45 protein-coding genes and 1 pseudogene (1 of these 46 running past the window's edge) are annotated in these 57,671 nt (G+C 34.7%); 22 read left to right on the top strand and 24 right to left on the bottom strand.

Annotation, left to right across the window (positions count from 1 at the left end; genetic code table 11):
• Positions 1-219, top strand: the 3' portion of a protein-coding gene (locus tag LS64_RS08460) for a hypothetical protein (RefSeq protein ID WP_034573193.1). The gene continues 225 nt to the left of window position 1, outside the view; only the last 219 of its 444 coding nucleotides appear in the window; its start codon lies beyond the left edge, outside the window; the stop codon is at positions 217-219.
• 133 nt (positions 220-352) lie between these two features.
• Here LS64_RS08460 and LS64_RS08455 read toward each other — a convergent pair whose 3' ends face one another.
• On the bottom strand, positions 353-1,264 hold the full coding sequence (locus LS64_RS08455) for a radical SAM protein (protein WP_034573195.1): 912 nt from the start codon (positions 1,262-1,264) through the stop codon (positions 353-355).
• A gap of 146 nt (positions 1,265-1,410) precedes the next feature.
• Here LS64_RS08455 and dnaE point away from each other — a divergent pair, with 146 nt between their 5' ends.
• A complete protein-coding gene (gene dnaE / locus LS64_RS08450) occupies positions 1,411-5,286 on the top strand; it encodes a DNA polymerase III subunit alpha (RefSeq protein ID WP_081948369.1) in 3,876 nt (1,291 codons plus the stop codon).
• A gap of 10 nt (positions 5,287-5,296) precedes the next feature.
• On the opposite strand, the gene LS64_RS08445 is transcribed toward dnaE, so the two are convergent.
• On the bottom strand, positions 5,297-7,033 hold the full coding sequence (locus LS64_RS08445) for a sugar phosphate nucleotidyltransferase (RefSeq protein ID WP_034573197.1): 1,737 nt from the start codon (positions 7,031-7,033) through the stop codon (positions 5,297-5,299).
• Between the two features lie 144 nt (positions 7,034-7,177).
• On the opposite strand from LS64_RS08445, the gene LS64_RS08440 reads away from it, so the two are divergent.
• Positions 7,178-7,540, top strand: coding sequence for an HAD family hydrolase (locus LS64_RS08440; protein WP_034573199.1), 363 nt, complete (start codon positions 7,178-7,180; stop codon positions 7,538-7,540).
• A 198-nt stretch (positions 7,541-7,738) separates the two neighbouring features.
• A complete protein-coding gene (locus LS64_RS08435; RefSeq protein ID WP_034573201.1) occupies positions 7,739-8,413 on the top strand; it encodes a toxin-antitoxin system YwqK family antitoxin in 675 nt (224 codons plus the stop codon).
• 703 nt (positions 8,414-9,116) lie between these two features.
• Here LS64_RS08435 and LS64_RS08430 read toward each other — a convergent pair.
• The 3 genes from LS64_RS08430 to LS64_RS08420 all read right to left on the bottom strand — a co-directional run bounded on the left by LS64_RS08430 (position 9,117) and on the right by LS64_RS08420 (position 13,269).
• Entirely contained in the window at positions 9,117-10,025 is a 909-nt protein-coding gene (locus tag LS64_RS08430) for a hypothetical protein (protein WP_052062632.1), read from the bottom strand.
• On the bottom strand, positions 10,019-12,166 hold the full coding sequence (locus LS64_RS08425) for a TonB-dependent receptor plug domain-containing protein (protein WP_052062633.1): 2,148 nt from the start codon (positions 12,164-12,166) through the stop codon (positions 10,019-10,021). The genes LS64_RS08430 and LS64_RS08425 overlap by 7 nt, the downstream gene beginning before the upstream one ends.
• 275 nt (positions 12,167-12,441) lie before the next feature.
• The gene (locus LS64_RS08420) at positions 12,442-13,269 is read right to left on the bottom strand and encodes a substrate-binding domain-containing protein (protein WP_237416216.1); all 828 of its coding nucleotides are present in this window, start codon (positions 13,267-13,269) and stop codon (positions 12,442-12,444) included.
• Between the two features lie 335 nt (positions 13,270-13,604).
• Here LS64_RS08420 and LS64_RS08415 point away from each other — a divergent pair, with 335 nt between their 5' ends.
• The 5 genes from LS64_RS08415 to infB all read left to right on the top strand — a co-directional run bounded on the left by LS64_RS08415 (position 13,605) and on the right by infB (position 19,873).
• Positions 13,605-15,047 (top strand): catalase, encoded by a 1,443-nt coding sequence (locus LS64_RS08415; protein ID WP_034573203.1) that lies wholly within the window; start codon positions 13,605-13,607, stop codon positions 15,045-15,047.
• Positions 15,048-15,260: 213 nt separating this feature from the next.
• Entirely contained in the window at positions 15,261-15,722 is a 462-nt protein-coding gene (locus LS64_RS08410; protein WP_034573206.1) for a hypothetical protein, read from the top strand.
• Between the two features lie 62 nt (positions 15,723-15,784).
• The gene (gene thrB / locus LS64_RS08405) at positions 15,785-16,744 is read left to right on the top strand and encodes a homoserine kinase (RefSeq protein WP_118949085.1); all 960 of its coding nucleotides are present in this window, start codon (positions 15,785-15,787) and stop codon (positions 16,742-16,744) included.
• The gene (locus LS64_RS08400; protein ID WP_202391493.1) at positions 16,731-16,991 is read left to right on the top strand and encodes a DUF448 domain-containing protein; all 261 of its coding nucleotides are present in this window, start codon (positions 16,731-16,733) and stop codon (positions 16,989-16,991) included. The genes thrB and LS64_RS08400 overlap by 14 nt, the downstream gene beginning before the upstream one ends.
• Positions 16,976-19,873 (top strand): translation initiation factor IF-2, encoded by a 2,898-nt coding sequence (gene infB / locus LS64_RS08395; protein ID WP_034573210.1) that lies wholly within the window; start codon positions 16,976-16,978, stop codon positions 19,871-19,873. The genes LS64_RS08400 and infB overlap by 16 nt, the downstream gene beginning before the upstream one ends.
• A 20-nt stretch (positions 19,874-19,893) precedes the next feature.
• Here the strand turns inward: infB and LS64_RS08390 are convergent, their stop codons facing one another.
• The 5 genes from LS64_RS08390 to LS64_RS08370 form a co-directional block, all read right to left on the bottom strand.
• Positions 19,894-20,211 carry a hypothetical protein gene (locus LS64_RS08390; protein WP_034573212.1) on the bottom strand — a complete coding sequence of 106 codons (318 nt, stop codon included), beginning with the start codon at positions 20,209-20,211 and terminating at the stop codon, positions 19,894-19,896.
• Between the two features lie 64 nt (positions 20,212-20,275).
• Positions 20,276-21,280 (bottom strand): HdrB C-terminal domain-containing protein, encoded by a 1,005-nt coding sequence (locus LS64_RS08385; RefSeq protein ID WP_034573214.1) that lies wholly within the window; start codon positions 21,278-21,280, stop codon positions 20,276-20,278.
• Positions 21,281-21,435: 155 nt separating this feature from the next.
• Complete coding sequence (locus LS64_RS08380) at positions 21,436-22,014, bottom strand: YkgJ family cysteine cluster protein (RefSeq protein ID WP_034573216.1); 579 nt, start codon at positions 22,012-22,014, stop codon at positions 21,436-21,438.
• Positions 22,015-22,109: 95 nt separating this feature from the next.
• Positions 22,110-22,967 carry a 16S rRNA (cytidine(1402)-2'-O)-methyltransferase gene (gene rsmI / locus LS64_RS08375; protein WP_034573218.1) on the bottom strand — a complete coding sequence of 286 codons (858 nt, stop codon included), beginning with the start codon at positions 22,965-22,967 and terminating at the stop codon, positions 22,110-22,112.
• Positions 22,968-24,971, bottom strand: a complete 2,004-nt coding sequence (locus LS64_RS08370; RefSeq protein WP_052062634.1) for a hypothetical protein — start codon at positions 24,969-24,971, stop codon at positions 22,968-22,970.
• Between the two features lie 69 nt (positions 24,972-25,040).
• Between LS64_RS08370 and LS64_RS08365 the strand changes: the two genes are divergently transcribed.
• Together LS64_RS08365 and LS64_RS08360 are read left to right on the top strand one after the other, a co-directional pair.
• Positions 25,041-25,937: a polyprenyl synthetase family protein gene (locus LS64_RS08365; protein WP_034573219.1), complete on the top strand. Its 897-nt coding sequence runs from the start codon at positions 25,041-25,043 to the stop codon at positions 25,935-25,937.
• An 18-nt stretch (positions 25,938-25,955) separates the two neighbouring features.
• Positions 25,956-26,927 carry an energy transducer TonB gene (locus tag LS64_RS08360; protein ID WP_034573221.1) on the top strand — a complete coding sequence of 324 codons (972 nt, stop codon included), beginning with the start codon at positions 25,956-25,958 and terminating at the stop codon, positions 26,925-26,927.
• Positions 26,928-26,943: 16 nt separating this feature from the next.
• Here the strand turns inward: LS64_RS08360 and LS64_RS08355 are convergent, their stop codons facing one another.
• Both LS64_RS08355 and LS64_RS13995 read right to left on the bottom strand, forming a co-directional pair.
• The gene (locus LS64_RS08355) at positions 26,944-28,587 is read right to left on the bottom strand and encodes an FAD-dependent oxidoreductase (protein ID WP_419880014.1); all 1,644 of its coding nucleotides are present in this window, start codon (positions 28,585-28,587) and stop codon (positions 26,944-26,946) included.
• Positions 28,588-28,593: 6 nt separating this feature from the next.
• Positions 28,594-29,289, bottom strand: a pseudogene (locus LS64_RS13995) (FAD-dependent oxidoreductase); the annotation flags it as partial.
• A 66-nt stretch (positions 29,290-29,355) separates the two neighbouring features.
• Here LS64_RS13995 and LS64_RS08350 point away from each other — a divergent pair.
• The 9 genes from LS64_RS08350 to LS64_RS13665 all read left to right on the top strand — a co-directional run bounded on the left by LS64_RS08350 (position 29,356) and on the right by LS64_RS13665 (position 39,830).
• Positions 29,356-30,171 (top strand): phosphatidate cytidylyltransferase, encoded by an 816-nt coding sequence (locus tag LS64_RS08350; RefSeq protein WP_118949088.1) that lies wholly within the window; start codon positions 29,356-29,358, stop codon positions 30,169-30,171.
• Positions 30,172-30,174: 3 nt separating this feature from the next.
• Positions 30,175-31,395 carry an alanine racemase gene (locus tag LS64_RS08345; RefSeq protein WP_118949089.1) on the top strand — a complete coding sequence of 407 codons (1,221 nt, stop codon included), beginning with the start codon at positions 30,175-30,177 and terminating at the stop codon, positions 31,393-31,395.
• 3 nt (positions 31,396-31,398) lie between these two features.
• Positions 31,399-32,340 (top strand): GTPase Era, encoded by a 942-nt coding sequence (era, locus tag LS64_RS08340; RefSeq protein ID WP_034572736.1) that lies wholly within the window; start codon positions 31,399-31,401, stop codon positions 32,338-32,340.
• Positions 32,341-32,528: 188 nt separating this feature from the next.
• Positions 32,529-35,465, top strand: a complete 2,937-nt coding sequence (locus LS64_RS08335) for a TonB-dependent receptor plug domain-containing protein (RefSeq protein ID WP_052062567.1) — start codon at positions 32,529-32,531, stop codon at positions 35,463-35,465.
• A gap of 79 nt (positions 35,466-35,544) precedes the next feature.
• Entirely contained in the window at positions 35,545-37,122 is a 1,578-nt protein-coding gene (locus tag LS64_RS08330) for a phospholipase D family protein (protein ID WP_064773727.1), read from the top strand.
• An 81-nt stretch (positions 37,123-37,203) separates the two neighbouring features.
• Positions 37,204-37,386 carry a hypothetical protein gene (locus LS64_RS08325; protein WP_034572739.1) on the top strand — a complete coding sequence of 61 codons (183 nt, stop codon included), beginning with the start codon at positions 37,204-37,206 and terminating at the stop codon, positions 37,384-37,386.
• A 25-nt stretch (positions 37,387-37,411) separates the two neighbouring features.
• Positions 37,412-38,716, top strand: a complete 1,305-nt coding sequence (locus tag LS64_RS08320; RefSeq protein ID WP_034572742.1) for a M24 family metallopeptidase — start codon at positions 37,412-37,414, stop codon at positions 38,714-38,716.
• Positions 38,717-38,752: 36 nt separating this feature from the next.
• Positions 38,753-39,175, top strand: a complete 423-nt coding sequence (locus LS64_RS13670) for a WlaTC/HtrL family glycosyltransferase (protein WP_118988410.1) — start codon at positions 38,753-38,755, stop codon at positions 39,173-39,175.
• Positions 39,156-39,830 (top strand): WlaTC/HtrL family glycosyltransferase, encoded by a 675-nt coding sequence (locus tag LS64_RS13665; protein WP_118988409.1) that lies wholly within the window; start codon positions 39,156-39,158, stop codon positions 39,828-39,830. Before LS64_RS13670 ends, LS64_RS13665 begins: the two co-directional genes overlap by 20 nt.
• Before the next feature lie 160 nt (positions 39,831-39,990).
• On the opposite strand, the gene LS64_RS08305 is transcribed toward LS64_RS13665, so the two are convergent.
• Positions 39,991-40,791, bottom strand: a complete 801-nt coding sequence (locus LS64_RS08305; RefSeq protein WP_034573494.1) for a DUF2726 domain-containing protein — start codon at positions 40,789-40,791, stop codon at positions 39,991-39,993.
• Entirely contained in the window at positions 40,791-41,111 is a 321-nt protein-coding gene (locus LS64_RS08300) for a hypothetical protein (protein ID WP_034573489.1), read from the bottom strand. The genes LS64_RS08305 and LS64_RS08300 overlap by 1 nt, the downstream gene beginning before the upstream one ends.
• 334 nt (positions 41,112-41,445) lie before the next feature.
• On the opposite strand from LS64_RS08300, the gene LS64_RS08295 reads away from it, so the two are divergent.
• On the top strand, positions 41,446-41,796 hold the full coding sequence (locus LS64_RS08295) for a rhodanese-like domain-containing protein (RefSeq protein ID WP_034573486.1): 351 nt from the start codon (positions 41,446-41,448) through the stop codon (positions 41,794-41,796).
• Positions 41,797-41,883: 87 nt separating this feature from the next.
• Here LS64_RS08295 and LS64_RS08290 read toward each other — a convergent pair whose 3' ends face one another.
• The 6 genes from LS64_RS08290 to LS64_RS08265 form a co-directional block, all read right to left on the bottom strand.
• Entirely contained in the window at positions 41,884-43,092 is a 1,209-nt protein-coding gene (locus tag LS64_RS08290; RefSeq protein ID WP_034573483.1) for a glycosyltransferase family 10 domain-containing protein, read from the bottom strand.
• 41 nt (positions 43,093-43,133) lie between these two features.
• Complete coding sequence (locus tag LS64_RS08285; RefSeq protein ID WP_034573480.1) at positions 43,134-43,664, bottom strand: PAS domain-containing protein; 531 nt, start codon at positions 43,662-43,664, stop codon at positions 43,134-43,136.
• Between the two features lie 167 nt (positions 43,665-43,831).
• On the bottom strand, positions 43,832-45,115 hold the full coding sequence (locus LS64_RS08280; RefSeq protein WP_034573477.1) for a hypothetical protein: 1,284 nt from the start codon (positions 45,113-45,115) through the stop codon (positions 43,832-43,834).
• A gap of 21 nt (positions 45,116-45,136) precedes the next feature.
• On the bottom strand, positions 45,137-48,733 hold the full coding sequence (locus LS64_RS08275; RefSeq protein WP_034573475.1) for a hypothetical protein: 3,597 nt from the start codon (positions 48,731-48,733) through the stop codon (positions 45,137-45,139).
• Between the two features lie 60 nt (positions 48,734-48,793).
• Positions 48,794-49,174, bottom strand: a complete 381-nt coding sequence (locus tag LS64_RS08270; RefSeq protein ID WP_034573473.1) for an ExbD/TolR family protein — start codon at positions 49,172-49,174, stop codon at positions 48,794-48,796.
• A gap of 60 nt (positions 49,175-49,234) precedes the next feature.
• Complete coding sequence (locus LS64_RS08265) at positions 49,235-49,771, bottom strand: 50S ribosomal protein L25/general stress protein Ctc (protein WP_034573471.1); 537 nt, start codon at positions 49,769-49,771, stop codon at positions 49,235-49,237.
• 146 nt (positions 49,772-49,917) lie between these two features.
• Here LS64_RS08265 and LS64_RS08260 point away from each other — a divergent pair, with 146 nt between their 5' ends.
• A complete protein-coding gene (locus LS64_RS08260; RefSeq protein WP_052062666.1) occupies positions 49,918-51,966 on the top strand; it encodes a transglycosylase domain-containing protein in 2,049 nt (682 codons plus the stop codon).
• 18 nt (positions 51,967-51,984) lie between these two features.
• On the opposite strand, the gene LS64_RS08255 is transcribed toward LS64_RS08260, so the two are convergent.
• From LS64_RS08255 to LS64_RS12465, 4 genes are all read right to left on the bottom strand, one after another.
• Positions 51,985-53,679, bottom strand: coding sequence for a phospholipase A (locus LS64_RS08255; protein ID WP_034573468.1), 1,695 nt, complete (start codon positions 53,677-53,679; stop codon positions 51,985-51,987).
• Between the two features lie 134 nt (positions 53,680-53,813).
• On the bottom strand, positions 53,814-54,161 hold the full coding sequence (locus LS64_RS08250) for a histidine triad nucleotide-binding protein (protein ID WP_034573466.1): 348 nt from the start codon (positions 54,159-54,161) through the stop codon (positions 53,814-53,816).
• Positions 54,162-54,240: 79 nt separating this feature from the next.
• Complete coding sequence (locus tag LS64_RS08245) at positions 54,241-55,185, bottom strand: UDP-glucuronic acid decarboxylase family protein (protein ID WP_034573463.1); 945 nt, start codon at positions 55,183-55,185, stop codon at positions 54,241-54,243.
• 58 nt (positions 55,186-55,243) lie between these two features.
• On the bottom strand, positions 55,244-57,671 hold a 2,428-nt coding region (locus tag LS64_RS12465; protein ID WP_202978605.1), incomplete at its 5' end, for a hypothetical protein.

Raw genomic sequence — 57,671 nt, 5'->3', positions numbered from 1 at the left:
ATGGCGACAATCCTGCAAGGCGAGAACATTTTGAATAGTCAAGATGTGATTGCGGCGGGGTATGTTGCGCGGGTGAGCGATGAGATTAACTTTGATTCATTCAATCAAATCTTGCAAAATGAGAATTTGAGTATGGAAATGCGAGGGCTAATTAACCAGCTAGTCAATAAATTGTATAACATTAACTATGTGAATGCTGGGATTTTGGCTAGTGCGTAAGCTGGGTTTTAGATTCTAAGATTGTTTATAAAATTTTATAATATTTTGTATTTCAAGGAAGAAATTACAAAATTATTAGAATCTTTTTTGGGTTTTTGTAGCAAATCTAAAACAGATTCTAATCTAACTGTTTTCACAAACAATAAAACTCCACGCCAACGATGTTTTTTTGCTTAATTTGCTTAGAATCTAGCAAGTTTTTTAACACTAAAAGGCTAGATTGAGAAAATAAAATCTCACAATCCATCACGCTTAAAGGACGCATTTTTAGTAAATCCAAAATTTGCAAAGAATCCAAATCTTGCTTTGCCACGATAAAATCGCTCTTTCGCGTCACAACGCACACATTTAAGCCGCTAAACACATCCGCAATCTTGTAAAGCCGCGCATTTGACACAGGGAAAACGCGGTGGCTACTAGGTCTATCGATAGTCGAAATATCCACGCGTTTCAGTCGCACATTACGCAGAAACTCCGCTAACGCCGCATTAGATTCCAAATCGTCATTAATATCTTTGACAATCAAAATCTCGCACACCAAATCGCCGCTAAAATCGCGCGAAAACTCGATTATACCGCGTTTCACATGCTCTAAATTTATCATGCGACTTGGCTTATCCACGCGTTTAAATTTTTTAGAATCAATAGAATCTAGCGAAAATTTCACAATATCAAAGTGCTGCAAAGTCTCCTTGCACTCGCTCAAACGCGTGCCATTGCTAAGGATTAAGGTTTTTATGTGCGCATAGGGCTTTAGAATCTTTTTAGATTCTATAATTAGCTCTTGCAAGTGCGGATAAAGTGTCGGCTCACCATTTGCTGTAAAGGTTAGCACGTCGATGTTGTTATTTTTTTTTAGGGCAGATTCTATAGAATCTAAAACCGTTTGCGTAGGCGTAATTTCACTTTGTGTATCAATAGGCTTTGCGGCTTTAAGCTCACAATATACGCAGTTAAAGTTGCACTGCTTCACACTTGGGCTTAAATCCACGCCAAGGCTTACACCAAAACGTCTTGAAAGTATGGGACCAAAGGTTATTTGCATATTTTTCCTTGAAGTTTATAGAATTTTTGATTCTCATATTTTTTAAAACATAATTATAGAATCTAATCCAAAAAAAGATTCTAAAAATAAGGCAAAATTCTTAATGTTTTTTGACTAAGATTCTATAAAAATTTTAAGGATAAATTATGAGTGAGTTAAAAAATATAGAATCTATTAATAACGCGAATGATACAATACAAAATAAATATGATATTAATCGATACAAAAAAGATTCTAGTCTTATTGTGCCTTATACGCACTTGCATTTGCATACTGAATATTCCTTGCTTGATGGGGCGATGCGCATTAAAGAGCTAGCAGGTAAGATTAAAGAGCTAGGAATGGATAGCGTGGCGATGAGCGACCATGGGAATATGTTTGGGGCGTTAGAGTTTTACAAGGCTATGAAAGAAAATGGGATAAAGCCTATTATAGGAATTGAAGCATATTTGCACAATAAACAAGATTTGGATAATAAAGATAGGAATGTCCCGCGATTTCACTTATGTTTATTTGCCAAAAATGAAGAGGGGTATAAGAATCTTTTATATCTTTCAAGCCAGAGCTTTATACATGGGATGTATAAATATCCGCGAATTAATAAAAAGATTCTAAGGGAGCATTGCAGTGGGCTAGTTTGCACGTCTGCTTGTATTAGTGGTGAGATTGCTTGGCATTTGAATCTAAATCCTAGAATGGAGAGCAAAAGGCTACATAAAAAGAAAACAATGGGGGCTAGTGGATATGATGCCGCTTTAGAATCTGCTTTGGAATATAAGGATATGTTTGGAGAAGATTTCTATATTGAAATAATGCGACATGGTATTGATGACCAGCTTTATATTGATAATGCCTTGATTGATATTAGTTTAAAAACAGGTATAAAGCTAATTGCCACAAATGATGCGCACTATCTTAAAAGAGATGACGCAGATTTGCAAGATGCTGCAAAAATGATAGCAATGGGTAAAAATATCGATGATGAAAAAAGATTGTATCAACCCTTAAGCGAGTTTTATGTAAAAAGCGGTCGTGAGATGCTAGATTTATTTAGCGATATACCTGAAGCGGTGTTTAATACGCAAGAGATAGCGGATAAATGCAATTTAGAGCTAGACTTAAAAAATGATAAAAATCCGCCAACCCCACCTAGCTTTACATTTGCAAAAGAATATGCAAAGGCTGAAGGGCTAGATATAGAAAGCGAAGAAGAATATTTCGTGCATAAGTGCAAAAAAGGCTTGGCTAAAAAGCTAAAAAAGATTCCACCAAAAGAGCATCAAATCTATATTGATAGACTAGATTATGAAATGAAAATTATAAATCAAATGAAATTCCCCGGATATATGCTAATAGTTTGGGATTTTATCAATTTTGCTAAGGAAAATAAGATACCTGTGGGACCTGGACGGGGGAGCGCTGCTGGGAGTTTAGTTAGCTATTGCTTAGAAATAACTGATATTGACCCTATAAAATATGACTTACTTTTTGAGCGATTTTTAAATCCTGAACGTGTGTCTATGCCAGATATTGATACAGATTTTTGCCAGCTAAGACGAAATGAAGTAATAGAATATATGAGAGAAAAATATGGGAAATATAATGTAGCACAAGTCGTAACCTTTGGTAAAATGCTAGCAAGGAGCGCTATTAGAGATATAGGTAGAATCTATAATATGCCCTTAAATGATACGAATAACTTTGCAAAGCTAATCCCAACAAAGCCGGGGATAACACTGCAAGGCTACACTGATAAAAAAAGTGGAAAATATGTTGAAGGGGCAATTGATTTAGAGCCAAAAATAAAACAGCTTATAGAATCTAATCCAAAAGCTAGACAAGTATGGGATATGGCTTTAAAGGTAGAGAATCTAAATAGAAATACAGGAAAACACGCCGCAGCCTTAGTTGTAGATTCTAAACAAGAATTGTGGCATAAAGTCCCCTTATATGTGTATAGAAAAACAAATAAAAAAAAGCTAGATGATGAAAGCGAAGAGTATTATAGCGATAGTGAAGAGCTAATCACACAATATTCTATGAAATATTTAGAAGAAGTAGATTTAGTAAAATTTGACTTTTTAGGGCTTCGCACTTTAAGCGTGGTAAAAGATACCCTTGATATTATAAAAGATACCGATAATATCACGTTAGATTTATCAAACGTGGATGTGAATGACCCTAAAGTCTATCAAACACTGCGTAGTGGAAACACACTTGGAATCTTCCAGCTAGAATCTAATGGAATGCAAGAAATAAATCGCAAGCTCCAGCCAACAGATATTAATGACGCCATAGCCCTTTTAGCCCTATTTCGCCCAGGTCCTATGGAAAGTGGTATGACAGATAGCTTTATAGAAAGAAAGCACGGGCGTGAAAAAATCACATATATGTTTGATGAGCTAGAGCCGATATTAAAAAGCACTTATGGAATCATAGTCTATCAAGAGCAAGTAATGCAAATTGTGCAAGTAATCGGTGGCTTTTCACTTGGTGAAGCCGACTTAATCCGCCGCGCTATGGGTAAAAAAGATACTAAAATAATGGAGAAAAATAAAGAAAAATTTGCAAATGGCGCGGAAAGCAAAGGCTTTGATAGAAAAAAGGCTGAAGAATTATTTGATTTAATAGAAAAATTTGCCGGATATGGATTCAATAAATCGCATTCAGCTGCCTATGGAATCTTAACATTTCAAACTTCTTATCTTAAAACATATTTTAAACACGAATTTATGGCAGCCCTACTTACTAGCAAAAGCAATAAGATAGAATCTGTGGCAAAATATATTGATGAAGTAAGAGCTATGGGTATTGAAGTATTGCCACCGCATGTAAATATTTCTAAGACAAATTTTTCTGTTGTAATTGAAAAAAGTAATATTAAAAAAATCGTATTTGGCTTGGCTGCGGTAAAATCGGCTGGTAAAAACGCCTTGCAAAATATTATTGATAATAGACTAGAAAATGGCGTGTATAAAGATTTGGCAGATTTTATTATGCGTGTGGATTTTAATAAGCTTTCAAAAAGAGCAATAGAGCCGCTAATAAAAAGTGGGAGCTTGGATAATCTTGGCTTTTCAAGGGCTAGTATGCTTGAAAATGTCGATTACATTTGCGAAATGGGGCGAAACGCACAAAAGGCAAAGGCGGAAATGACAAATGGCTTATTTGGACAAGATTCATTTAAAATCTCTTTAAAAATGAAAAATCTGCCTGAACTACCGCATAAGATTCTATTAGAAAATGAGTTTGAATGTCTTGGAATCTACATTAGCGGACACCCATTAGATGAGTTTAAAGATGAAATAAATAGCATAAAAAATGTGGTGAAAATCAAAGATTTAGAAACGCTAGAAGATAGCTCATCTGTGCTAATCATAGGCAAGATTCAAAAGATAGAAAAAAGGATTAGCAAAAAGTCAAATCGCACTTATGGTGTGACAAAAATCATTGATTTTAGTGGGGCTCAAGAATTGATTTTATTTGAAAATCAGCAAGAGATTCTAGAAGAAATGGACTTAAGCGAGCCTGTTGGTATCGTAGGGAAAGTTAGTAAAAACGTAGTGCTTGATAAAGAATATGGCGAAGAAGATTCTATGAATGGCTTAGAATCTGCTGTAAGCTACAAAGTGGATATAAAAATCTTTGATATTAAAAGTCTGCAAGAGTGCAAAGATGTAAATATCCGCGTAAGAAGAGATAAAAATTATGGCAAAGCAGAAGCCCTGCAAGATATAGAATCTAGCTATGAAAATCATGTCACACCCATTGATTTAGTAGGGCAGATGAGCCAAAAAGATAGCTGTTTATGTATCATATTTGATAGTATGATAGAAAAAAAAGATGTGGAAAAAATCGCAAACTTAGCTAAGATTCACAAAGGCAACTCAAAATTTGCCATAGGCTTTAAAAACATAGAATCTAAATCCGCATATTTAATGCAAAGCAACTTCTATGTAAGCCACTCCCTAGAATCCGAACTAGAAAAACTTTTCCCAGCAGCAAAATTGAAAGTTATATAGAATCTAGATTCTATATTATGCCATCAAGGAGAATGTTGCTATGATAAAACGCGGCACAAATGCTATCGTAGTCTTCCCACGCATAAGTGGTTAGACCTGCCCAAATTAGTGCGTGTAAAAGTTTGATTTTTTCTTTGCTAATGATGTTGGATTCTATAAAATTAGGATTTTTTCTATTAGAATTTTTAGCGTTATTAGATTCTATAAACTTTGAATCTTTAAGATTTGCAAGATTAGATTCTATATTTCCTAACTTTTTCTTAGAATCTTTAGGATTTTTAGAATCTAAATTAGAATCTATATAGAATCTTTTTTGTGAAATAAGCTCAAAAAAGTATTCTTCCATATTTTCCCAGCCGTTTGTCTTTATCGCAAGTTCTATGCTATTAGATTCTATCAAAAGCGAAAACTTTTTACGATTAAAAGTATCATAATTACCAACTATCGAATAATATAACTTAGCAAAATCATAATCTTTATCCCCATAAATATCACTTTTTCCAAAGTAGCCTCGCGGGTCAATTAGCACGCATTTCATATTAAAACTATCAAAGAGAATATTTGAAAAAGTGCAATCACCATGAATAACCACAAACGCACTTGGCAAATGCTTTTCAATCAAATCGCACAAAGTATCCTTGCAAAACAAAATATTTTTGTAATATCTATGATTAATTTTTATAAACTCATTTTTGGCAAAGGGAATTAGCTCTTTTACTTTCTCTAAACGGCTAAAAGTTTTTGTGATATAAGTCTCAATACAATCGCTTTTGACGGCCTTTCGCGGCGGCGTCAAAGTGTGCAAAGTAGCAATGATTTGTGATAGAATTTCGCGTTTTTGAGAATCTAGCAAACATTCATACTCAAAAATATTCTTACCATTAATTTGCTTCATCTCGAGCGGCTCGTATTTATAAATGTGCGGAATATCGGCGAAACCTTGTTTGCTAACGAATTTATACCACGCAACTTCCTTTTTAGCAATCTCGCGACCTTGCGTGTCAAGCGGGCTTTTTATCGCCCTTTTATCCCTAAACTCGATTTTGTTAAAAGGACGCGTAAGGCTTATGGGATTGCACTTTGTGTAGGCTAGAAGCGTGCCGATTTCCTTGCAAGATTCTAAACTTAGCTCGTTAAACTCGATATTTTGGTGCTGCAGCCACTCAACTAATGCCCCGCTTGTAGGGATATTTTTTAGAATCTTTTTATTTGAAAAAATAAAAAGCCCTGCTACGCCGTGGCGGAAGCTTGGCTTTTCAGCGAAGATTCCAGCCTCAAAGCTCCAGCGACACTCAAAAGACTTAGAAATTCCTATGTAGTTTTTAGTGTAGCGCGTTTCTTTAGAATCTAATTTATCAACAACAGGAGTTTTAGATTCTATAACTTTAGAATCTAACTCATTAGGTAATTTAAAACTTTCACTTAAAATCAAATCACACCAAATAATCATAAAAGATTCATCATTTTTAAAGCTAGAAATTGCGTCTTTAATCCCTGAAATAGTCCCTTCCCCACGCGGTTTTAAGATTCTATAATCTACATTTTCAGCGAAAATTTGCAAATATTTTTCCAGCACATCAATCTTATAATCCGCGATAATAGTGAATCTAGCGCCCTTAAACTTCCTAAAAAGATGAAAAATGATGGGCAGATTATCATAAGGCACAATGCACTTTGGCTTATTTCGCGTTAAGCCCTCTAGACGCGTGCCTTTGCCACCTGCTTGGATAATGATTTGCTTTAGCATATTTTGAGCCTTTGTTGTTTTTAAAATAGGGTGGGCGTTTAGAATCTAGATTCTAAAACTTGTCTTAAACCACCGCGAAATATTGCAAAATTAAAGCATTAAAATGTTAAAATTTCTATTTTGAAACTTAAAAAAGGGCGAAAAATGACTTTATCAAACCTACCAAAAACATGGCTAATTGATGTGGATGGCACGATTGTGCGGCATAATGGGCATAAATTTGGCGGTGATATTTTGCTAGATGGTGTAAGGGAATTTTTCGCAAAAATACCTCAAAATGATAAAATTATCTTGCTTACATCAAGGCTTAAAAGCGAGATTCCCGCATTAGAATCTTTTTTAAAATCGCAAAATATCCGCTTTGATTGCATAATTAGTGATTTGCCTTTTGGTGAGCGAATTTTGATTAATGATAATAAGCCAAGTGGGCTAATTTGCGGCTACGTCATAAATAAAAAACGCGATGAACATTTACAAATTGAATTTAAAATCGATAATGATTTATAGGGTAAAGTTATAAAATCTAACATTTTCAAAGATTCTATAATATCTTTAAAATTATTTTAAATTCTAATTTATAACTAAAAATAAGATTAAATGTTACTTTTTGCTACATTGTGTATATTTTTTTAAATATTTATATTACAAAATGTTTTTTTTTTTTATTGTTGTATAATCTATTAGTATTTTTTAAAAAGGAAAGCTATGGGTATTTTTGATTTTTTCACAGGTAACAACAAGGAATATCACAAAAATGGTAAGCTAAAAAGCGAAACCATAGAAAAAGATGGCATTACAACGACAAAGACATATTATGAAAATGGGAATCTTGAGAGTGTGCTTGTTGATTCTGATGAAGTTGGCATAATAGAAGCTAAAAGCTATTATGAAAACGGAAAACTACAATGCGAAGATATATGCTTGGATAACGGGGGAATATTGACAAAAATGTATCATGAAGAAGAAGGCTATCTTTATCTTGAGAATCTAAGTGGCAAAGATTCTGAACTTATTAGTATGACAGGTTTTCATAAAAATGGAAAAGTATCTTTTTTTACAGAATATAAAGATGGCAAACCTGTTTTTACAAAGGAATATTATGAAAGTGGGAATTTAAGTGCGGACTACGTTTATAAAGACGGCGAAATAGATGGCATGTTAAAGAATTATTTTGAAAATGGTGAAATTTTAAGCGAAATACCATTTACACAAGGCAAAAGAGAGGGAGTGGCAAAAGTATATGATGAGGATGGCGATGTGCGCGCGACAATAGTGTATAAAGATAATCAAGGTGTAAGTGGGGAGTGCGCCGATGGAAAACAGCTAACACAAGCTCATATACACAATTTTGAAAATAATGGAAAATTACCCTGCGATTAAGATTATTCTATATAGAATCTAGATTCTAAAACTCAATATCTTTATACTCAATCTTTAGAATCTCAAAGTCAGTTTCGCCGCTTGGGAGTTCTGCTCGTCAGTATCATAAAAAAGGCTAGTATTTTTGGTGGAAAAGTAATACCTTTAGAATCTAATGAAATTAATAAACCTATCGAAAAGAAAAAATTAAATATTTTTAAGAAAATAAAGAAATGGTTGAAAAAATAGTTTTAAAGAAACTTAGAATCTAGATTTAAAAAATTTATCATAATAATAGATTCCATTAAAAGATTTTATAAAAGTGATATAAAATTTAGATTCTATATTTTGCTAAGCAAAGTCGTGGCAATCTACTTTTTATTGTGGATTTGCAAGTATAAGTTAGTTGCTACAAAACAAATGCTTAAGCTTTAGCTTCGCTATGATAGAATTTTATAAAACCTAGATTCTATGTTTTCAAAAAAAATGTGGTGAGTGAATGAGTGGACAATTAGGAAATTAGCGAAGCGAAATTATAGAATCTAAACTCAATTTTTAAATATTTTTATTTTAATCTATTCTTACCCTGCCACCGGTTGGAAAAATATTTATAGAATCTAGCTAGATTCTATGTTTTGCTTCGCAAATGCCTAAACGCCCACCCACCACATATTAAAGTGGATGCCACCACTATCATATTAACAAAATGGATAGAATCTAGATTCTAGAATTTATACCCCACTTGTAGCCAGAATTGCCATCCTATTTCATAAATTGGCACGGCGGCAAATGTTGTCGTGCCTACACTTCCGCTAAAATTATACACTGCCATATTTTGATTATTTAGCACATTGTAAATATCTAGATTCACATATAATGTATTTTTATTCCACACATCTATTTCAAAGCCTATTCGCATATCCCAATTAAACGCATTTTGGATTCTAAAAGGTCGATAGGTTGTTACTTTGGTTAATACACCATCTATTTCAAATGAATCTTGATTTTGTGTATTAGTAGTAGTCATCGCATCATATCCACTACGGAATCTAAAAAAGTTATTCCATATCCATCTTGTTCTCCAAATATTAAATGTGTGAGTGGTATTAAAACGTAAGCTAAATGGTCGTATAAAGTTATCCGCTGGTCTATCAGCATAACGCATAAGCACCCCATTATAGCTAATCCACTCATTATCTAAAGTGCTATCAGTATAACCATTATAATTTCGCTTTACATTTGTATAATCAAGTGCTAAAAGGTAGTAATGTTTCACTCCATAAGTTTCAATAACTCTATCATTTGTAATGCTTAAACTTACAATATCACTATTTGATTCACCATTATTAGTCCACCAATAATCTGCACTTTGTGTTGTGCCTCTATTTTCACGCATAATGCCATCTTTACCTGCTCTATGAATATATTTTAAAGACATACTAAACATAAAAAGATTCTGTGTAATTCCAGCCATTAATTCATCATCATAAGGCACATTTAGTTTAGTAAAATTATAATTGCCCGCTACATCTTGTCCATATAAAGTCCAATTACCAACGACATCATTAGTAATAGTGCGTCTATATTCATCTCTATTTGTGGCTGATAATGCGTATAATTGATAGCTTAACAAATTGCGTCATAATATCTATTCGCACCAAAAATTATTGTAGTTTTATAATTATCACTCCATGGGGCGACATAATTAAGTGAGAATCTAGGAGCAAATGTAACCTTATCCATATAATTATCACCATCTAGTCTAATACCAAGACGAGCATTCAACATACCAAAATTACCAAAATCAAACCTTGTATCATCTTCTAAATAGATTCCATAATTAAACACATTAAAGCCACTTTGACCTGCTTTCCATATATAGATTCTATTTGCATATTGTCCTACACTATTTGCTTGACCTATAACAGGCGACATAGAGCATAAATCTAAGCCTAAGTTATCCACACCACAGGTTTGATTTCCTGTCATATTAGTAGGATTACCTTGCACTGCTGTTAAGTCATTTAGTCTATTTCTAGTTGCCTTTGTATATCCTAGCTCTAAGCCTACACGTATTTTATTAGATGTGTTCCATATATCTATGCTATTAAGTTGAAAGTCGCTTTTATAATTTAGCGTATGCTGAATTTGGTCTAGATTCCCAAAGCCACCCTCAAATAAGATTCCAGCTCCTGTAGTTGCATTTGAAGTGCCACCCCAGTTTTTCTCTGCACTTCGTCTCCATTGATAAAAGTAATTTGCATCACTTCTCCTTGAATTTTCTAAAAAATTATATCCTAAAGTATTAGTCCATAACCCAAGGCTAGAATCCCACATAGCTTTAAGTCCAGCTTGCCATCCACCACTTTGCATTTCATAATAGCTATTTCTAGCTGTGTTATTAAAATAAGTATTGTATTGTGGCATATAACCTAAATTTGCTTCAATCGTAAGAGATTCTAGTGGGTTATAATTTGCTTTTATATAGTAATTATAACTTTGACGCTTTTGTTCTCTTTTTTGCGTTATATCATCTCCACCTTGCGAATATGTAGCCAAATAGGGTAAAAGCGGAATAAAGCTTTGTGTCGTGGTAAAACTTGCTACAATGCCTAGATTATTAGTCACATAACCTTCTACATTTGCACGCACTAAATGCTTTGTAAAATTTGGCTGATAGTTTTCATCACTACTTGTCGCCATAGCTTCTATAGAATCTGGGTGTAAAATATATTCTGTAAGTTTATCACTTGTAAATTGATAGCTTATGTTACTATGCCAAGAGCCTAGCATCCCTTTATCTCTACGTGGTTTTCTAATATTAGCCTCTACCACACCGCCGGTAAAGCCACCATAGGCTGCAGAAATGTTAGAATCTTGCACATTTATAGAATCTAATAGTGAAGTATCTACATTTAGCCCTTGACTTTTGCCACCTCGCAAGTTATTTTGATTATTTGTAGTGCCACCAGCAGGGTCTAAGTCATTATTCATATTAAAGCCATCAAGTTGAAAGTTGTTTTGATAAAACTGCGCACCGCTAATGCTTATATTAGCGGGGTCTATTTCGCCCGGAGTGGTGCTTTTATTTTGTGCCGCATCAAATTGCACATTTGGCAAAATTTTAAGAATGCTTGTAATATCGCCATTTCCGCTAGGATTAGATTCTAAAAGCTCTTTACCTACCACGCCGCTACTACTTTGATAAGTCTTTAGCGGATTATTCGCCGTTGTAGTCACGGCATTTAATTTGTAAGATTCTATATTTTCTTTAGAATCTGTTTTGCTTGTCGTGGGCGTTTGTGTGTTAGAATCTTTTTCATTTGTAGGGTGGTGGGTGGGCGATAGGCTGTTAGATTCTGTAGTTTCATTCTCCGCTAAGATTAGAATCTCATCATTAAAATGGCGGCGAACGACGTTTATAGAATTAGATTCTATAGAATCTTCCTTACTTGTAGGGCGGTGAGTGGGCGTTAGGCTAGATTCTATAGAATCTTTTTTATCCAAAAAAGCGAGTTTAGATTCTATAATTTCTTTAGAATCACTAAAAGCAAACTTAGATTCTATATTCTTAGAATCTTTAGAATCTTCCAAACTAGATTTAGAATCTAAAACCCCAAAATTCTCTTTAGAATCTAAAACCCCAAAAAGCCCAAATAAAAAAATAAAAAGGACAAGTAAAAGCCTATTTACCCATCCCGTTGTAGCAAAGACATTATTAATACACATCATATTAATAAAAACACACAAAAAAATGTTACGTAAAAAAGTCATATTTAAGCCTTTCAAAAATAGTATTAAAGAATTATTACTATTTTTTAATTAAATCAAGCTTAAAAAACCATTATTTATATAAAATCTTATAGAATCTAAAAAGTTTATTGTATAAAAGGGTAGCAAGTGGGAGTAAAAAGACAAAGATTTTAAAAATTAGATTCTAAGAATTACCTAGCCACCCATTTATCATATATTTTTTTAAGGATAAGAATCTAAATTAGATTCTATAAATGCAGCCATAGAATCTTTAACTTAAGATTCTATAAAAATTTTTACTTCACTTCTTTCCAATCAGTGATTTCCCCTTTGAAAATCTTTTGCACTTGCTCTTTGCTTATGTTTTTCACAGGGTTTGATTTATTTACGATTACTGCTAAGCCATCAATTGCCAAAACGCGATTTTTGATACCTTTTTCAAGCTCGGCTGGTTTTAAATCACGGCTTACCATACCGATGTCTGCAATGCCCTCAACGATACTATTTACACCCGTTGTAGAATCTGACTGCGAAATCTCAATAGTCGCATTTGGATTCACAGATTTATAGCTCTCCGCTAGCTTTTGCATCAAAGGCGTAACAGAGCTTGAGCCAACCACACGCAACTTTCCGCTAGGCTTTTTACTAGCGTATTTTTCAGGCTTATTTGGGATATAGCCCGCTTTTTCAATGACATCTTTAGCATTTACCGCATAGTCCAAAAAGTCCTTGATTAGCGCGTTTTCTTCTTTCACCACGACATTGAAAGGACGCGAAACTTTGTAAGTTTTGTTATTCACATTAGCCACGCTTGGAGCGACACCATCGATGCTAACGGCTTTCACATTATCTTTTAGTGAGCCTAGCGAGATGTAGCCTATCGCATCCTTATCATTTGAGACGGTCGTAATCATAACGCCAGTGGAGTTCGTAACTTCAGCCTTGTCAGTCGTGCCATCTACTTTCTTACCCTGAATCTCCTTTTGTATATGGAAAATCTCCGTAAATGCGCCCCTAGTCCCAGAGCCCATCTCACGCGAAATAGGGTGGATTTTGTCCGCCATCACAACATTTGCACAAAGGCTTAAGCCCGCTATCATTCCTAAAACATACTTTTTCAACATGATTTCTCCTTGAAGTTTAAATGCTATAATTGTAAAAACGATGTGTAAAATAGAATCTTTTTTGTGTAAAGTTTGTGTAAATTTAAGGTTTTATGTGATATTTTGTAATATTTTGGAGCTTTATATATAATTTTTATACTTTTCTAAATAATAAATATTTTCCATTAACTAATTTTATTTAAAATATATCTATCAAAAAGGATAAGTTTTTGAGAATCTAAAGAATTTTAGAATCTAAACTTTTTTAGAATCTAGAGTTTTTGAGAAATTAAAATTTTCTAGAATCTAAACTTCAAAAATATAACTTTTTGAGAATCTACTTTAAAGGAAAGAAAATGAGTAAGAAAGATAAAACCCTAACCACCGCCACAGGCACGCCCATAGCTGATAATCAAAATTCGCTTACCGCTGGTTCTCGCGGTCCTACGCTTTTGCAGGATACTTGGCTACTTGAGAAACTAGCCCACTTTGATAGAGAGCGTATCCCTGAACGTGTCGTGCATGCGAAGGGTAGCGCGGCGTTTGGGCATCTCACAATCACGCATGATATTACAAAGTATAGCAAGGCGGATATTTTCGCCCACGTTGGTAAGAAAACTAGGGCGTTTTTGCGATTTTCCACCGTTGCGGGAGAGCGTGGCGCTGCGGATGCGGAACGCGATGTGCGTGGTTTTGCCTTAAAGCTTTACACGCAGCAGGGAAACTGGGATATTGTCGGTAATAACACGCCTGTTTTTTTTATTCGCGATGCGATAAAGTTCCCAGATTTTATCCATACGCAAAAACGCGACCCACACACAAATTTGCGAAATAACATTGCTGCGTGGGATTTTTGGAGCTTAAATCCTGAGTCTTTGCACCAAATCACAATTTTAATGAGTGATAGGGGCATACCGCGAAGCTATCGCGAAATGCACGGCTTTGGCAGTCATACTTATAGTTTTATTAACGCAAAAAATGAGCGATTTTGGGTGAAATTCCACTTTAAATCAATGCAAGGAATCCACAATCTAAGCAATAAAGAAGCCGCCGAGATAATAGCGAACGATAGGGAGTCGCACCAAAGAGATTTGTTTGAAAATATACAAAAGGGCAATTTTCCAAAGTGGCGATTTTGCATTCAAATAATGAGCGAGAAACAGGCAAATGAAGTAAATTTCAATCCATTTGATTTAACAAAAATATGGCGTCACAAGGACTTTCCGCTTATTGATGTTGGGATTTTAGAGCTAAATGAGAATCCTAAAAATTATTTTGCCGAAGTCGAGCAAGCCGCCTTTAACCCCGCAAATATCGTGCCAGGTGTAGGCTATAGCCCTGATAAAGTCCTGCAGGGTCGGCTTTTTGCTTATGGAGATACGCAGCGATACAGGCTTGGCGTAAATCATACGCAGCTGCCTGTGAATGCTCCTTTATCGCCTGTGGCAAATACGCAAAGAGATGGCTTTATGCAGCGTGGCGAGTTTGGTGCGGCACGCAACTATAATCCTAGCAATTTTGATGGTTATATAGAATCTAAGGACGCTAGCGAGCCGCCGCTATATGTGAAAGATGGTGCGGAAATGACGCGATATGACCACAGAGCTGATACAGATTATTATAGTCAGGCGGGGGATTTGTATCGTTTGATGAATGATTCTCAAAAAGAGATTTTGTGTCAAAATATTAAGGAAGCAATGCAGGGCGTGCCACTTGAGATTATAAAGCGACAAATAGAGCATTTTAAAAAGGCAGATTCTAACTATGGCAACCGAATCGCACAACTCCTTGGGGTGTAGTAACACAATAATTTTGTGGGTTGTAACATTTAGATTCTAAGACTTGTTTACAGAATCTAAATTGTATGTTTATTTCGTTAGACAAGTGGTTTTATAACTCACAATGATACTTTTATAGAATCTACTTCTTAAAATACATTCAAATATATGCAAACTTACATTTTTAAGATAGAATCTAGTGTTGTCAAAATACTTTGAAATTAAGAAGAAAGAATGAATTTAGAGAATTTAGGGCTTATTGATATTGATGAGATTACAAATTTGCTGCAGGTAGATTTCTTAGGATTTCTTGCAGCGTTTGGAATCTTTATTGCAGTAATTATATTTAATGCGTTATTTTTTAATTATAAAGTTTATAGTTTTCCTAAGTTTTTTGCATGGTTTATTGCAAGTATTATAACTTTTATATATATTTTAAATGATGATGTTAATAGTAATTTACTTGCCATAAATCTTAACGCACAAGTCATTTTAAGCTTTTTGACAAATGCAACTATGCTAGTGTGTGCGTTACTTAGCAAGATTCTAAATACACCGCAAAAAAGGGGGAAAAACTACGGAAAACACGGCTGGTATAAAATCTTAGTTATCATTTTGGGCTTTATTGTGAGAGTGGCGTTTTATTCCGCTTTTAATATCGCGTTATTTGTGTTTGCGTTATTCTTTTATTTATAGTAGGAAAACGCTAGATTTTACGCTATAATACGAGTTTTTTCACTTAATTAATGGAGACTTACTTGAATTTTTCTGTGCCAGCTACAAGTGCTAATCTTGGTCCGGGCTTTGATAGCTTGGGGCTTTCCTTATCATATCGCAATTATTTTAGCATTGTAGAATCTAGCAAGGAGCATATAAATGTCAATGGTGAAGGGATGAATAATCCGCATTTTACGCAGGATAATACCTTTGTGAAAATTTTTATGCAAACTTATAAAGCACTTGGTGGCGATTCGCAATTTAGCTTCACTTTTCAAAATAATATTCCTGTGTCACGTGGCATGGGAAGTTCATCTGCTGTGATTGTGGGCGCGATATTTGCCGCGTATAAAATGGCAAAATTAATTCCAAATAAAGATGAAGTATTGAATCTTGCACTAAAATATGAAAAGCATCCTGATAATATTACCCCTGCGACATTTGGCGGCTTTAATGCGAGTATGATAAGTCAAAAATTTATAGAATCTAAAGATTCTAAACAAGATTCTATAAAAAAAGATTCTATAAAAAATCCAAAATTAATTAAAAGTGATGTGGTAACTTATATTAGAAAAAGCATTCCTAAAGTTGTAAAAAGCGTAATGGTAATACCAAATAAGCCTATGAATACTAAAAAATCTCGCACAATTTTGCCAAAGACTTATAGCACAAAAGATTGCGTTTTTAATATTTCGCACTCTTGTATGTTAAGCCTTGCTTTTATCTTGCAAAAGTGGGAATTATTGCGTGAGAGCTCACTAGATAAAATGCATGAAAATGCACGTATGGAGACTTATCCTGTGCTATTTTCTGTGCAAAAACTTGCTTTAAATAATGGGGCTTTAATGAGCACGTTATCTGGGAGTGGTAGTAGCATTTTTAGCCTTTGTTATAGTGAAGATTCTAAAAGGCTTGCTAAAAAAATGGCGGAGAGTTTTCCACGTTTTAGAATCTTGACGCTAGATTTTGACAATGATGGAGTAAAAATTGAAAAAGATTAGAATCTATTATAGTCAAAATGCAATTAGAACCTGCATTGCTTGTCGCAAAAAAGAATTGCAAAAAAGCTTAATAAGGTTAAAAATTGAAAAAAAAATACGATTATATAATGGATTTGGTAGGAGCTTTTATTTATGTAAAGAATGTCTAAATAGCGATAATAGTCTAAAAAGTCTAAAAAAAATAGCAAAAAGCAATGATGTAAGCGAACAACTTAAGGAGATAAGAGAAATATGCCAACAATTATAGAAGTAGCGCAATACACCGCAAAACAAAATACTGATGTCCTAAAAAAAGCAAAAGAGCTAGGATTCAAAGTCACCGCTGTAAATAGCAAGGTAAGCGATGAGGAAGCCGAGATTCTAAGTGAATATGTCCTAAGTGGCGTAATGCCAGAATCTATTCGCAAAAAGCTAGAAGCAAAAGAGAAAAAAGCCACTAAAAAAAGCGCGCCAAAAGAAAGTGCTAAAGATTCTAAAGAATCTAAAGATTCTGCAAAAGAAACACCAAAAGAAAGCGTAAAAGAAACACCAAAAGAAACTAAAAAAACTACAAAGAAAAAAGATGAAAATATAGAATCTAAAAAAGAAGATTCTATAAAAGAAACGCCAAAAACAGATTCTATAGAATCTAAAGAAAGTGTTGAAAAAACTAAAAGAGAATTTAAAATAATCTCACGCGGGGCGGAAGATAAAAAGCCTGTAAAGATAGAATCTAAGAAAAAAGATTCTATAGAATCTAAAGAATCTAAAGAAAATCTAAAAAAAGATTCTACGCCAAAAGAAACTGCGTCAAAAGAAACCACACCAAAAGTTACTAAACCAAAAGAAGATTCTATCCCAAAAGAAATTGCGTCAAAAGTAGATTCTATAGAATCTATTGATAGCTTAGATGAACCAAAGGGCTTTGAACCAAAGGGCTTTGACCCAAATCTAGCCAAAAGTCAAAAAACAAAATTTAGCGGCTTTAGAGTGATTAGCAAAAATGAAAAAGAACCGCCAAAGATAGAATCAAGCAGCGATAAAAAGCAAGATAGCAAAAAGATTCTAGACAATCTTAAAAATACTGAATTAAGAGAGAAAAAAGCTAAAAAAAAAGATAAACCTAAAGAAAAAAAGCAAAGCCACGCGCATATTATTGAGATGGAACGTGAAATTCGCATTAGCGAGTATGATGATGAGCAAGATGAGATTATGCTAATTGATGCCTTTGAAATCCCTACCGAGAGCTATGATGATGAGCGCGCTAAAAAGGCAGAGCTAAATGATAAAATAAAGGTAAATCGCTATAGCCCATGGATGAAAGAAGGCTCGATTGCCCGTCCTAGCAAGGGCAAGGGTAAAAAAAATAAGTTTAGAAATAATAAGGAAAATAGCGAAGTGGTAACTTCTTTAGTTTTGCCTGAAGAAATTCGCGTGTATGAATTTGCCGAAAGGGCGAATTTAGAGCTAGGAAATGTGCTAGGGAAGCTTTTTATGCTTGGCGTAAAAATGCTAAAAAATGACTTTTTAGATAAAGACACGATTGAGATTTTGGCTAGTGAGTATAATATCGATGTTAGCATTCAGGCAAATGCGGAGCTAAGTGAGCAAGAAGAGGAAGTTATAGAATCTGATTTAGTAGAGCGACCGCCGGTTGTTACAATTATGGGGCATGTAGACCATGGTAAGACAAGTTTGCTAGATTATATTCGCAATTCGCGTGTAGCAAGTGGCGAAGCAGGTGGGATAACGCAGCATATCGGCGCATATATGGTGCAAAAAAATGGGAAATGGATAAGTTTCATTGACACACCAGGACATGAAGCATTCGCACAAATGCGAAGCCGTGGTGCGCAAGTAACAGATATTGCCATTATCGTAATTGCCGCTGATGATGGCGTAAAACAGCAAAGTATAGAAGCGCTAAATCACGCAAAGTCCGCAAACGTGCAGATTATAATCGCTATGAATAAAATGGATAAAGAGGGCGCAAACCCGGATAAGTTGAAAGCCGAGTGCGCCGAGCTAGGCTTTACACCTATGGAGTGGGGGGGAAGCTATGAGTTTATCCCCATATCCGCGAAAACAGGCGAGGGCGTGGATGTTTTGCTAGAGACGATATTAATACAAGCAGAGATTCTAGATTTAAAAGCAAGTCAAAAGGCAACGCCAAAAGCGGTAGTGTTAGAGGGTAGCCAGCAAGTAGGCAAAGGCTCAGTTGCTACAATTATCGTGCGGCAAGGCACACTCCAAATAGGGCAGAGCATCGTTGCAGACACGGCGTATGGAAAAGTTAGGACTTTGAAAGACGATACAGGCAAAAATATTGATAAACTAACCCCTAGCTGGGTAGCGCAAATCACAGGCTTAAGCGAAGTTCCCTTAGCCGGGGCGTTACTACAAGTGGTAGAAAATGATACGATAGCGCGTGAAATCGCTAACAAACGCGCGGCATATTTACGCCAAAAGCAGCTTAGCAAAAGCACGAAAGTTACATTTGATGAATTATCAAGTATGGTCGCCAAAGGGCAGATTAAAACGCTCCCTGTTATTTTGCGTGCTGATACGCAAGGCAGCCTTGAGGCGATTAAATCTAGCTTAGAATCTTTAAACAATCAAGAAGTAGAAATCAATGTGATAAGCTATGGAATCGGCGGCATAACACAAAGTGATATTGACTTAGCAAATGCGTCAAGCAACTGCATTGTGCTAGGCTTTAATGTGCGTCCTACAAGTGAAATCAAAAATCTAGCAAAAGATTTAGGTATCACAATTAAAAGCTACAGCGTAATCTATGACTTAATCGATGATATGAAAGCACTTTTAAGTGGTCTAATGTCGCCTATTTTAGAAGAAGAAGTGGTAGGAATTGCTTCTGTGCGAGAGATTTTCAACGTAGCAAAGTTAGGGACAATCGCAGGATGTATGGTAATCGATGGCAAGGTGGAGCGAAATCTAAATGTGCGAGTATTGCGTAATGGCGTAGTTACTTGGAGTGGGAAAATCGCTAGTCTAAAAAGATTCAAAGATGATGTAAAAGAAGTGGCAAAAGGCTTTGAGTGCGGCATAATGCTAGAAAACTATAATGACATCGCCCCAGGCGATGAGCTAGAAATCTACAAAGAAATTGAAAAACAACGCGTGTTGTAGCGACTTTAAGCTAATAGATTCTATATTTTCAACTTTTTTCTTAATTCCTTTTTGCGTTCCTCTTCGGCGTCTTCGGCTTGTTTTTTTAGCATTTTCTTTTCTTCGGCTTGTTTTTCAGCTAGCAAACGCCGACGTTCACGTGCTTCAGCCATTTTATGCCGATACTCATCCCGCTCTGTTGGGTCTTGATATTTGACCGGCTTTAAGAAACTTGCAAGCAAAATAAAAACAAAAAGTAGCACAGCAATGGGCGCTTGCTCTGGACCATTTAAATGATACCACGCCGCACCCACAAAACACGCAAAAAATATTTTCAAAACAACGCCAAATTTTTCCATTTTTTGACCTTTAAATGCCTTTTTTAGAATCTATTTATAGAATCTGTTTTGCAAAATCACACAATTATGAAACCTTAAAATCATTCACAAATAGCGACAGCGGGCTAATTTGATGCAGCTCAAAGCCACAAGATTCTATCTCGCCAAAAGATAGTAGCAAGATTTGTGCCAAATTTAGCGAAGGAATGGCAATCTCATCTCGCCCACAAGCCCTTGATAGCTCCCTAAAATGCGCGTCAAACGCAGCAAAACTACTCGCACTAAACACACACAAAAAATCCACGCCCAAATCAATCCCACTATACAAAATTTCACCGCTTTTCTCAAACGCTTTTTGCGTATCAAAGGCAAAAAAATGGCTAAAAGACAACGCACTGAAACTAGTCTCAAACGCATTTAATTCCACACTATCAAAAAGCCCTTTAAGCCCGTCATACTCGCTATTTCGCGTGCAGTCAAAATGCCGCCCACCATAATAAATCGCACTGCTAAAACCACTCGTGCTATCAAAACGCTTTGAAATACTAGGAATAATCTCATTATCTTTAGAATCTCCAAAATGAAACTTAATCTTAGCTTTAAATTTATCAGGATTTTGCAGGGCAAAGTCGCTTAAAACCTGTGGCAAATATGCGATATGATTTTTTAAAGATTCTATATTTATCCTAATATTTTGGCTCAAAAGTTCGTTATTTAAGAACTCTTTAAATTTTGCATTAGATTCTAAAAGATTTAAGGCATACGCCAAATTGCTATAAGAATCTTCTTCTAAGGCTAGCAAAATATCCCCATTTTTTGCCGCAAGGGCGATATTAAAAATATTTGCAAATAAAAACTTGCTAAGATTAGCGATTCTGCCGTAATATCCGCCGTTATTTAGGAAAGTTTTAGTGTGTTTCAAATCGTTACTTAAACTATCAAAATCTTTAGAATCTAGCAGCCTAAAAGGAATATTAAGCGAGTTTAAAACCGCCTTACTAGCCACGCCAAATGGGCTACTACTAAGACTTGTATTTTTTTTATCCGCATTACAAAAGCCATCCATTCCACAATCATAAATCACAAACATTTTCTCTCCCTTTTTGCATTTTGCGTATTAGAATCTTAGAATCTAAATTGAAATTATATACTTAAAAGATAGGAATGTGGATAAAATATAAATTAAAATTCTTAATTATGTATTTTTAATATTGCCTTATTAAAAGATTGTTTATGGTTTAGATTCTAGATTTTCTTAGAATCTTTGATATTGCAAATGCCAATGCAGCGCTCAATTAGTTCGCTTTTGTCCTTTTTATACATTTCCCAAAATGGAAAAGTGCGGCACTGCTTTGGTCGCACAGGATAAATGTCACATTTCAGGCTCTTTTCGTTAAAAAACACGCATCGCATATCGCTCCCATCCGCAATATTAGGTCGGTGGGTGGGCATTTTGGCTTTAGATTCCATAATCTTAGAATCTTGATTCTTAAAATCAAGCAATTTTTTAGAATCTTCTTTCTTAGATTCTATAGAATCTTGCGAAGATATATTCTTAGTTTCCATCCTTTTTAAGATTCTATCTTTCAGGTTTTGCGTTGGCAAAATGTTACATTTTTGCTCAATGAATGAAAAGCGATAGCCCACTTTCTTTACGAATCGTAACGTTAAATCTTCAAAAGGCATTTTCAAAAACTCAGCGACTTTTTTCATCTCATCAACGCTTACAAATATGTAGCCGCTTTCGCCATAGCAGCACTTTCCGCCGCATTTTTCGCACATATTTTCGTCAAATTCAAAGTCAAAACCTTCTTTACTTATCATTTTTTAACCTTAAAGTTTACTTAAAATTTCGCGGATTTTCGCAATAACGATATAGAATCTAAGCATAATTTTTACTCCAAAAAATTACAAAATTCCTAATTTTTCCCCAAAATATCATACCATTCACTCGAACTTTTATCCGTGATTTTTGCCAAAAGTTTGCATTTTTCCTTGACATTTATACTAAGATTCATAATTTCATCAACGCCTAAAGTTATAAATTTGCTAACTTCTTTAGAATCTTTTTCAATAATTATACAATACTCGCCCAAAATTTCAAGCGGCAAGGCTTCCAAAATCTGGCTAGCAGTGCCGATATACTCGCACTCATAAAGCTTTGTTAGCTCCTTGTAAAGATAGATTTTACTTTCCAAAAACACGCTTGAAATATCGCTCAAACTCTCGCGCAGTCGGTGCGGACTTTCATAATAAATAATGTGCAAATCCGCATGAAATTTGCTTGCGTGGCGAAGAGATTCTATCCTATCGTGGTGCTTGTGCGGGAGAAATCCAAGAAAGCAAAAACTCCCTTCTAACCCGCTACAAACAAATGCGTGGCTAAACGCACTTCCTCCTAGCAAAATTTCATATTTGATATTTTTTTGCCTTAGAAAGTGCAAGAAAACCGCACCCGGGTCGCTAATATTAGGCAGTCCAGCGTCACTACAAAAGACAATTTCTTTATCAAAAAAGTCATAGCCAAACTCATTTTTGTCTAATTTCGCCAAAAAATCGTGCTGATTATGAGAATGAAAGCTTAAAAACCGCTTATTTTTAGAATCTATTTGTGGATAGTTTTGCGTAATGATGGGCATTTTAGCTAGTAGATTTAATAACTTACTAGTCACGCGCGTATCTTCGCAAATCACAATTTCGCAAGTATTTAGCGCACTCAAAGTTCGCAGTGAAATATCATTCAAATTCCCGATGGGAGTGGGTAAAAAAGTAACCATTTAAATCCTTTGTTTATGTTTTTCGAGTAATTTTGTAACATAATTTATAGCGTTAGAATCTAGGTGCGAACCGCTAATCATTCGCGCAATTTCCTTGATTTTATTCTCATTATCGAGCAATTTTATCTCCGCATTATTCTTAGAATCTTTTGTAATTAAGAAATGGCTATCCGCGAAAATGGGCATAAAGGGCTGGTGAGAAATTGCAAAAATTTGATATTTTTGGCTTAAAAATGCTAATAATTCCGCCACACCTTCGCTTTCTTCGCCGCTTAAATTTGCATCGATTTCATCTAGGATTAAGATTCCTATTTTTTTGTCATTGCGAGAATTTGCATTCGCAAATTCGTGGCAATCTGCTTTGGAATCTTTTATATTTGTAGATTCAATAACTTTAGAATCTTTCATCTTAGCATTTTTAGAACTTTTAGCCTTTTTAGTTTTAGATTCTATAATCTTATTGTTATTTCCCAGCGAGCTAAATTCCATATTTTCCACACTTACCATAGAGCATAAAACAGCCAAACGCACGCGATTATACTCACCAGCGCTCAGCACATTTTTACTCTTAGAATCTAGCAAGATTTCAATTTTATCGCCGCCACTTTCGCTCATTTCAGCCTTTGTAAGATTTAGTGTTATATCGCCAAGTCTCAATTTATGAGAAAAATGGCAAAGCTCTTTAGCTAAAAACGGGATAGAATCTAGCCTAAATTGTGTAATTTTTTCACATAGTTTATTTAAGTTATGTTTCAAATCGTTACATTTTTTCTCTAAATTTGTCATATCAAATTCAATATTTTCACATTCACTTAAAAATTTCTCTTGCTTTTTTAAGGTCTCTAAGGCTTCACTCTCACTCCCATAACGTCTTATAATATCCGCTAACGCCGAGATTCTATCAAGCAACATTTCAGGCTCAATATCAAGATTTTCAAACTCACTTAACGCATTTTCAAGGCTAGCGCGCACATCAAGCATAACGCTACTAAAGACGCTATTATCGATATTTAGCAGCTCCAAAGCCTTATTTACACTCTCAAAATTATCCAGAAAATCAAGTGCTTTTTGGCAAGATTGCAGCACTTTTTCTTTTTTGCTTAGATTTTTTTTATCCATTAAAAGCTTATCATATTCGCCTATTTGGGGGTTTATTTTTTTTATTTTATCAATTTCAAATTCGGCAAATTCTTTTAAATTAGCAAGATTTTTTTGCTTTTCAATGATAGAATCTAGTTCAGCTTTCACAGCTTTATATTCCAAAAAGTTACTTTTATACTCACTTAGAGATACACTAAATGTAGCATTTTGTAACATTATCGCAGAATCTAAAATGTGTAAAATATTCTCACTCTCTAACTCACTAGCATCCTTAATGCTAATATATTTCACAAAATTGCTACTAAGTTCGCTTAATTTTTTCTTAGAAATATTTTGATTATTGATAAAATATCGGGTCGAATTTTTTTTCAAAACGCTAAAATTTGCGATATTTTCATCAAGCAAGATTCCATAATTTTCAAAAATATTTGCTAGATTTTTAGAATCTTCGCCCATATTAAGCCAAATATCCATATTTTTAGATTCTATAGAATCTTTAGATATTTTGCTAATGCTTGACTTATTTTTAGATGTTTCGCTTCGCTCAATATGAGTTGTATTAGATTCTATATTTCCTAACTTTTCTTTAGAATCTTTAGTATTTTTAGAACTAGATTCTGCCCTTTCGCTATAACTTTTTTCTTTTAAAGTTTTAGATTCTATAACTTTTTTAGAATCTTTTTTGCCATTAGATTCTATATTATTAGATTCCAAAGGCAGTTCAATATTTAGCTCGACTAATTCAGCAAGGGCATCTTTTAGCCCAAACGCGCTTAAAATAAGATTAAAAAACACAGACTTTCCAGCGCCACTTACGCCACTTACGACATTAAAGCCTTCACTAACTCGCACATTCACGCGATTAAAACCATTCCCATTATTTATCAAAATGCTTCGTATCATTTCTAACCTTTTTAAACGAATAATTATACAAAATATATTAGAATCTTTAAAAAATAAAAAGGATATAAAATGCAGCTTGAAAAAGTCAAGGATTTAACGCGGCAGATTTTATCAAAGGTGCAAAGTGATAGTGCTATGGAGCTTTTTAACAACTTAGAGCAGGGCAAAATGCTGCGTTCACAGCTCATTTTGGCGATTTGTGATAGTGAGGCGGCGTATAATTTGTGTGCGATTGTGGAGCTAATTCAAAGTGCTAGTTTGCTGCATGATGATGTTATTGATGGGAGCGATTTGCGGCGTGGGAAGCCTAGTATTAACGCTATTTTTGGCAATAAAAGTGCGATTATGTTGGGCGATATTTTGTATTCGAGTGCGTTTTTTGAGCTATCAAACTTTACGCCGCTTGTCATCCAAAGTATCGCGCAAAGCGTGTCCTGCCTTAGTATCGGCGAGTTAGAAGATGTGAAGTTGGAAGCGAGTTTCAACGCTAATGCGGATAAATATCTAAATATGATTAAGCTAAAAAGTGCGAGCCTGATTGCCGCTAGTAGCGAGTGTGCGGCGATTTTGGCGAATGCTAAAGAGCCAAAAAAATATTATGAATATGGTGAAAATCTAGGCATTGCCTTTCAAATAATTGATGATATTTTGGATATTACGCAGGATAGAGAGAAGCTAGGAAAGCCCGCGCTTAGCGATTTTAAAAGTGGCAAAAGCACCCTGCCTTACATTTATTTATACGATGAGATGGACGCGATTGATAAGGAGTGGCTTGTTTCGCTTTTTGGGCAAGAGCTTGATTTTGATAATTTTACGAAATTGAAAGAAAAGCTATCCGCTTCGCCTTTATCTCGCGCGCGCGCTAAGGCAAAAGAATACGGCGATAAAGCCGCGCAAATCGCAAAAGAGCTAGGCAATAACGAGCTGCAATCAATGGTCACCGCAATGCTTGAGCGGGATGTGTAGAGATTTAAAGAGTAAATTATGAAACAAGACGTAATCTTAGAAAATGGTAGCACTAAACTGCGGTTGTATAGCGGTGTGGGCGCGTTTGTTATTTATTTTTTGGTGCTTTTGCTACTTCTTGGTGGGTTTCATTTTTATAAGGAAAAGTTGCGATATGGCGAGTTAGAATCTAGTGATTTTGTAGCCGAAATGGATGGCATTGAGCTAGATTCTATCGCCCCAAACATCACGCAAAATAATATAGAATCCACCACCACAGAAACCCCAGAAAATGGCAATGAAACAAAACAAATTGACCCCATTTTAGCCACAATTCCAAAAGAACCAACAAAAGAGATTCCAAAAGAAGAGCCAAAAACATCGCAAAAAGAGATAAAAAGCGCGACAAATGAGACGCAAGAAAAAAAAGAGATTGACCTAGCCGATATGTTTTCAAATGTGCCAAGCCAGACTTTGCAAGAAAAAAAGGCGCAAGAAGAAGCCGCGCGTCAAGAAGAAATCAACCTGCGTAAAAAGCAGCAAGAGGACGCCAAAAAGCAGCAAGCCCTGCAGTTAGCACAAAATGCCGCGGCAATTAAGCAAAGCACGCAAGCCCTGCAAGCAAGTGCGCAAAACCTGCAAGAAAATGTGCGGCAGGCGGTGGCTAGTAAGGTGAATTTGGAAAAGCCAAAGTTTGTGGGAAACTCGCAGGACAAGGCGAAATACGATGAATGGTATGCTAAAATCGAGCAGATTTTGATGAGTGAGTGGCGAAAAACGGCGAAATTTTATCAAGCCAGCACGAGCGCGAAAGTGCGCATACGCATTGATTCTAATGGGCGGCTTAGCTATGTGCATATGATTACGCAAAGCCCTTATGGTGAGTATAATAACTCGGTAATGCAATTCATTCGCAAGATGGAAAAACGCGCCTTTCCGCCCCCGCCAGGGGATGGCTTTGGAGATTCTATTGACACGAATTTGGAGCTAGAAAATACGCTAAGGCATTAGAAGTCAAATATTTATTCTATGATTTATGGTGTTTTATGCACAGGTGGAGTTCAAGGACTTCTAGGCTAGCGGGTGTTATGCCACTTATTAGGCTTGCTTCTTTAAGTGTGGTGGGGCGTTCCTTGCTTAGTTTTTCAATCACTTCAAGGCTTAAGCCTGAAATGTTTTTGTAATCAAAATCGCTTGGAATCTTTAGGCTAAGGTTTTTCTCACTGCGTTTAATCTGGGCTTCTTGTTTCACAATATAATCTTTATATTTCGCATAAATTTGCAGCTGCTTTAGTGCGCGTGTGCTTAAATTACTGAATCTAGAATCAAGTCGACGCAATTTCTTAGCATTCATAGAATCTCGCCCTATAATTTGGCTAAACTTACACTTATTGCTAAAGCCGCTCTCGCCTATAGATTCTAACAAACTCAAATGCTCCATGCTAGGTGTATAATCTTCATCCAAAATATACAAATTAGATTCTATATCTTTCTTATCAATTTCAAGCTGTGCGATTATAGAATCATCTAGCAGCCGCAGCTCTTTAGCATATTTTAAAAGGCGAAAGCACGCATTATCTTCGCGTAATAAAAGGCGATATTCCGCACGGCTTGTGAATACGCGATAAGGCTCATTTGTCCCTTTTGTAACCAAATCATCAATCATCACGCCGATATAGCTCTCGCTTCTATCAAAAATCAAATTTTTTCGGCTCGTTTTACCCTGTGAATAAAGGATACTCAAAGCCGCATTTATACCTGCTGTAATGCCTTGCGCTGCCGCTTCTTCATAGCCTGTCGTGCCATTAATCTGCCCTGCAAAATAAAGGCTTGAAATAATCTTAGATTCTAACGTATGATAAAGATTTGTAGGCTGACTATAATCATACTCGATAGCATAGCCATATCGCGTAATCTTGGCGTTTTGTAAGCCTTCGATACTATGAATCACGCTCTCTTGCACTTCAAAAGGCAGGCTCGTGCTAAGCCCATTGACATAATATTCACTAGCCGCGTAAGTCTGTGGCTCTAAAAAAAGTTGATGACGCTCTTTATCACGAAAGCGATTGATTTTATCTTCAATGCTAGGGCAGTAACGCGGTCCTGTGCCTTGTATCTGCCCTGTGAAAAGGGGGGCAAGGTGGAAATTAGATTCTATAATTTTATGCGTTGTTTCATTAGTATATGTCACAAAACAAGGCAGCTCGTGCGGACGAAAATAGCCATGCTCTAGGCGTTTATCAAGATAGCGTGAAATAAGATTTTTCTTACCATAATTTAGATAATGGTGCGTTAAAAGGCTAAAATAGGGCGCATCCTGCTTTAAAAAGCTTTCATTAATAATCGCGTTATACTCGCGCTCACTTATGGAATCTAGCTCTTTTGTCTCATTGTAATTTTTGTGGATAAAGTTTTGGAAAGCCTGCCAGTCTTTAAAGTCGCTTTTTTCTATGGCATTTCGTAAAAGCAGGTCTTTTTGGTTGTTTTCATTGTGGTTAGATTCTATAGAATCTTTTTCAATAGTAGGGTGGTGGGCGGGCGGTAGGTTGTTAGAATCTAGATTCTGTGAATTATTAGAATCTACTTTAGAATCCACGTTTTTAGATTCTATGTTTTCTCTAGATTCTAGATTCTGTGAATTATTAGAATCTTCTTCCCATATTTCATTCATTTCTTCTTCATGTTCCAAACTTGCATTTATCGCATCGCCATAATGCTTTTGCAAATGTTTAGATTCTATACTTGTGCCTAAAATACGCGGACAAGTGCCGGTTTTTAATCGACTTAGTGGTATTCCTAATCTTTTCAAGTTTTCACTTAACTCATTACTAGAAATCTCGCCTATGCGACCATTATTGCTTGTATGTGTGCCGATATGCACCTTTCCATTTAAAAATGTGCCAGATGTTAAAATCACTTTTTTAGCATAAATTTCTTTGCCGATACTTAGTTTTACGCCCACCGCTTGTTTTATAGAATCTTTAGAATCTTCGCATAAAATCTCAACAACATTCCCTTGCATAACTTCCAGCCCATGTGTATGAAGTGCAAAATCCCTTGCATACCGCCGATACAAATCCATATCAATCTGTGCCCTAGTCCCACGCACCGCAGGTCCCTTTGACGCATTTAAGATTCTATACTGCAGCCCACTAATGTCAGTTATCGCGCCCATAAGTCCGCCCAAGCTATCGACTTCTTTTACCAAATGCCCTTTGCCAAGTCCGCCAACAGCGGGGTTACAAGAAGCTAAAGCAATATTGTCAATCAAATGCGTTATAAGCAAAGTGTGCAAACCCATTTTAGCCGTTATGAAACTTGCTTCAAGTCCAGCATGTCCGCCGCCGATTACAATTACATCATAATTATTCATTTTTTACCCTAAATATGTAGAATTTTTGTAGAATTATACTACACAATGTTAAGTTAAGGAGAAATCATGCTAGAGAAAATAAAAGGCTTTATAATGCAAGATAGTGCGCGTGTGTGGTCGGCGTTAGCGATGATTGCGGTGCTGGTAGTTGTCTTTAGCATTAATGACAAGATTGTTACGTGGGCTTTTATGGGCGTGTTGTATTTAGTAGCGATGTATGAAGGCGCTAGGCTTTATGGTATCGGCGTATCTTTATGGTCTGCACTGCTTGCTGTTGCGGTGTGGGTTGGCGTGTTTTTTAGCCTTACGCCTTTGCTATCTGGGGTTGTTGGGGCGTGTATTGCAGCGTTATTTGTGGTGTTAGATTCTAGCTTTATTGATGGTGGCGATGGCTTTAATAGCGATGGGTTTAAAAATCTGTTATTATTTATTTATCCATCGCTTCCTTTTATTGCCATTTTTGCGTTATATGAGTATGATATGTGGTATGTGGTGTGGCTTATTGTGGTTGTCGCCATTGCGGATATTTTCGCGTATTATGGTGGGAAAAAGCTAGGGAAAACGCCGCTTTGCGCTGCTTCTCCTAAAAAGACTATTGAAGGCGCGCTATGTGGAATCTGTGGTGCGATAATCGCTGGTGGCATCGCAGGAATAGGAATCTTTGGTAATTTTTATATCTCCGCAGTGGCTTCTTTAGTTATAGCGGTAATTTCAATAATAGGCGATTTGTTTGAATCTTCGCTTAAACGCAGAGCTGGGCTAAAAGATTCAGGCTCGATTTTACCCGGTCATGGCGGTATATTAGATAGAATAGATGCAATTATGTTTGCCGCCCCTACAATGCTTCTTATACTTAGTGTGCTTAGTATGTATAGGGCGTAGTTTATGGCGTATATAACTATTGATTCTAAAAATTTTAAGCATAATTTGGATGTGATAAGGAAGCATTTAGATTCTATAAATATGCGTTTAGATTCTATAGAATCTAAGTCGCAAGATTTTAAAGATTCTAAAAAAGATTCTAAGAAAGTTATAGAATCTAGAACTTTTATAGAATCTAATTTACAAGATTCTATATTAAAAGATTCTAAGTCGCAAGATTCTATGTTAAAAGATTCTAAAAAAATTGAAATCGGCGCGGTCTTAAAAGATAACGCTTATGGGCATGGCCTGGATTTGATGAGCGATTTATGTATGCAGAATAATATAGAATCTGCCTTTGTGAAAAACTATGATGAGGCTTTGAAAATCGCGCATAAATTTAAACATATCACATTTTTTTATGGGAAATTGCCCCGTGATTTTGATAAAAAAATAAAAAACATCTATGTGTCTGTGCCTTCTTTAGAGTTTTTAGAATCTTTGAAGTGTGAGTGTGGCTCTTCGCTAAAAGATGTCGGCGTGGAGCTGAAAGTCAATATAGGAATGAATCGCAATGGTGTGGAGCTAAATGAGATTGAATCTTGCATTGATATGATTTTGGGGGCGAAAATGCGGCTTGTGGGCGTGTTTTCTCATAATGGCTATGGTGATGATAAGGGCGATGAATATGAAAGGGAACGTGCTAACTTTGCTAAAATAAAAAAAATAGTGCGTGAAATGGCGACTTTGAAAGGCTTTGAAGTGCCTAGATTCCATAGTCTTAACTCGTCTGCTGCCTTGCGTGCAAAAAGTAGCGATGATGACTTGATACGCGCTGGAATCGCGATGTATGGCTACTTGTGTGCTGATGTGAGTATAGAATCTAGCAAGGATTTAAAGCCGATTTTGAAACTTTACGCACAAAAAATTGCTACGCGCTCTTTGCAAAAGGGGGAAAAGATAGGCTATGGCGGGCGCACGATTATAGAATCTAAAGGCAAAATTAGCACTTATGATATCGGCTATGGCGATGGATTCTATCGGCTTAATGGTCGCAAAAAGGTGCTGTTGCCCTGCGGTTTGGAAATGCTGCCTAAGACTTCGATGGATTGCTTTAGCTGCTTTAGTGAGCTGCCAGAAATTCTTGTGATGGATAACGCGGCATACATCGCAAAAATCTTTGATACGATTCCTTATGAAGTCCTAACGCGCCTCTCCCCCTTTATCAAACGCATTGTGGTGTGAAAAATGCAAAATAAAAAAATAACAAGTGGCTTTGTAAGCGTGGTTGGGCGCACTAATGCTGGGAAATCTACGCTACTTAATGCACTCGCAAATATGCCCCTAGCCCTTGTCTCAAAAAAGGCGAATGCCACGCGTAAAAAAATGGATTTTATCCTGCCTTTTACTAACGAGCAGTTTGATAGTCAAATCATTTTCCTTGATACGCCCGGTTTCACAAAAGAGAGCTATACAAAGGAGATTTTAAAAAAAAACTTAATTGATAAATACATGCTTAAGGAGGCAAATAATGCGATTTTAGAATCTGATTTGAGCCTTTTTATTAGCGTGGCAAGTCTCAAAGAAAATGAGATGAAAAATTATGAAAGCTTTATTAAAAAATATCAAAAAAAGCATATTTTACTGCTAAATAAAATCGATAATGTAACTCACGCTGAACTTCTAAAAATACTAACTTTTTATGAAAAATACTCTAAAAATTATATCTCACTAATTCCACTAAGTGCGGTAAATATGAAAGAAAAGGACAAAAATTTACTACTTTTAGAAATCGCTAAAAATCTGCCAGAACATCCGCATTTTTATGATGAAGAAACCCTTAGCACCACGCTAATGCGCGATATTTATAAGGAGGCGATTAGAGAGTGCATTTATGAGTTTTTTAGCGATGAGATTCCATATAAGAGCGATGCGCGCGTGGTGAGCGTGGCTGAAAAGGCGAATGTGATTGTGATAAAGGCGCAAATTATTGTCGAAAAAGAGAGTCAAAAGGCGATAATTATCGGTCGCGGTGGCAAGGGCATTCGCGCTTTGGGGACTTTGGCGCGTAAAAAATGCGAACTTTTGAGTGAGAGCAAAGTCTTTTTAGAGCTAGAAGTCAAAGTGATACACGGCTGGAGCAAGGAAAAAGGCGGCTTAAAATACTTAGGGTATGAGATGGGGGAGTGAGATTCTAAACGAGATTAGAATCTATCCTAAAAGCACTAACCAAACTTTCTTAAAATACAAAAAATGTAGCGATTTGTTTTTAGAATGCGGAATTTTATAAAATATATGAATTTTAAGCTAGATTTAATAAAATAATAGGAATAATTCCTTGTAATTTAAATTATAAATTTAGTATTTTTGGAGTGGTTATGTTCTTATTTTTAAAAGATTCTAAGATTTTATTTGCTGGGCTTTTTGTGTTTAATTTAATGAATGCAGATTCTATCACGCAAGATAAAGATTCTATAGAATCTAATTTTGTGGATTCTAAAAAAGATTCTAAAGATTCTACCTTATCTCCTACCAACAACCCTTTTAGTGAAAATACAGAATCTAAAACCAAAAATATAAAAAACTATCGCCTAAATGCCGTAACGACAATATCAAATGATGCTAATAAAACATATCAAAGCAGTAGCGGCTTTATAAATCAACAAATGATTGAATCTAATCCAAGTGGAAATGGTGATATAGGCTCACTGCTTAGAATCTTACCAAACGTGCAGTATGATAATTCACAACTAAGAAGCACTACACCCGGAGAAATTGACCCTGCTAGAATCTCAATTAGCGGCGGACTGCATTATCAAAATAATTTTCAATTAGATGGTTTTAATATGAATAATGATTTAGACCCAGCAGGAGCTACATTTAATGGTGTAAATTCATGGATAAAACAGAGTGGAAATTCACAAGGCTTAGCAATAGATACTAGCCTTTTAGAATCTATAACTATACTAGATTCTAATGTGGGTGCTGCTTATGGTGGCTTTACAGGCGGCGTAATTGAGGCAAATACAAGACGTCCAACTAAAAAATTTGGTGCAAATATTAGCTATCAAATAACACAAGGAAACGTCACGCCAAATGCAATAAGTATGACAAATTATCATATTTATGGTGATGATTCTAACCTGCAAAGTTTTATTAATTCAAATTCAGAATCTAATCAGCCCATTTTTATAAAGCACTTAGTTAAAAGCAGTATAGAATCTAAAATCAGTGATAAATTTGGCTTTTTAGCAAGTTTCACAACAACGCAAAGCTTTATACCCTTATATACAAATCCAAGAAGCACTAATAACTCATCATTTATCTTACAAAGCTCTATTGATAATAAACAAACACAAAAGCGACAAATTTATAACTATTTTCTAAAAGGATTCTATGATATAAATGAAAATGTGCGAATGGAGCTAAGCTATATATACGCCCCACAAAGTAACTATTTTTTTATGACGGGTAGTAAAGATGATTGGTATAGCCTAGATTCTGGTGGGCAAACGATAGGATTAAAAACTATTTGGGATAATCCTTTGGGCGTTTTGACAAACACTCTATCTTATTCATATTTAGAATCTTCTAGCACAGCTCACGGATATAGCGCTACAAAATATTGGTATCCATCAGCTAGTAAAAATTGGGCTGGTATGTTTTCTGCATTTGTGCGTGAAGGGGGAAATATACCATATAACACGTCTCAACATACAATTAATAATAAGATTATCCAAGATTTTAAACCTTATGAAATATGGAAAAGCACTCATAGATTCCAAGTAGGATTAGATTTAGCATATCAATATGCTAATTACACACAGCAGCCTTTTGAAATGGCTTTAAATAATGGCAATTTAGTAGCAATAGAAAATGAAGCACAGCAAAAGCTATGCACTGATTTAAATTGGTGTGATACAAATCCTGTCCGCTATACACAAGCTAATGGAACAATAATAAATTGGCAATATGGACAATATATAAGAAAAAAAAGTATGTATAGCAAGGGAAATATTAATATAGATAATTTCATTGCTGCATTTTTCATAGAAGATAATATTTTATTTGACTTAGGAAAATTTGGCTCTTTTAATTTTCGCCCCGGACTTAGAGTAGAGTATGATACTTATATGAATAAAGTAACACTAGGTCATAGAATCTCACTAAATTATGAAGCCCCGTGGAATAAAAGCGAACTAGGCAAAAACTTTCAATCTCAACTTACCGCTGGGGTAAATAGATATTATGGTAGAAATATCTTTGCTTACGCATTAGCTGATGGTATAGCTAGATATGAAACAGGCCTTAGGAGAAATGGCGTGGGTGTAAGCTGGGATAGTGTATTAAATCAAAATAGAATCTGCCAACCTAGATTACGCGATGCAAATGGATTCTATCATTACCACTATCAAACAGGACAAAGAATAGAAGGCGAAGATTATGATAACTGCGTAACAAAATATACAAGCGATACTAAATTCACACAGCTAAAAGTGCCTTATGTAGATGAATATATGATAGGCTTTGCTCAAAGTGTGTATGATTTTAATATAGGTGCGAAATATATTTGTAGATTAGGCAGAGATGAAATTCGCAGAATCACAAATACCCTAGCAAATATCCCTAAAGATTCTAACTACGCAGATACATACTACATCTATACAAATGAGGGTAAATCCACCACCCACGTAATAACCCTAAGTGTTGAAAATAAAGAATTTATAGAATTTTTTGGGATAAAAAATCACTTTTTATTCGCATTTGACTGGACACAAGTGCGTAGAAATTACACAGATTACACCGACACGCTTTCAAACCCAGAACTTGCTAATCAATGGATAAGCTACAATGGAGAGCTTTTGCGTTATGCAGATAGACCAGCGGATAACTTTAATCGCCCCTATACAATAAGGCTAAATACCACGCATATATTTTCTATATGGAAAACTAAGATTTTGTGGAATAACTTTTTTCGCTTTCGCTCTAGCTACATAGCGATGGCTAGCACGCCTGCTAGCTATGGAGGAGTTGCTAATCGACCGCAACCTGATAAAGATTCTAATGGAAATTATGTCGATACATTTCGCCCATTTAATGTAAAGGGCGCTTTTACTTGGGATATGCGTTTTGGCTTTGAGATTAATGCGTATAAGGGCAATAGTTTGTATGTGAATGTGGATATTTATAACCTTTTAGATTCTAAAAATCTAGCCATTGCCTCGGCAAGTTATAGCCTAACTGCTGGGACTACTGCTACTCCCATATATGAAGTCGGCCGCCAATTCTGGCTAACCTTAGGATATAAATTTTAGATTCTATATTCTAATTCTTAAAATTTCTACGCTAAGATTCCACAAATTCACCAGAATATAAGCCAAAATGACAAACAAAATGCTATCACTACATTTTATACTTTACTGCATAATTACGATTAGTGTGGCGGTGTTAATCGCCTTGATTTTCACTGCGTGTAGTCCGCTAACTAAAATCGAGCATGATACTAAAACCACCTACACACCGCAATATAATGTCTTTGATAGTCCCATTGCTACACCTTATCAAAATGAGTTAAGAGAAGGAAAAGATGGCGCATTGATTATCGCTGATGGCACGTCCGCACTGCTTCATCGCCTTGCATTTATTCAAATGGCTCAAAAAAGCATTGATATTCAAACCTACATTTACAAAAATGAGCTTACTTCAAAGCTGCTGATACACGAGCTTTTGGAGGCTGCGAGCCGCGGTGTGAAAATTAGAATCTTAATTGATGATAATGGCATTACAAATGATTTATATGACCTGATTCAACTTGATAATCACCCAAATGTTGAAGTTAGAATCTTTAATCCTTACTTTTTTCGCTTTACGATATTAAGGGCGTTTGAAGCGCCCTTTGACTTTGCTCGTATTAACAAACGAATGCACAATAAGCTTTTTATTTTCGATGATACCGCACTAATCATGGGTGGGCGAAATATCGGCGATGAGTATTTTGATAATGCAAGTGTGAATTTTACTGATACTGACCTACTTTTTATCGGTAATATTACTAAGGATTCTAGGCTAAATTTTGAAGAGTTTTGGAACTATAATCGCAGCATCCCGCTATCTTTTTTCCCTAGTAAATCTAAGCTTAAAAAATATCATAAACGCACACTAAAAGAGCAGGCAAAGGCGTATAACATAAATGAAAAGCAGTGGCTAGAATACCGCGCTGATATAGAATCTTTTAAGGGCAAATACCTTAATAAAGAGCTAAAAATGAGCTTTGGCGAGGGCATTTTCCTAGCGGATTTACCGCAGAAAGTGGATATTAATAACGCAGATTCTAAGACGCTAATTTTGGACGCACTCTCATATTATTTGAATTATGCAAAAGATTCTATCATTATTTCATCTAGCTATCTTGTCCCGGGGAATGCGTCAATGGAGTTTTGGCAAGATTTCCTTAATCGTGGCGTAAAGATTCAGATTCTAACAAATTCGCTTGCTAGCATTGATGTAGTGCCGGTGTATTCGCACTGGGAGCACTATCGCGATAAACTCGCCAAAATGGGAATTGAAGTCTATGAATACACAAATCTTGATGTGAATAAAGCGAAACTAAAGGACAAGGCGAAGTTTTACAACACAAAAAAGGCGCGCGTGAGCCTGCATAGCAAAAGTATGATAATTGATGATAGCATTATCGCGGTAGGGAGTTTTAATCTTGACTATCGCAGCGCAATGCTAAATACTGAAAGTATCGTGTTTTTTAAGTCTAGCGATTTGGCAAGTGAATTGAAAAAAATAACGCAACATCAAATGGCAGAGTCTTATAGAATCTTGTATGATGCGACTTTGAAAAAGTGCGTATGGCAGCTTCGTATCGATGGAGATGAGCAAACCTTTACAAAGCCACCAAACACAAGCTTTTGGCTTCGCCTTTACAAAAACGCCGCGAAAATCCTGCCGGAGAAGTTGTTTTAAGTTATTCTATTGAATAATTCGTTACTAGATTCACTATTTTTAAGCTAAAATACTTTATCACTTAGATTTAAGGAGCAAGATATGGTAAAGCAGGTTAAGATTTTTGAGGCTAACTCGATAGAAAATTTAGAGCGAGAAATTAATAAATTTTGCGTTGATTTTTTCCCAGAGGAGATTTTTTCAATTAAGATTCTGCCACTTGAAAGCGAAGGCGCGTATTTTGCGTATATCACTTATCAAAAAGATGAGTATGAGGAAAGTTAGTTTTAAGAATTTGTAAAGGTTTAAAATGACAAATTATATAACGCGAGATGAGAGTGCGATGTATTATGAGTGCGGGTATAGTGCGGATAATGCGATACTTTTGCGGCTTAATGATGAGATAAAATTTATCACTGATGCTAGATATAGTGGGGAAGCTAGGGAGATTTGTTTAGATTCTAAAAGTTATGAAAATAGTAATATTTGTGATGATAAAATTATAGAATCTAATCCGCAAGATTGCAAAAATCATAATATTATAGAATCTAATATGCAAGATTCTAATTTAGTAGATTCTAAAAATATAGAATCTAAAAGTTCTAAAGATTCTAAATATCACAACATAGAATCTAAAAGCCACAAAAGTTCTAATATTCATAATAAAAGCGAAAGACAATTACAAAATTCAAAACATATTGAGATTATAGAATCTGGCGACTTGCTAAAAACTGCCATTGAGATTCTAACAAAACACCACATAAAAGCCCTGTGCTACGACCCCACAAGGATGAATGTAAGCGAGTTTCAAGCCCTGCAAAGTAGCGGCATTAACTTAGAATCTAGCCCAAATTTCACGCAAAAAATGCGAATTGTGAAAAGTGAGAATGAAATACAGATTCTAAAAGAAGCCCAGCGACTGAATCTAAAAGCGTTTGCAACCTTTGCGGACTTTCTAAATACAAGCGGCGTGGGCAAAAGCGAGAAATTTTTGCATTATAAAATCGCGGATATTTTGGGCGATTGTGGGCAGTTTCCGCTTAGTTTTGAGCCGATTGTTGGCATTAATGGCAATGCTGCAAAGCCGCACGCCCTGCCTAGTGGCGATATTTTGCAAAATGGCGATAGTATTTTGCTTGATTGTGGGCTAAAATACGAGCGATATTGTGCGGACTGCACGCGAAGTGGGGCGTTTATTTGTGGGAAGTTTGCCTTTAGCAAGGAGCAGGATTTTACGCGACTAGATTCTAAGATTTTAGGCGAAAATGCGCGCAAAATGAGCCAGAGTGAAAAGCAAAAAATTTATGATATTGTGCGGAAGGCGCAAGAGTTTGCGATTACGAATTTACGCGCTGGGATGAGTGGGAAAGAGATTGACGCGCTGGCTCGTAGCGTGATTGAAGAGGCAGGTTTTGGAGCGTATTTTGTGCATAGCACAGGGCATGGAATAGGGCTTGATATTCACGAGATGCCCTTTATTTCGCGGCGAAGCGAGAGTATAATCGAGGATGGGATGGTCTTTTCTATTGAGCCTGGGATTTATATTGAGGGTGTTTTTGGCATTAGAATCGAGGATTTGGTCGTGGTGAAAAATGGTCGCGCAGAGATTCTATAGAATCTAGAGTGGAAGTGTTGTAAGGTTTAAGAAAAAATGGAAAATAATGAATTAGTTGTGGTTAGTGCGTTTTATAAAATTGATTTAGATTCTAAAAATCCTAATTTTCATAAGGCAAAACGCACGATAGATACATATTTGCAGTATTTTTCTAGCATTGCTGGGCTTAAAAATAAGTTTATAATTTTTTGTGAAAATATGATGATTGCAAAAAAGATTCTAGAAATTCGCACAAATCATAATTTAGAATCTAAAACATTAATATTGTTAAAAAACTTAGAATCTTTTCAGCCAAATGATTATAAAAAAATTCAAATGTGCCATGAAAGCCATTATAAAACACATGAAAGCATTAATGCAAAATATGTATACCTTATGTATTTAAAAAGTTTTTTTGTGTTAGAAGCTTTAAATTATGCTAGCGATTTTATAGAATCTAGTGCGGGGGGGGGGGGGTAATATTATCAACCTAGATATAGAATCTAAAAAAGATTCTAAGAATATTACTAGAAATATTATGTGGCTTGATTTTGGATTTAATCATGGTAGAACACTTTTTTATCGTCCTAGCGATTTAGATTTTATAATGGCTGAGCAAATCGATTTAATTTCTCACACTAAGATGAATTTATTTATTTTAGGCTTAGATTATGACAAAATGATAGAAGCAGGTAAGGTTGAAAATGATAATTTTGAAGTGGCAATCGGCGGGATTTTATATGGTTCAAAAAGCTCATGGGAGCGTTTTAATATTTTAATGCAAGAATCTTTGCACCATTTTTTAGATTCTAATATTTTATGTGATGACCAAGCTTTGCAGGCGTGGTTAATTTCTAAATATCCGCAGGATTTTAATTTGCTTAGGATTGATTTATGGTTTTCTGCAATTTTTTATTTTATGCCAGAATCTAGGCGTAAAAATGTGCTTGTGACTTGGAATTCTAGTTTGCAAAAAAGTTTTAAACAAGAAAAAGTTATAGACGCTATATTGAAAGAAAAAGAGATTTTTAACGCACCAAGTAAAGCAAAAAGGCTTTATAGAAAATTAGAAAGAAGCATTAAAAGACGAATGAAAAATATTAGGATTTTATTTAGAAATATTATTAGAATATAACTACTACACAATTATAGAATGCTGCGATTTAAACGACTTATTGATAGATTCTAAATGCTAAAATCTTAAATATTTATTATATTATGTAACATAAAAAATTTTATTTGAAAGTGCAAAAAAGTAGATTCTAAAGAATTTATAGAATCTAGATTCTATAATTTTAGTTATATAAATAATCTACAAGTTTTTGTAATTCTATCTCTAGTAAATTATCATTAATTTCACTTGGTTTATCTTTTGTTACAACTCTTTTATAATCTATAACATAATATTTTAGCCCTGTTTTTTTAGCGATAAATTCTTTTATTTTATCTCGTTTTTTTGTATTTTCTATGCTTTCATTTGTGGGCTCTTTACCATAATGCCAGCCGCCGTGATATTCAATAATTGCAAAAGGTTTTGAGGTTTTTTGCTTAAAATCTTTTAGCACAAGCAAAAAATCGCAGTCAAAATTGCTAAAAGCTTTCCACGCATCATTTTCACTATTATCAACAATAAATCGCTTAAAACTAACCTGCGGCAAAATAATAAAATGTTTTTTTATGCTTTCACAAAATATCAATGCTTGATATATCTTAAACTCGTGGAATCCTAACAATTCTTTAGTAGCGATATTAGAATCTTGCAAAAGTGGTAAAATATAATCTAGGCTTTTTTCAAACTCTTTTTGTGCTTCTTGCTCAAGCCTTCTTAGCTCGGCGTTTTGGCGACCTTTTTGTTTTCTTTCTTGCTCTTGTTTTTTATAATCTAGAAATTTTGTTGCCAAGTCTTTATATTCCGCACTTAAGCTTTTGGAGTCATTCAACAACTTATTGTATTTTTTGACTAAATTATTATATTGAGTTGTTAGCTCACTATTTTTAGATTCTAAAGCATACATTTCTCTTTGCAAATTAGCGATAAGTTCGCTAGATTCTATAGAATCTTTTTTGCTAAAAATAGATTTTATTTTGCTTAACATTATGCGCTTTCCTTCGTTTCAATGCTTGGCATTTGCACGACTACGCTTTGGTTTGAGCAGGCTTTATAGACCATTACTAGCATTATTATTTCTACAATCGGCAGCATTATAAATCCTATCACAAAAAAGCACAGCACAATGCTAATGGTAAATAAAATCGTGTAGCCGAGTGCATATAAAAAGCTCTTTGCAAAGCTATATTTTGCTATCATCCACCACGCAAAAAACGCGCCCACCACGCTAAAGAAAAAGGCTAAAGCCAGTCCAACTAATCCACTTGAGCCGTTATCTACTTTGATATTTACTTGTTGTTCGCTCATTTTGTCTCCTTAAAATTGATTTAGATTCTATGGAATCTAGTTTTGAATTTCAAAAGCGTTATCTTATATTTTGTTTTTTTATATGTCAAGGGTTTTTGTAAAGTTTAGTGATAATTTTTATATGGCTTTAAAACATCGTTTTTATCGTGGTTTTTGTTTTTTAGATTCTATAATTTCTTAGAATCTAAGTTAAAATGGAAAAATTTTCATTTACTTTGTGCGTAAAAATGGGTGATAGGAAATTTAAAATTATAGAATCTAGATTCTATAGTTTATAAAATCTTAAGGCTATTGTGATAATATTTAGAATCTAGATTCTAAAAAAGGAGAAAAAATGGAATATGGAAAGAGATATAAAAGCCTTGCAAAGCCTGTGTATATCGATGATTTGGATGATTCGTGTATGCTAATTGACATTCGAGAGCAAGAAGAGGTGTGTGCGGCGCGCATTAAGGGTGTGCCAAATATCAAAGAGCCTTATGCGATTTATAACTTAGCCATTGATAACCCAGATAAAAAAATCGTGGTGCATTGCAAGGGTGGTGGGCGTGCATCTCGCATGGGGACTTTTTTGAAGCAAAAAGGTGTGGAAAACATATATTATTTCGATGATACATTCGCTAGATTCTATGATAAATTTGAAATCGTGGGCGAAGAGAGCGATTGCTTAAGATATTATGAATAGTTTGCTAGAGAGTTTGCAAAATTTTGGCAAGATAATGCAATATTTAATGTCGCAGATTCTAAACGTAAATATAGAATATATAGAATCCTATTTCTTACGAATATCACGAATAAGATTTCGTGGGTAGTGAAAGATTTTATTTCTAAAGTTAGAGATTTTATAACTATTTTGGGCTTTTTGATTGTAAATATATAACATTGCGGAGTTGCCACGGCGGAAGGCGTATTCATAATCTTGTGCAAATATAGAATCTAAAAAGTTATAAATTTTCTCCTCATAATAGCTAAATGGCTCAAAATTATCTAAAAATAAATCTTGGTGCAGCATTTCTAAATAAGCGTTTTTATCGTTATCTATACGTTTTACCTCATCTAAAAGTGAGTCTAAATTTGGGAAATTATGCGCATTTATAAACGCCTTTGGATTGATTTTATACTCAAAAAGATGTGGCGAGATTTTAGGGATACTCATATCGATTTTTTCACTTGGTATAACTTTATCGCTTTGTGGTTGCATAAAAGGTATATTTTTGCTATCTAAAGTTCTAGATTCTATAACTTTAGAATCTTGCAAGTTAGATTCCATATTACTAGATTCTATAATCTTAGAATCTTCTAAAGATAAAGATGTAGATTCCATAACTTGAGACGACGAATTACATCTCAATGAAGTATCCCCCCAATATATCGGCACACACCCATAGATGTAGGCTTCATACAGCTTCTCACTCAAATACCCCGGATAGCTCGCATTTTCAAAGCACAAATTAAACTTATAATCACGCAAAAACTCCATCTTGCTCCCCACACGTCGCCCAATATTATTATTCCACCCACCACCAGAATCCACCCTTTTATACTCACTTAGCTTGTGAAATGCAAGCGTGCGAAACAAGATTCTATGCCGCCCACCATTGCTAACCACGATGCTGCAGAACTTTTCACGCTCCTTTTTAAGCAACTCCGCGCGATTGACCCAGCGATAAATATGCGGGCGAAAAATCGTGTAAAACAGCGGCGCGCGCATATATCTATCGCCAAAATCCATAAAATCAAAGCCAATAGCATAATCAACCAAGTTAAAATCCACACGCAAACTCTCACCACTCAAAATAATCCGCACGCAATCATACTTCAAATACGCATCGCCATTGCAGTTACACATCACAAACTGCGGATTTTGCGGATCATAGATGATTTTATATTTTTCGCCCAAACGCTTCACATAATGAAAATCATAAAATTCTTTCTCATTACCAACAATATCTTCAGTGATAAACAGCCGAATTTCTTTCAAATCGTAGCCTTTAAAACATAAATAGTATTTTAAAATTAATTCTAAACTTTCCCTTCTTTTTGCAATGTGATAAAGAAAACTTCGTGGTCCATTTTTAAGTCAAGTAGGGTTTTTGCTAGCACTTTTTCGCTCTCAACCATATCGTGTTTTCCCTGCTCTTTTGCCTCTCGCTCGACATTTCGCAAGTCGCGATACACATTATCAATGAAAGGAATTGCAGCGCGATTTGGCTTCCTACGCACCGAATAATAGCCGATAATCTCGCCATTATGCCCGAAAGATGGCGTAATATTCGCATACACCCAATAAAAATAACCCTGCTTATTCTTATTTTTGACAAACGCATTAATCTCGCGTCCGCCCTTAATGCACTGCCACAAAATCTTAAAAATCACGCGCGGCATATCAGGATGTCGCACGATGTTGTGATTGCTCCCTAGCAGCTCATCCTCGCTAAACCCGCTAAATTGTATAAAATCAAAATTCGCATAAGTGATAAATCCGCGCAAATCCGTCTTTGTTGTAATCAAACTATCATCTTGCAGCAGCAGCTCATCGCCATTTTTCTCCATTTTCTCGCCCTTTTGTTTTAGAATCTTTTTAAGTTTATCAAATTTATTTAGCATTTTGCAAATTCAAATTATAACTAATTTTTGATTTTAAAATTTATTTTTTTATAGTGATGTTGTAATTTGTTTATTTTGATATATGATTCCTTTAAACAAACAAATAATATAATCTAATTTTTAATATTATGTTTTTTAGCATAAGATTCTATTTCATCTCTTAAGCTTTGAGGAAAATTATCTCTTTGTATTGCTGGGATTCTAGGGTCTAGTTTTTTATCTAGTTTCCCTTCTTTATATAATTCTTCAAGATGCTCTGGTGTGTAGTATGTAGGAGCATTTGGATAGCCTTGCCTTGGTGTTACTGCCATAACTTTTGCTTCTAAAAGCATCGTGTCCATACGTGTCAATGCTATATCTTCATATTTATCATTAGCTATATCTACATCATATCTCTCAAAATATGCAGTTTTCAATTTATATGCATCAAATGCTTCTCTTGTTTCTTTTGTGGAATCAGAATCTCTTGGATCTTTTAGACTACCATTTTGTACTAACTCTTCAAATTCGTCTAATTTATGACCTTTTCTGTCAGTAGAGTAATCATGCATAACATTCCAGTCTAACACCCAATCTACACCCATAATCTCATCAATATATGGTAACATACCAAATTTATCAGGTTTTAATGTTTCAGCTAATTTTTCTATTTTTTTTGCTCTAGCTTTATTTTTATGAACCCCTACTAGACCATATCCTGGTATATTATGTCCATATTCATATAATCCACCTAATAATCCCGGCTTTGATAAAATACTATCTCCACCTGTAAGTTGTATATGTAATATGTATGCTTGTATAAATCTAGCCGAAAAGCCTGTATATTCTTTAGGCCAAGCTTTTATATTGCCTAGCATCCCTTTTGATATGCCTATCTCATGCTTAATTAAATCTGATGGCCACTCATACTTATTCTCTATTTTGTTTATTTCATAATATATATTTTCATATTTTTCATTTATTAATTTACCATATTCATTTACATTTGCTATTGCATCTAGCGGTATATCCATGATTGCACTTCTTATGCCACTTCTTATCACTAGATATTTATATCTTTCTCTTTTTGTTTTTAAGGATTCAAAGTAAGCTTTTTCTTTTTTAGTCCATGGGGCTATTGCTCCTTTTGCTGGGTCTTTTAAATATATAGTTTGCCATGATTTAAAAGCATTTAAGGTAGAGCTTTGTCCTGTTACCTGCGATGGGTCTAAATAAATAGGTTTATAAGAATTTTTATAATCTTCCATAATATGCCATGCTTTAAACAAAGCTTGTGAATAAGCCTCTGTATAATCACCTGTTTCTTTTTTGTTTCTCTTAAAATATATCTTATTTGTTTTTTTATCTACATCCAATATTACACCATTTGGTGCATAAATTTCATAAGTATCGCTCATATTTACTCCTTAGTATAGAATTTATCCTATCCATAAACCATCCGACATAATTATATTTGTGATTAATCTGCCTATAATTTCTGGTGGTTTTTCTTTTTTTGCTGTCTTCTCACTATGATTTTTCTTTTTTAAATGATCACAAGACTCATCACCATCATCCACTCCATAATACATCGCTTTTATATTATTCTCTCCTATTGCATTTAATGCTCTCACCAATCTTCTAGCCTTATCTTTATCGGGTCTCCATTTATTATTTATATACGAATTGTTATAATAATATTCTGCATAGTCTGCTAATATACCTATGGCTTCATTATATAATAGTATCGGTGTGTCTCTTATAGTTTTTCCACTTTTTATATATTCTTGCTCAGCTTTTTCATCTTTTAATTTATATATGTTTGCTCTATTACCTAATTTTATGGTGTTTAAATTTTTATTAAAAAAGGTTATATCATCTAGGTCATTTATATCAGTATCTGTAAGTGCTGCTCTTTTTTTCTCTAATATTAGATAACTTAATAATCTTTTTAATGCAAGTATATGAGCATCTTCACTAGATTCTAATTCATAATGAAAGTTTAAATGACTATAAAAAACACCTGTATGCAATTTAATACCATAAAATAATTTTTTAAAATCAAAACTTATAAAACTATCATTAATTACAAATGGATATGTTACATAATCTTCTTTTATCACTGCATAAGGTGCATCATATTTATCTGTGTAAAAAGTATGTATGATATTATCATATTGTTTTTTTAAGGCTTCATAATTACTAGGAAATATATATTCTAATGTTATGGATACTCCAGCATCTATTAAGGCATACTTAAAATTATTTTTTATAGAATCTAAAACTTTTTTTATAGGTAGTTTTTTGGCTTCTTTTAAAATTATATCAAATTGATTTTTTCCTATTAAATGTTGTTGGTAAGTTTGATTTTGCGTTGCGTCATAATAAAAATAAATATTATCTATTAGCGTTTTGTCTATATCTTTTGTTTTTGTGTTTTTTAGATGTTTTTTTATAGAATCTTTTAGGGTTGATAGATTGAGTCTCTTTTCGTTTTCTAATTTTAATTTTATGCCTGTTATTATGGCTTCCTTTGCGGCAAAATGTGCTAATTGTTTTTTTGTTAAACGTAATTCAGCAATAGCTAATGCTCTTATATATTTTTTTGTATTTTCCTTTATTTTTGAGTTTGTAGTTTCATTAGATTTTTTAGAATCTATTAACACATAAGTTTTATCAGGTGATATTTGTTGTTTTATTAAATGAAATATACCTATTGTTTCTAATAAACTTTGCTCAAAACCTTGCGTGAAGTGTATAATCATATATTTTAATATTCGCTCCATACTTTGAATATAGTTAGAATCAAGCATAAAGTTGATAAAAGGACAAGCACTAGATAGTATTTTGCACACACTAACACTTATAACTTTTTGCACACTTTGCTTGTAAGAATCTTGTATATATCTTTCTCCATAATTTTCTATGATTTCTTTTTTTAAGCTTTCAGAATCTTGCATTTCTTTTTCTATATTATCAAAAAAAGATTCTATTTCTTTGTCATTATTTAAGTCTTTATTGGATTCTAAAATATCATAAATATTTTTTATTACATCAATAGCATTTTTTTTATATCCTATTAGAGCGTGAGATAACATATTTATTGAACAATCAGCATTATTAAATTTAATTATAATGTTTCTAGATTCAACAAATACTATTTCTATATTCAAAAAAAGTTTTTTGAGATGATATAAAGTTAATGCTATTTTTAGACAATCCATTAATGTGTAAAATTCGTATGTGTTTGACCTATATTTCATATTATTATTGCGAATACTTATATAATATACTTTTAAAGCATTTATGTATTCACGTGTCATTTCTATTTCTTTTTTTATAATGCTTTCTTTTTCTTCTTTTTGTTTAAAAAATTGTTTTATGTATTCATAATTTATGGCTTCATTTTTATATACTAAAACAGATTCTATTTTTTTATCAAAATAATTGTTTGTTAACATTGCCATTTCAGGTTCAAATTGTATAAGTTTTTCAGTCAATGATTTTTTAGAATATTTTTTAATATCGTCATATTTTTCTTTATAATATTCATATTTCTTTTTTGAAATTTTTACAAATACTGATAGTTGTAATATATACGGCTTATTATCACCATCTTCTAATGTTATAACATAATCACTAAAATTTCTTTTGGAATTATAGTTTTTATTGTTTTGATTGTATCTAAATGGATTTGGCTGTGTATATTTATTTTCAATATGATTGCTTAATATTTCTTGTGTTATCGTTTCTGTTAGTTTTGCATTATATTTAGTTGGGGCATTTGTTATGATTATATAATTTCTATTCATTGTTGTAGAGCTAGTAGTATTTTTATTGGCGATTAATTCTGCTAACACACTTGAATTAAAATGTGGACTTTGTATATATGATATATGATTAAATTTTGCAATGTCATATTTTAGTTTTTGTAAAATATCTTTGGTATATAATTTAGCATTATAAGATAAATTAATAACTTGAGAATCTTGCATAAAAAATTTATCTAAATCTATTTCATTTTCTAATGTAAATTTAAAAGCTAAATTAGATTCTATATTAGAATGGTTTTTACTAGACATAAGATTAAAACATGATAAATCTATTATTTCTTTTTTATCAACAATTAATGCAGAACTTAATAAGGTAGTATTTATATAAGTGATAAATACACCAAATTCGCTTACAAGTAATTTTGCTATAGGACTTAAAATTTTATGATATGCCTTATTCTCTAAATTATTATATTCATATAAAAATGAAGCTATACTGCCACCAACGCCTACTATGCCAAGTATGGCAGTATATGGATTAAATAAAAGTGTTATGTTTATGATAACATCAAAAATACATTTAATAAATAATTTATATTTTTCATTATCTCTACTTTCTATAAGTTGTCTTACAAACATAATAAAATCATCAAAAAAAGATTCAAAACTATCTTTTAAATTTAGTTTTATTATGTTATCAAACATCCTAGATTCTATAATTAAATTAATATTCTTGATAATTTCTTGTTTAATATCTTTAAAATTATCAATATGTAATTTATTAATGTTTATGGATTCCAATAAATTATTTAAGGTTTTAATATCTTTATTGTTGCTTATTTTTTCAAAGCCTTGTATAAATTTTATAATAGAATTATCAATATTACAATATGACTGAATGTTAATATATTTCCTACTGCTTGGTGCAAAATCAAGCAATTTATCCTTAAAAGATTCCAAATATTGTATAGTTATCTGTTTATTTAAATCTTTTAGATTTATATCGTAATTTATTACATTAAAAGTATATATTGTTACTTTAATATTTGAATCTTTTTGCACTAAATTAAATAAAGAATACATAATATATTTAAATATATTTGAATAAATCGAATCGCCAAAATGCCTTAAAGATTGATAAAAAGCATAAAAATTTGGACAAATAAAATCAATTGTGGTGTTTTGATGATTGTTTTTTTGTGTAGCTAATCTTAAAGTTTTATTAACTTCTTGTAATAATGCTTTTGTGTCTGTTATTACCATAATTGCATCCCAAATTATAGAATCTATATTGATTGTAATATTGTGCTGTGTAGATTCTATTTAATAATCTTGTTGCACTTCTGTATATACATTTGTTAGCCCAAAATATTGTAATGCACTCATAATATCAATAAAACCTTGCACGTTTGCATCTTTATCTGCCTTGATAATCACACTTATATCACTTTCCAAACTTCGCAAATAGCCATACATTGCAATTTTATCAACCTGCTGCGAATTAATATAAATATCTCCATCTTTATCTAGTGCGATATTTATTTGCTTAGAATCTAGACTGCTTTGCGTTTCTTCATCAACTTTTGGAATCTGAATTGGCAGTTGTGAACTAACACTAAAAGACGCACTAACTAGCACAATCACAAGTAGCACAAGCATAATATCAATAAAAGGCACAAGATTTAATGAATCTATTTTTTTCATTTATTTAACTTTTTGAGATTTATTTTTTGCATAAGCACATTAGATTCTATAACGCATGTCCTATTTCGCTTTGATTACGCCCACGACTGCATTTGAGGGTTTGTCAATAATTTTTACGCCCTGTTTCTCTGGCAAGTCGCGAACTAAAATTGTGTGTCCCACATCTAAAGGGCTCACATCCAAATCATACTCATTTGGCAGATTTGCCGCATCGCATTTCACACTAATTCGCTTGCACGAAAACACTAGCACGCCCTTATTTTTTAGCCCGACAGGCACGCCATGCACTTTCACAGGCACTTTATATTTTGCTACCACGCCCTTTTTGGCAAACATCATATCCACATGCAAAATATCGCTACTTACAGGGTCTTTTTGATACTCCTGCACGACCACATCATAAGTCTTTTCACCCACTTTCACAGGGAAAATAAGGCTAGTTTTGCTTCTCATAAACTTAATAAAATCATTGCGTTTAAACGCGCAATGAATATTTGCCTCGCCTTTCCCATAGATATTTGCGATTAGATAACCATCTCGCTTTAACGCTTTTGCGTTGCTTTTGCTAATACTATCTCTAATCTTACCTTCAAGCATTTTCGCTCCTTTTTTGAAATTATTTTTGGAAATTAAAAAGCTAAAATTATAGCATATTTTTACATAGAATCTTACGTATAAATTACAAAAAATTTTAGCTATAATACGAGTTTTAATTTTAAGATTCTATAATTTTAGGGCAATAAATGGCAGATATTTACGGCGAGATTGACAAAAAGCAACCAAAGGCAAAAAGCAGCAGTGGCTTTTTTAAGACCTTTCAAATCCTTTTTTACTTTTTTCTAACAATCGGCGTTGTAATCGCTGGAATCTTAGGCTACTACGGCTTTCAGCTATATAAAGAGCTAGCCCCACAAGCACAAAAAATGATAAATTACCACCCAAATGAAATAACCCAAGTCTTTGATTCTAAAGGGCGTTTGGTCGCAAACTTATTTGACGAAGAATACAGATTCTATGTAACCTATGATGAAATCCCAGGGCGCGTTATAGAGGCACTCTTAGCCGTGGAAGATACGATGTTTTTTGAGCATGATGGGGTAAATCTTGATGCAATTGTTAGGGCTATGTTTAAAAATCTAGTTAATATGCGTTTTATGGAGGGAGGCTCTACGCTTACCCAACAGCTAGTCAAAAATATGCTACTTACAAGTGATAAGACGCTTGATAGAAAGGTAAAGGAGTTTTTGCTATCTATTCGCGCCGAGCAGGTTTTGACAAAAGAGCAGATTTTGGAGCGTTACCTAAACTACGTCTTTTTAGGGCATGGATATTATGGAATAAAGACTGCCGCACTTGGCTATTTTAATAAGCCTTTGAGTGAGCTTACACTTAAAGAGACCGCTATGCTAGTTGGCATTCCAAAGTCGCCGAAGAAATACGACCCCACGCGTAATCCAAAGTTTTCAATGAACCGCGCAAATGCGATATTAAAACGAATGTATGACTTAGGCTGGATAAGTCAGGGCGAGTTTCAGCATAGCATAAAAGAGACGCCAAAAATCTATAATCAAACGCTAACGCAAAATAAAGCGCCTTATGTGGTAGATGAAGCCTTGCGTGAGTTAGAATCTATCAAAGATTTAAAAAGCGGCGGATATAAAATCTATCTAACAATCGACTTAGATTACCAAGATATAGCACAACAGGCGTTTGAAAAAGGCTATGAAAATATCGTGTATAGAATCTTAGAGCGAAGCGGTATGAAGCGAAGTCAAATCACAGCTGATGAGCTAAAAAACTATCATAAATATGATACGACTTTAAATGGCGCTATGGTGGTGACAAATCCGCACACAGGCGAGGTTTTAGCGATGATAGGGGGCATTGATTACGCACAGAGTAATTTTAATCGCGCCACACAGGCAAATAGGCAGTTTGGCAGCACCGTAAAGCCCTTTATTTATCAACTTGCATTCAATAAAGGCTACTCGCCGGCTGAAATCGTTATTGACTCGCCAAAAAGGCTAGGCAAATGGGTCCCGGGCAATGACACCAAAAAATATCTAGGACCTGTTACAATGCAGACTGCATTAAAAAAATCGCTAAATATCCCAGCGATTGATACAGCGTTGAAAGTAGGTGAAAGCTCGCTATATAGCGGACTTCGCGAGTTAGGCTTTGAGAATTTCCCAAATGATTTAACGGTGGTTTTAGGAAGTCTCTCAATTAGCCCTATGAAAGCGGCGCAAGAATACAGCCTTTTTAGCAACTATGGCGTGATTGTAAAGCCCTATGTAGTCGCTAGAATCATCACTCCGCAAGGTGAAATCCGCGACTATCAAACAAGCCAAACAACGATAACCACGCCACAACAAGCCTTTTTGGTTACATCAATCCTGCGAGAAGTCGTAAATAGCGGCACAGGACATCGCGCCCGAGTAAATGGAATCCAAATCGCAGGGAAAACAGGCACATCAAATATGAACCGAGACGCGTGGTTTTGCGGCTTTACGCCAGACTTAGAAGCAATCGTGTGGTATGGCAGAGATGACAACACATCAATCGGTGGAAACGCGTATGGCGGAAATGTCGCCGCACCGGTATTTGCGGACTTTATACAACGCGCTTTAGCATTAAATCCAGGGATGCAACGCAATTTTAGGACGCCAAGTGGCGTATATACACAAAATGTGCGAGGCGAGACGATTTACTACACAGACGCATCACGCATAAATTACGAGCAGCTAAACGAGACCGAACGCCTAGAGGAAGCCGACAACCCGATGTTTTAGATTCTATAGAATCTAACTTTACCTAACAAACCTAAACCCAGCACCAATGCGATGTCCAAAGCTATTATACTCATACAAATAGTCGTTATTACCGATAAAATACTGAATGTAAAGCCCAACATATTGCGAGTATTTATATGTGTAGCTAAGACGTAAATTACCTCTAAAAAAAGCCTTTTTACGAACGATATTACTAAAAGTAATATCTGCTAAATGATTACCATAACGCATATATATTTTCAAATCAAGCCCAGCGATATACTTGTAAATATCCGGATTTTCCTCATAATGCCGCACAGGAAAGCCGCTCTCCACATCCACGCCCCAGTGCTTACTCTGCCAAATCGCCTTAATAGTCCATCTATCACTCCCGCGACTTCGCTCGCCCACCTCGCCATTACTAATATGCCGCCAGCCAGTGGTAATCTCAGTTAGCGCGCCACCCCAAAACTGAATATTCATAGGATAAGTATAAAGGATTTCAGGCTGGAAATCATTGTCACGCACGGGGCTGCTCGCACTCTCATTAAAGAGCTGAAAAAAGAAAGTGTCCGTTAGCGCGACATACAAAATCCCACCGCTTTTAAAGATATTTCGCACCATTGGCACGCGAAAGCTAATTTGGATTTTCGCCTCATTTCGCCAGTAATTTGACTGATACATCGGCGTGAAATTATACAAATAAATCATATAAGTATCACGCCACTCTTCAAGCGGTAGCTTTGAGAGCTTATTTAGCGGCGTGGGCGCGGCTGGAATATCCTGTGCGTTTAGATAGCCATCGTGGTAGAGTTCTTCTTTTTTTTCTTTATTAAGCAGGGGGAACATAGGCTCGGTTTGTTTGGGCTTTTTTGGCTTTTTTTGTTTTTTAGGTTTAGATTCTATGTTTTGTGTTGTTTTTATAGAATCTTGTGTGTTTTGAGATTCTGTGTTTTGCGTGATTTTTATGGAATCTTGATTGTTAGATTCTGTGTTTTCTTTGGAATCCGTTTTGGAATCTTTAGTGTTTTTAGATTCTGTGGTTTCTTTGGAATCTTTGGGGTTAGATTCTATGTTGTTTTTGGAATCCGTTTTGGAATCTTTAGTGTTTTTAGATTCTATACTTTCTTTAGAATCTTTAGGGTTTTTAGATTCTATATTTTGTGCTATTTTTATGGAATCTTGAGCGTTAGATTCTGTATTTGTGGAATCTTTTTGTGGATTAGATTCTATATTTTCTTTTGGATTTATTAAATCTTGACTTTTAGAGTTTTGAGCTAATTTTATAGAATCTATATTGTGCATAAAATTTGTAGAATCCTTAGCATTTTGCAAACTAGATTCTATATTTTTATATTGAAAATCTTGCAAATTGTGATTTATAGAATCTTTAGAATCTTTCGTATTTTGCGACTTAGATTCTATATTTTTGGGCGATTTTATAGAATTTTTTTGCACATCTATCATTTTTATAGAATCTTGCGAATTAGATTCTATATTTTTATTTTCCGCTAAACTTATAGAATCTTTTTTTAAACTAGATTCTATATTTTCTTTAGAATCTTTTGTGATTTCGGCTAATCTTATAGAATCTTCATTATTAGATTTCATATTTTTGGACGTTTGTTTAGAATCTTGCAAGTTAGATTCTATACTTTTCTTAGAATCTTCGCCAAATAAAAACGACCCACACAACGCAAAAAACACAAAAAAGATTCTATTAACAAAAGCCATAAAAGCCTCCATTTTAAAAAGCCACAAGCCAAAAATACATTCCTAAAAACACCCAAAATAAAAAATGTATTTTACAAAATCTTTCCGCATTTTTACATAATTTTACAATTTTTAAAATCTAGTTTTAGATTATCTTACCCAAAGTGGCCATCTAGTTTGCGTTTGGCAAGTAGGTGAAAATGCAGGTGTGGGACTTCTTGTCCGCCGTCTTTGCCGATGTTTGTGATTAGCCGATAGCCGCTTTCTTTCACGCCTAGTTTTTCGGCGACTTGCAGGATAAATTCGCCCATTTCGCCCATCATTTTCGCATTAATTCCATTAAAATCTTTCACATATTTTTTTGGGATTATTAGCACATGCACTGGCGCCTTTGGATTGATGTCCTTAAATGCCAAAAAGTTCTCATTTTCTAGCACAATATCTGCTGGAATTTCCCTATCGACTATCTTTTCAAATATGCCTTTTTCTGCTTTTTCACTCATATTTATTCCTTTATAACTTTATAAGATTTGATATTTTATCAAAAAAGTGCAAAATACAAAATTTAGATTCTAACACAAATTATCTTTTTATTAACTCCCTAAAATATTCTATCGTTTTTTGTAAGCCCTCTTTTAGCTGTATTTTTGGTTGCCATTTTAGCTCGTTTTTTGCCAATGTTATGTCTGGTTGGCGTTGTTTTGGGTCATCTTGCGGCAAGGGTAAAAACACGATTTTTGACTTAGATTCTGTCATTTCTAGCACTAAGTTTGCAAGTTCAAGCATACTAAACTCGTGCGGATTGCCGATATTCACAGGTCCTGCAAAGCTATCAGCCGAATCCATTAACGCCAACATCCCATTAATCAAATCATCCACATAGCAAAAACTGCGTGTCTGGCTGCCATCGCCATATATCGTAATGTCCTTGCCCTGCAGTGCTTGAATGATAAAATTGCTCACCACACGCCCATCATTTGGGTGCATTCGCGGACCATAAGTGTTGAAAATCCGCATAACTTTTATGGCGACATTATGCTGGCGTTTGTAGTCAAAAAACAGCGTCTCAGCGCACCTTTTACCCTCATCATAGCACACGCGAATGCCGATGGGATTGACGCTGCCCTTGTAGCTTTCAGTTTGCGGGTGGATTTCAGGGTCGCCATAGACCTCGCTTGTGCTTGCCTGCAGGATTTTCGCCTTTGTGCGTTTGGCAAGTCCTAGCATATTTATCGCGCCCATGACGGATGTTTTGGTCGTTTGCACGGGGTCAAACTGATAGTGGATAGGGCTAGCAGGGCAGGCGAGATTGTAGATTTCATTAACCTCGACATAGAGTGGGAAAGTCACATCGTGCCGCATAAACTCAAATCGCGGATGACTTAGCAAATGCTCGATATTTTGCTTAGTGCCAGTGAAAAGATTATCCACGCAAAGCACTTCGTTTCCACGTTCAATCAGTCTATCGCACAAATGTGAGCCAAGAAAGCCCGCCCCACCGGTAACTAGGACTTTTTTGTTTATCATTTTTTGCTCCTTTAGATTCTATGAAAGTTTTAATTATAGCTTTAAAATGTTATGGAATCTAAATTTGGAAAGTGATTAAAATTGCTCCTTTTGTCTGTATAATTGTAGGATTTTTGTCAAATTCTTTTGCTAGATTTATTAATTGTTTGTCTTGCTCGTTCCAATAGTGACTCGCAAAAAATGTGATTTTTGTTTTAGAATCTTTTCTTTTAAGATTCATAATTTTACCCTTTAAAGATTCTAAATCTCTTGGAATATCATCGATTTTCACGCCAAAAGTTTCATAATTAAAGCTAGTTTTATCGACGTAAAAATAATAAGACATGGCTGCGGTGGATGGATTATACACATATATTTTAGAATCTTTGTCGATTAATTTAATTAATTCGTGTGTTTGTTGGAAATAATATTCTTTGTTTATTACATATTTTGTGATTTTTTGAGCTGTAAAACACATTAAAATTAGCAATGAAAAATTGCATAAAAAACGCAAGATTCTAAACTGATAAAAACATAACGCACCATAGGTTATTAAAATAAAAAAAACAACGCTCATATACAAGGAAAGTCGCCCACCTATCAATCCCCAATGACCAAATGGATAGATTCTTAAAAGTGAAAGTGCAATATAAACGCATAAAATCATACTAAATGCGATAAACAAATCTCGTTTTTTAACATACAAAAATGCAAGTCCTAAAGGCAAAAAGAACGCAAAATATTTTACGCCACTTACACCAAATATGCTAAAACCCTCATAAACACCAATTAAATTTGTGCGGATAAACTCAGGATATTCGCTTAAGTTTCGTGGTAAAAAATATTTCGCCCAGTAATTATAGAAATGCTCTCCTGCTTGATAGCGGATATAAAGTAGGTAATAAGCGACTACAAATATGCCTAAAATGGCGATGTAAAGGGCGTTTTGTTTGAAAAAATTTAAAACGTTTTTGGTGTGATTAATAGGGCGGTGGGTGGGCGATAGGTTGTTAGATTCTATAGAATCTAGATTTTGTGAATTTTTAGAATCTGTTTGAAAATCTTGTAAATTAGATTCTGTAATATCGTTATTTAGGGCATTTTGCTTGGAAGTTACAAATGTTACATCCATAGAATCTTTTGACGTAACATTTGTTACATCCTTAGAATTTTGCAAATTAGATTCTATAAAAAGGTTAGAATCTTGCTTGAAATTCGCTTGAAAAATAGCGCGATAAAGATAGCCAAAGCCCAATCCAAAGGCGATAAAAAGGCTCGTGTAAGAAAAAAGAGAGCAGAAAATCGTAGCAATTATAAAGCTCTTAAAACTTTTATTTGCAAGGAAAAGATAGACTAGCAAAAACGCAGCAGCAGCCTCACCCTCATATTGCTTAAACTCAGCCGCATAATACAAAAGCCCTAAACTACCGCAAGTAAGCGTAATAAAAAATGCGGGAAAAAAGCTAGATTTTATAGAATCTAAAAACGCAATTTTATAAGTCAAAAACAACACCAAAAGTCCGCTAATAAAGGGCAGAAAATAAAGCGAATATTCATTGTAATTAAATGGTGCGCCGATAATTTTGCTAAGAACTAAAAAGCCCACAGGCGCGGCTTGTCCATTTGGCAGGGCTTTCAAAAACATATCACTCCACGCCAAGCCATACATTGAATAGCTAAGACTTGCCTCATCTAGCCATAAATCTTTGTGGTTGATATATTCGTAGAATCTCGCAAATACCGCTACTAGAAGCAAGGCGATGGCTAGATTTTTTAGGTTTAAGATTCTATAAATTTTGCTTTTTTGCGTGTTTTTGCTTTCGTTAAAGGCGATTTTTGCTAGGAAAAATAGGGCAATTCCTGTTAGGTAATATTGCAAAAGTTTTAGCAGAAAGCTTAGTTTAAAATGGGTTTTGTAAGTGATTTGCGTTGGCGGTGTGGCGTTGCTTGGCATTGTGAAAGTTATAAAATTTTGGTTATTTGGGTGGATAAAATTATATATTTGGTAGTTTTCAAATTTGTTAGATTCTATGGGCGTTTGATTAGAATCTTTTTCTAAAGTAGGGTGGTGGGCGGGCGATAGGTTATTAGATTCTATAGAATCTAGATTCTGTAAATTTTTAGAATCTGCTTGTATCTTTTTTATAGAATCTTTTGAAACTATTTTAGAATTTTGTGAGTTAGATTCTGTATTTTCTAAAGAAACTTTGTTTTCTAAAGAAACTGCGTTGTGTTTAGAATCTTGGGTAATGGTATTCCCCCCTCCCTTGCGGAGGGGGGCTAGGGGGGTGGGTATATTGACGTTGTTAGAATCTAGATTCACTAATTTTATGGAATCTTTTTTATTTTCTACGTTTTTTGTTTCGCTTCGAGAATTGACAAACTCGCTTGATTCTTTAATATTATTTGATAATTCTTTACTTATTGAATCTACACGTTCGCAAGGGGGGACAAGGGGGGCTTGAATTGCGAAGTCGCTCCCCCTTATCCCCCCTTGCAACCCCCCA

It is taken from the genome of Helicobacter saguini (assembly GCF_000762875.2).
In the GTDB taxonomy this organism is placed as follows: domain Bacteria; phylum Campylobacterota; class Campylobacteria; order Campylobacterales; family Helicobacteraceae; genus Helicobacter_A; species Helicobacter_A saguini.
This window is presented reverse-complemented; position numbering and strand designations above follow the sequence as displayed.

Bases quoted from the DNA above. Each gene is read 5' to 3' on its own strand.
- LS64_RS08270 (WP_034573473.1), bottom strand. From the start codon at position 49,174: ATGAAAAAAATAGATTCATTAAATCTTGTGCCTTTTATTGATATTATG.
- LS64_RS08275 (WP_034573475.1), bottom strand. From the start codon at position 48,733: ATGGTAATAACAGACACAAAAGCATTATTACAAGAAGTTAATAAAACT.
- LS64_RS08355 (WP_419880014.1), bottom strand. From the start codon at position 28,587: ATGAATGAAATATGGGAAGAAGATTCTAATAATTCACAGAATCTAGAA.
- LS64_RS08265 (WP_034573471.1), bottom strand. From the start codon at position 49,771: ATGCTTGAAGGTAAGATTAGAGATAGTATTAGCAAAAGCAACGCAAAA.
- LS64_RS08305 (WP_034573494.1), bottom strand. From the start codon at position 40,791: ATGTTAAGCAAAATAAAATCTATTTTTAGCAAAAAAGATTCTATAGAA.
- LS64_RS08350 (WP_118949088.1), top strand. From the start codon at position 29,356: ATGCTAGAGAAAATAAAAGGCTTTATAATGCAAGATAGTGCGCGTGTG.
- LS64_RS08420 (WP_237416216.1), bottom strand. From the start codon at position 13,269: ATGTTGAAAAAGTATGTTTTAGGAATGATAGCGGGCTTAAGCCTTTGT.
- infB (WP_034573210.1), top strand. From the start codon at position 16,976: ATGCCAACAATTATAGAAGTAGCGCAATACACCGCAAAACAAAATACT.
- LS64_RS08390 (WP_034573212.1), bottom strand. From the start codon at position 20,211: ATGGAAAAATTTGGCGTTGTTTTGAAAATATTTTTTGCGTGTTTTGTG.
- LS64_RS08255 (WP_034573468.1), bottom strand. From the start codon at position 53,679: ATGGCTTTTGTTAATAGAATCTTTTTTGTGTTTTTTGCGTTGTGTGGG.
- LS64_RS08440 (WP_034573199.1), top strand. From the start codon at position 7,178: ATGACTTTATCAAACCTACCAAAAACATGGCTAATTGATGTGGATGGC.
- LS64_RS08445 (WP_034573197.1), bottom strand. From the start codon at position 7,033: ATGCTAAAGCAAATCATTATCCAAGCAGGTGGCAAAGGCACGCGTCTA.
- dnaE (WP_081948369.1), top strand. From the start codon at position 1,411: ATGAGTGAGTTAAAAAATATAGAATCTATTAATAACGCGAATGATACA.
- LS64_RS08415 (WP_034573203.1), top strand. From the start codon at position 13,605: ATGAGTAAGAAAGATAAAACCCTAACCACCGCCACAGGCACGCCCATA.
- era (WP_034572736.1), top strand. From the start codon at position 31,399: ATGCAAAATAAAAAAATAACAAGTGGCTTTGTAAGCGTGGTTGGGCGC.
- LS64_RS08300 (WP_034573489.1), bottom strand. From the start codon at position 41,111: ATGAGCGAACAACAAGTAAATATCAAAGTAGATAACGGCTCAAGTGGA.
- LS64_RS08325 (WP_034572739.1), top strand. From the start codon at position 37,204: ATGGTAAAGCAGGTTAAGATTTTTGAGGCTAACTCGATAGAAAATTTA.
- LS64_RS08410 (WP_034573206.1), top strand. From the start codon at position 15,261: ATGAATTTAGAGAATTTAGGGCTTATTGATATTGATGAGATTACAAAT.
- LS64_RS08320 (WP_034572742.1), top strand. From the start codon at position 37,412: ATGACAAATTATATAACGCGAGATGAGAGTGCGATGTATTATGAGTGC.
- LS64_RS08335 (WP_052062567.1), top strand. From the start codon at position 32,529: ATGTTCTTATTTTTAAAAGATTCTAAGATTTTATTTGCTGGGCTTTTT.
- LS64_RS08295 (WP_034573486.1), top strand. From the start codon at position 41,446: ATGGAATATGGAAAGAGATATAAAAGCCTTGCAAAGCCTGTGTATATC.
- LS64_RS13670 (WP_118988410.1), top strand. From the start codon at position 38,753: ATGGAAAATAATGAATTAGTTGTGGTTAGTGCGTTTTATAAAATTGAT.
- LS64_RS08345 (WP_118949089.1), top strand. From the start codon at position 30,175: ATGGCGTATATAACTATTGATTCTAAAAATTTTAAGCATAATTTGGAT.
- LS64_RS08435 (WP_034573201.1), top strand. From the start codon at position 7,739: ATGGGTATTTTTGATTTTTTCACAGGTAACAACAAGGAATATCACAAA.
- LS64_RS08380 (WP_034573216.1), bottom strand. From the start codon at position 22,014: ATGATAAGTAAAGAAGGTTTTGACTTTGAATTTGACGAAAATATGTGC.
- LS64_RS08385 (WP_034573214.1), bottom strand. From the start codon at position 21,280: ATGTTTGTGATTTATGATTGTGGAATGGATGGCTTTTGTAATGCGGAT.
- LS64_RS08365 (WP_034573219.1), top strand. From the start codon at position 25,041: ATGCAGCTTGAAAAAGTCAAGGATTTAACGCGGCAGATTTTATCAAAG.
- LS64_RS08285 (WP_034573480.1), bottom strand. From the start codon at position 43,664: ATGGAGAAAAATGGCGATGAGCTGCTGCTGCAAGATGATAGTTTGATT.
- LS64_RS08425 (WP_052062633.1), bottom strand. From the start codon at position 12,166: ATGACTTTTTTACGTAACATTTTTTTGTGTGTTTTTATTAATATGATG.
- rsmI (WP_034573218.1), bottom strand. From the start codon at position 22,967: ATGGTTACTTTTTTACCCACTCCCATCGGGAATTTGAATGATATTTCA.
- LS64_RS08245 (WP_034573463.1), bottom strand. From the start codon at position 55,185: ATGATAAACAAAAAAGTCCTAGTTACCGGTGGGGCGGGCTTTCTTGGC.
- LS64_RS08250 (WP_034573466.1), bottom strand. From the start codon at position 54,161: ATGAGTGAAAAAGCAGAAAAAGGCATATTTGAAAAGATAGTCGATAGG.
- LS64_RS08330 (WP_064773727.1), top strand. From the start codon at position 35,545: ATGCTATCACTACATTTTATACTTTACTGCATAATTACGATTAGTGTG.
- LS64_RS08280 (WP_034573477.1), bottom strand. From the start codon at position 45,115: ATGAGCGATACTTATGAAATTTATGCACCAAATGGTGTAATATTGGAT.
- LS64_RS08455 (WP_034573195.1), bottom strand. From the start codon at position 1,264: ATGCAAATAACCTTTGGTCCCATACTTTCAAGACGTTTTGGTGTAAGC.
- LS64_RS08260 (WP_052062666.1), top strand. From the start codon at position 49,918: ATGGCAGATATTTACGGCGAGATTGACAAAAAGCAACCAAAGGCAAAA.
- LS64_RS08360 (WP_034573221.1), top strand. From the start codon at position 25,956: ATGAAACAAGACGTAATCTTAGAAAATGGTAGCACTAAACTGCGGTTG.
- LS64_RS08370 (WP_052062634.1), bottom strand. From the start codon at position 24,971: ATGATACGAAGCATTTTGATAAATAATGGGAATGGTTTTAATCGCGTG.